This is a genomic window from uncultured Nocardioides sp. (genome assembly GCF_947489365.1).
GTDB lineage: Bacteria > Actinomycetota > Actinomycetes > Propionibacteriales > Nocardioidaceae > Nocardioides.
The window spans coordinates 167222-222805 of the sequence record NZ_CANLDB010000003.1; the positions used below are offsets into that span (position 1 = coordinate 167222).

54 protein-coding genes and 1 pseudogene (2 of these 55 only partly in view) are annotated in these 55584 nt (G+C 74.4%); 34 read left to right on the top strand and 21 right to left on the bottom strand.

Going from position 1 to position 55584, the window contains the following annotated elements; translation table 11 throughout:
- Together Q0858_RS09875 and Q0858_RS09880 are read left to right on the top strand one after the other, a co-directional pair.
- Positions 1 to 157, top strand: the 3' end of a protein-coding gene (locus Q0858_RS09875) for a hypothetical protein (protein ID WP_299053402.1). Its footprint begins 257 nt before the window's first position; the window shows 157 of its 414 coding nt (coding positions 258–414); the start codon falls outside the window, past its left edge; it ends in the stop codon at positions 155 to 157.
- Between the two features lie 58 nt (positions 158 to 215).
- Positions 216 to 1283, top strand: coding sequence for an ABC transporter substrate-binding protein (locus Q0858_RS09880; protein WP_299053405.1), 1068 nt, complete (start codon positions 216 to 218; stop codon positions 1281 to 1283).
- A 33-nt stretch (positions 1284 to 1316) separates the two neighbouring features.
- Here the strand turns inward: Q0858_RS09880 and Q0858_RS09885 are convergent, their stop codons facing one another.
- From Q0858_RS09885 to Q0858_RS09895, 3 genes are read right to left on the bottom strand one after another with little or no spacing between them, the layout of a single operon-like run.
- The gene (locus Q0858_RS09885) at positions 1317 to 2159 is read right to left on the bottom strand and encodes an ABC transporter ATP-binding protein (protein WP_299053408.1); all 843 of its coding nucleotides are present in this window, start codon (positions 2157 to 2159) and stop codon (positions 1317 to 1319) included.
- A complete protein-coding gene (locus Q0858_RS09890; RefSeq protein ID WP_299053410.1) occupies positions 2156 to 3250 on the bottom strand; it encodes an iron chelate uptake ABC transporter family permease subunit in 1095 nt (364 codons plus the stop codon). Before Q0858_RS09890 ends, Q0858_RS09885 begins: the two co-directional genes overlap by 4 nt.
- Positions 3247 to 4293 carry an iron ABC transporter permease gene (locus Q0858_RS09895; protein ID WP_299053412.1) on the bottom strand — a complete coding sequence of 349 codons (1047 nt, stop codon included), beginning with the start codon at positions 4291 to 4293 and terminating at the stop codon, positions 3247 to 3249. The genes Q0858_RS09890 and Q0858_RS09895 overlap by 4 nt, the downstream gene beginning before the upstream one ends.
- Before the next feature lie 126 nt (positions 4294 to 4419).
- Here Q0858_RS09895 and Q0858_RS09900 point away from each other — a divergent pair, with 126 nt between their 5' ends.
- Positions 4420 to 4902 (top strand): glutathione peroxidase, encoded by a 483-nt coding sequence (locus tag Q0858_RS09900; protein WP_299053414.1) that lies wholly within the window; start codon positions 4420 to 4422, stop codon positions 4900 to 4902.
- 58 nt (positions 4903 to 4960) lie between these two features.
- Positions 4961 to 5854 (top strand): NAD(P)H-binding protein, encoded by an 894-nt coding sequence (locus Q0858_RS09905; RefSeq protein WP_299053416.1) that lies wholly within the window; start codon positions 4961 to 4963, stop codon positions 5852 to 5854.
- Positions 5855 to 6167: 313 nt separating this feature from the next.
- Here Q0858_RS09905 and Q0858_RS09910 read toward each other — a convergent pair whose 3' ends face one another.
- Complete coding sequence (locus Q0858_RS09910; protein ID WP_299053418.1) at positions 6168 to 7766, bottom strand: AMP-binding protein; 1599 nt, start codon at positions 7764 to 7766, stop codon at positions 6168 to 6170.
- 266 nt (positions 7767 to 8032) lie between these two features.
- Between Q0858_RS09910 and Q0858_RS09915 the strand changes: the two genes are divergently transcribed.
- The 4 genes from Q0858_RS09915 to Q0858_RS09930 are packed head-to-tail and all read left to right on the top strand — an operon-like array spanning position 8033 to position 10654.
- On the top strand, positions 8033 to 8581 hold the full coding sequence (locus Q0858_RS09915; RefSeq protein ID WP_299053419.1) for a PadR family transcriptional regulator: 549 nt from the start codon (positions 8033 to 8035) through the stop codon (positions 8579 to 8581).
- The gene (locus tag Q0858_RS09920; RefSeq protein WP_299053421.1) at positions 8578 to 9045 is read left to right on the top strand and encodes a DUF1707 domain-containing protein; all 468 of its coding nucleotides are present in this window, start codon (positions 8578 to 8580) and stop codon (positions 9043 to 9045) included. The genes Q0858_RS09915 and Q0858_RS09920 overlap by 4 nt, the downstream gene beginning before the upstream one ends.
- A 51-nt stretch (positions 9046 to 9096) precedes the next feature.
- Positions 9097 to 9711: a hypothetical protein gene (locus Q0858_RS09925; protein ID WP_299053423.1), complete on the top strand. Its 615-nt coding sequence runs from the start codon at positions 9097 to 9099 to the stop codon at positions 9709 to 9711.
- Positions 9712 to 9754: 43 nt separating this feature from the next.
- Positions 9755 to 10654, top strand: a complete 900-nt coding sequence (locus Q0858_RS09930) for an SGNH/GDSL hydrolase family protein (RefSeq protein ID WP_299053425.1) — start codon at positions 9755 to 9757, stop codon at positions 10652 to 10654.
- A gap of 48 nt (positions 10655 to 10702) precedes the next feature.
- On the opposite strand, the gene Q0858_RS09935 is transcribed toward Q0858_RS09930, so the two are convergent.
- Both Q0858_RS09935 and Q0858_RS09940 read right to left on the bottom strand, forming a co-directional pair.
- Positions 10703 to 10837, bottom strand: a complete 135-nt coding sequence (locus tag Q0858_RS09935) for a hypothetical protein (RefSeq protein WP_299053427.1) — start codon at positions 10835 to 10837, stop codon at positions 10703 to 10705.
- Between the two features lie 365 nt (positions 10838 to 11202).
- Positions 11203 to 11760 carry a hypothetical protein gene (locus Q0858_RS09940; RefSeq protein ID WP_299053430.1) on the bottom strand — a complete coding sequence of 186 codons (558 nt, stop codon included), beginning with the start codon at positions 11758 to 11760 and terminating at the stop codon, positions 11203 to 11205.
- Between the two features lie 116 nt (positions 11761 to 11876).
- Between Q0858_RS09940 and Q0858_RS09945 the strand changes: the two genes are divergently transcribed.
- A complete protein-coding gene (locus tag Q0858_RS09945; RefSeq protein WP_299053433.1) occupies positions 11877 to 13622 on the top strand; it encodes a DEAD/DEAH box helicase in 1746 nt (581 codons plus the stop codon).
- A 40-nt stretch (positions 13623 to 13662) separates the two neighbouring features.
- On the opposite strand, the gene Q0858_RS09950 is transcribed toward Q0858_RS09945, so the two are convergent.
- From Q0858_RS09950 to Q0858_RS09965, 4 genes are all read right to left on the bottom strand, one after another.
- The gene (locus Q0858_RS09950; RefSeq protein ID WP_299053436.1) at positions 13663 to 14133 is read right to left on the bottom strand and encodes a VTT domain-containing protein; all 471 of its coding nucleotides are present in this window, start codon (positions 14131 to 14133) and stop codon (positions 13663 to 13665) included.
- Between the two features lie 92 nt (positions 14134 to 14225).
- A complete protein-coding gene (locus Q0858_RS09955) occupies positions 14226 to 15956 on the bottom strand; it encodes a hypothetical protein (RefSeq protein WP_299053439.1) in 1731 nt (576 codons plus the stop codon).
- Between the two features lie 62 nt (positions 15957 to 16018).
- Entirely contained in the window at positions 16019 to 17791 is a 1773-nt protein-coding gene (locus Q0858_RS09960; protein ID WP_299053441.1) for a sugar phosphate isomerase/epimerase and 4-hydroxyphenylpyruvate domain-containing protein, read from the bottom strand.
- Between the two features lie 54 nt (positions 17792 to 17845).
- Positions 17846 to 18475, bottom strand: coding sequence for a TetR family transcriptional regulator (locus Q0858_RS09965; RefSeq protein ID WP_299053443.1), 630 nt, complete (start codon positions 18473 to 18475; stop codon positions 17846 to 17848).
- A gap of 146 nt (positions 18476 to 18621) precedes the next feature.
- Between Q0858_RS09965 and Q0858_RS09970 the strand changes: the two genes are divergently transcribed.
- Together Q0858_RS09970 and Q0858_RS09975 are read left to right on the top strand one after the other, a co-directional pair.
- A complete protein-coding gene (locus Q0858_RS09970) occupies positions 18622 to 19497 on the top strand; it encodes a shikimate dehydrogenase (RefSeq protein ID WP_299053446.1) in 876 nt (291 codons plus the stop codon).
- A gap of 22 nt (positions 19498 to 19519) precedes the next feature.
- Entirely contained in the window at positions 19520 to 20878 is a 1359-nt protein-coding gene (locus tag Q0858_RS09975) for an MFS transporter (protein ID WP_299053449.1), read from the top strand.
- A 238-nt stretch (positions 20879 to 21116) separates the two neighbouring features.
- Here the strand turns inward: Q0858_RS09975 and Q0858_RS09980 are convergent, their stop codons facing one another.
- Positions 21117 to 21872, bottom strand: coding sequence for an IclR family transcriptional regulator (locus Q0858_RS09980; RefSeq protein ID WP_299053452.1), 756 nt, complete (start codon positions 21870 to 21872; stop codon positions 21117 to 21119).
- 6 nt (positions 21873 to 21878) lie between these two features.
- Positions 21879 to 23153: an aromatic acid/H+ symport family MFS transporter gene (locus Q0858_RS09985; RefSeq protein ID WP_299053454.1), complete on the bottom strand. Its 1275-nt coding sequence runs from the start codon at positions 23151 to 23153 to the stop codon at positions 21879 to 21881.
- Positions 23154 to 23277: 124 nt separating this feature from the next.
- On the opposite strand from Q0858_RS09985, the gene pcaH reads away from it, so the two are divergent.
- The 11 genes and pseudogenes from pcaH to Q0858_RS10035 all read left to right on the top strand — a co-directional run bounded on the left by pcaH (position 23278) and on the right by Q0858_RS10035 (position 35202).
- The gene (gene pcaH / locus Q0858_RS09990) at positions 23278 to 24051 is read left to right on the top strand and encodes a protocatechuate 3,4-dioxygenase subunit beta (RefSeq protein ID WP_299053456.1); all 774 of its coding nucleotides are present in this window, start codon (positions 23278 to 23280) and stop codon (positions 24049 to 24051) included.
- Positions 24048 to 24629 carry a protocatechuate 3,4-dioxygenase subunit alpha gene (gene pcaG / locus Q0858_RS09995; protein ID WP_299053459.1) on the top strand — a complete coding sequence of 194 codons (582 nt, stop codon included), beginning with the start codon at positions 24048 to 24050 and terminating at the stop codon, positions 24627 to 24629. Before pcaH ends, pcaG begins: the two co-directional genes overlap by 4 nt.
- Positions 24626 to 25873 (top strand): lyase family protein, encoded by a 1248-nt coding sequence (locus Q0858_RS10000; RefSeq protein WP_299053461.1) that lies wholly within the window; start codon positions 24626 to 24628, stop codon positions 25871 to 25873. The genes pcaG and Q0858_RS10000 overlap by 4 nt, the downstream gene beginning before the upstream one ends.
- Before the next feature lie 86 nt (positions 25874 to 25959).
- A pseudogene (locus Q0858_RS21530) lies at positions 25960 to 26619 on the top strand (alpha/beta fold hydrolase); the annotation flags it as partial.
- 90 nt (positions 26620 to 26709) lie between these two features.
- Positions 26710 to 27069, top strand: a complete 360-nt coding sequence (locus tag Q0858_RS21535) for a carboxymuconolactone decarboxylase family protein (RefSeq protein ID WP_366916012.1) — start codon at positions 26710 to 26712, stop codon at positions 27067 to 27069.
- Between the two features lies 1 nt (position 27070).
- Positions 27071 to 27733 (top strand): 3-oxoacid CoA-transferase subunit A, encoded by a 663-nt coding sequence (locus Q0858_RS10010; RefSeq protein ID WP_299053464.1) that lies wholly within the window; start codon positions 27071 to 27073, stop codon positions 27731 to 27733.
- A gap of 20 nt (positions 27734 to 27753) precedes the next feature.
- Positions 27754 to 28410 (top strand): CoA-transferase, encoded by a 657-nt coding sequence (locus Q0858_RS10015; protein ID WP_366916013.1) that lies wholly within the window; start codon positions 27754 to 27756, stop codon positions 28408 to 28410.
- Positions 28411 to 28476: 66 nt separating this feature from the next.
- Complete coding sequence (locus Q0858_RS10020) at positions 28477 to 29532, top strand: GDSL-type esterase/lipase family protein (RefSeq protein WP_299053470.1); 1056 nt, start codon at positions 28477 to 28479, stop codon at positions 29530 to 29532.
- A 57-nt stretch (positions 29533 to 29589) separates the two neighbouring features.
- On the top strand, positions 29590 to 30702 hold the full coding sequence (locus Q0858_RS10025; RefSeq protein WP_299053473.1) for a TerC family protein: 1113 nt from the start codon (positions 29590 to 29592) through the stop codon (positions 30700 to 30702).
- 3 nt (positions 30703 to 30705) lie between these two features.
- Positions 30706 to 33387 carry a LuxR family transcriptional regulator gene (locus tag Q0858_RS10030; RefSeq protein ID WP_299053475.1) on the top strand — a complete coding sequence of 894 codons (2682 nt, stop codon included), beginning with the start codon at positions 30706 to 30708 and terminating at the stop codon, positions 33385 to 33387.
- A 357-nt stretch (positions 33388 to 33744) separates the two neighbouring features.
- Complete coding sequence (locus tag Q0858_RS10035) at positions 33745 to 35202, top strand: NAD-dependent succinate-semialdehyde dehydrogenase (RefSeq protein ID WP_299053478.1); 1458 nt, start codon at positions 33745 to 33747, stop codon at positions 35200 to 35202.
- Here Q0858_RS10035 and Q0858_RS10040 read toward each other — a convergent pair.
- Both Q0858_RS10040 and Q0858_RS10045 read right to left on the bottom strand, forming a co-directional pair.
- Positions 35178 to 36713 (bottom strand): SPFH domain-containing protein, encoded by a 1536-nt coding sequence (locus Q0858_RS10040; protein ID WP_299053481.1) that lies wholly within the window; start codon positions 36711 to 36713, stop codon positions 35178 to 35180. The genes Q0858_RS10035 and Q0858_RS10040 overlap by 25 nt on opposite strands.
- Positions 36713 to 37246, bottom strand: a complete 534-nt coding sequence (locus Q0858_RS10045) for a hypothetical protein (RefSeq protein WP_299053483.1) — start codon at positions 37244 to 37246, stop codon at positions 36713 to 36715. The genes Q0858_RS10040 and Q0858_RS10045 overlap by 1 nt, the downstream gene beginning before the upstream one ends.
- Positions 37247 to 37396: 150 nt before the next feature.
- Here Q0858_RS10045 and zwf point away from each other — a divergent pair, with 150 nt between their 5' ends.
- A complete protein-coding gene (zwf, locus tag Q0858_RS10050) occupies positions 37397 to 38857 on the top strand; it encodes a glucose-6-phosphate dehydrogenase (RefSeq protein WP_299053486.1) in 1461 nt (486 codons plus the stop codon).
- Between the two features lie 284 nt (positions 38858 to 39141).
- On the opposite strand, the gene Q0858_RS10055 is transcribed toward zwf, so the two are convergent.
- The 4 genes from Q0858_RS10055 to Q0858_RS10070 form a co-directional block, all read right to left on the bottom strand.
- The gene (locus Q0858_RS10055; RefSeq protein WP_299053490.1) at positions 39142 to 40149 is read right to left on the bottom strand and encodes a DUF2332 domain-containing protein; all 1008 of its coding nucleotides are present in this window, start codon (positions 40147 to 40149) and stop codon (positions 39142 to 39144) included.
- Positions 40150 to 40202: 53 nt separating this feature from the next.
- Positions 40203 to 40856 carry a TIGR03086 family metal-binding protein gene (locus Q0858_RS10060; RefSeq protein ID WP_299053492.1) on the bottom strand — a complete coding sequence of 218 codons (654 nt, stop codon included), beginning with the start codon at positions 40854 to 40856 and terminating at the stop codon, positions 40203 to 40205.
- On the bottom strand, positions 40853 to 41899 hold the full coding sequence (locus Q0858_RS10065) for a sigma-70 family RNA polymerase sigma factor (RefSeq protein ID WP_299054529.1): 1047 nt from the start codon (positions 41897 to 41899) through the stop codon (positions 40853 to 40855). Before Q0858_RS10065 ends, Q0858_RS10060 begins: the two co-directional genes overlap by 4 nt.
- Before the next feature lie 76 nt (positions 41900 to 41975).
- Positions 41976 to 42695: a pirin family protein gene (locus tag Q0858_RS10070; protein WP_299053496.1), complete on the bottom strand. Its 720-nt coding sequence runs from the start codon at positions 42693 to 42695 to the stop codon at positions 41976 to 41978.
- A 30-nt stretch (positions 42696 to 42725) separates the two neighbouring features.
- Here Q0858_RS10070 and Q0858_RS10075 point away from each other — a divergent pair, with 30 nt between their 5' ends.
- The 3 genes from Q0858_RS10075 to Q0858_RS10085 are packed head-to-tail and all read left to right on the top strand — an operon-like array spanning position 42726 to position 45815.
- Positions 42726 to 43880 (top strand): sulfotransferase family protein, encoded by a 1155-nt coding sequence (locus tag Q0858_RS10075; RefSeq protein ID WP_299053498.1) that lies wholly within the window; start codon positions 42726 to 42728, stop codon positions 43878 to 43880.
- A 7-nt stretch (positions 43881 to 43887) separates the two neighbouring features.
- Complete coding sequence (locus Q0858_RS10080; protein WP_299053500.1) at positions 43888 to 44880, top strand: hypothetical protein; 993 nt, start codon at positions 43888 to 43890, stop codon at positions 44878 to 44880.
- The gene (locus Q0858_RS10085; protein WP_299053503.1) at positions 44877 to 45815 is read left to right on the top strand and encodes a hypothetical protein; all 939 of its coding nucleotides are present in this window, start codon (positions 44877 to 44879) and stop codon (positions 45813 to 45815) included. Before Q0858_RS10080 ends, Q0858_RS10085 begins: the two co-directional genes overlap by 4 nt.
- A gap of 329 nt (positions 45816 to 46144) precedes the next feature.
- Here Q0858_RS10085 and Q0858_RS10090 read toward each other — a convergent pair whose 3' ends face one another.
- Complete coding sequence (locus Q0858_RS10090; protein ID WP_299053506.1) at positions 46145 to 46750, bottom strand: hypothetical protein; 606 nt, start codon at positions 46748 to 46750, stop codon at positions 46145 to 46147.
- A 36-nt stretch (positions 46751 to 46786) separates the two neighbouring features.
- Here Q0858_RS10090 and Q0858_RS10095 point away from each other — a divergent pair, with 36 nt between their 5' ends.
- The 7 genes from Q0858_RS10095 (at position 46787) to Q0858_RS10125 (ending at position 53365) form a co-directional block, all read left to right on the top strand.
- The gene (locus Q0858_RS10095) at positions 46787 to 47944 is read left to right on the top strand and encodes a CaiB/BaiF CoA-transferase family protein (protein WP_299053508.1); all 1158 of its coding nucleotides are present in this window, start codon (positions 46787 to 46789) and stop codon (positions 47942 to 47944) included.
- 68 nt (positions 47945 to 48012) lie between these two features.
- A complete protein-coding gene (locus Q0858_RS10100; protein WP_299053510.1) occupies positions 48013 to 48930 on the top strand; it encodes an endonuclease/exonuclease/phosphatase family protein in 918 nt (305 codons plus the stop codon).
- A 67-nt stretch (positions 48931 to 48997) separates the two neighbouring features.
- Positions 48998 to 49876, top strand: a complete 879-nt coding sequence (locus Q0858_RS10105) for an ABC transporter substrate-binding protein (RefSeq protein WP_299053513.1) — start codon at positions 48998 to 49000, stop codon at positions 49874 to 49876.
- Entirely contained in the window at positions 49873 to 50745 is an 873-nt protein-coding gene (locus Q0858_RS10110; RefSeq protein ID WP_299053515.1) for an amino acid ABC transporter permease, read from the top strand. Before Q0858_RS10105 ends, Q0858_RS10110 begins: the two co-directional genes overlap by 4 nt.
- Complete coding sequence (locus Q0858_RS10115) at positions 50742 to 51512, top strand: amino acid ABC transporter ATP-binding protein (protein ID WP_299053518.1); 771 nt, start codon at positions 50742 to 50744, stop codon at positions 51510 to 51512. Before Q0858_RS10110 ends, Q0858_RS10115 begins: the two co-directional genes overlap by 4 nt.
- The gene (locus Q0858_RS10120; RefSeq protein ID WP_299053521.1) at positions 51509 to 52156 is read left to right on the top strand and encodes a TetR/AcrR family transcriptional regulator; all 648 of its coding nucleotides are present in this window, start codon (positions 51509 to 51511) and stop codon (positions 52154 to 52156) included. The genes Q0858_RS10115 and Q0858_RS10120 overlap by 4 nt, the downstream gene beginning before the upstream one ends.
- 249 nt (positions 52157 to 52405) lie before the next feature.
- Positions 52406 to 53365 (top strand): endonuclease/exonuclease/phosphatase family protein, encoded by a 960-nt coding sequence (locus tag Q0858_RS10125; protein ID WP_299053524.1) that lies wholly within the window; start codon positions 52406 to 52408, stop codon positions 53363 to 53365.
- A gap of 3 nt (positions 53366 to 53368) precedes the next feature.
- Here the strand turns inward: Q0858_RS10125 and Q0858_RS10130 are convergent, their stop codons facing one another.
- Positions 53369 to 53980 carry a TetR/AcrR family transcriptional regulator gene (locus tag Q0858_RS10130; RefSeq protein ID WP_299053526.1) on the bottom strand — a complete coding sequence of 204 codons (612 nt, stop codon included), beginning with the start codon at positions 53978 to 53980 and terminating at the stop codon, positions 53369 to 53371.
- Positions 53981 to 54046: 66 nt separating this feature from the next.
- On the opposite strand from Q0858_RS10130, the gene Q0858_RS10135 reads away from it, so the two are divergent.
- Positions 54047 to 55288 (top strand): macrolide family glycosyltransferase, encoded by a 1242-nt coding sequence (locus tag Q0858_RS10135; RefSeq protein WP_299053529.1) that lies wholly within the window; start codon positions 54047 to 54049, stop codon positions 55286 to 55288.
- Here Q0858_RS10135 and Q0858_RS10140 read toward each other — a convergent pair.
- Positions 55245 to 55584, bottom strand: partial view of a MarR family transcriptional regulator gene (locus Q0858_RS10140; RefSeq protein ID WP_299053531.1) — the 3' portion only. Its footprint extends 116 nt past the window's final position; only the last 340 of its 456 coding nucleotides appear in the window; its start codon lies off the right edge, out of view; its stop codon occupies positions 55245 to 55247. The two genes, Q0858_RS10135 and Q0858_RS10140, sit on opposite strands and share 44 nt — an antisense overlap.

Here is a 55584-nt window from a genome sequence, read left to right on the forward strand (position 1 = left end):
CGTCGGCGTCCTCGTGGTCGGCACGCTGAGCCTCGCGGACCCCGTGCTGTTCCCCGACGACACGGTCTGGTCCGTCTTCGGCCGGGGCTACGGCTTCCTGCCGCTGGTGCTGCCGTTCCTCGGCCTCGCGTGGCTCCTGCGGACCCGCCCCCGCTGATCCGGCGCCGATGTATAAGGTGAGCCTAACCTCACCCGACGTCCCCGCTGGAGCACGCATGACCACCTCGCGCCGCCGGTTCCTCACCGGCCTCTCGTCCCTCGCCGTCGCCGTGCCGGTCCTCGCCGCCTGCGGCGTCGACGGGTCCACCTCCGACGGCTCGAGCGCGGGGACGGAGGAGTCCGGCGCCGCCGAGGAGTTCTCCCCGGTCGAGATCGAGCACAAGTACGGCACCACCACGATCGAGCAGCGACCCACGAAGGTCGCCGTCGTCGGACTGATGGAGCAGGACGCCCTGCTCGCGCTCGGCGTCGCCCCGGTCGCCACCACGTTCTGGTTCGGCGAGGCCGACGGCCGCATCTTCCCCTGGGCCCAGGAGGCCTTCGACGCCACCGGCGCCGAGCTGCCGACCGTCCTGGAGAACCCCGACGGCATCCCGGTCGAGGAGGTCGCCGGCCTCGCCCCCGACCTGATCATCGGGCTGTACTCCGGCATGACGAAGCAGGAGTACGAGAAGCTCTCCGGCATCGCGCCGACCGTCGCGCAGTCCGCCGAGTTCGGCGACTACGGCATGCCGTGGGACGAGATGACCCGCACGATCGCCCGCGCCGTCGGCAAGGAGGACGAGGGCGAGGAGCTCGTCGCCTCCGTCACCGAGCAGATCGAGACCGCGGCCGCCGACAACGCCGACGTCTTCGGGGGCAAGGCCGTCGCCGTGGTGACGCCGTACGAGGGCCTGTTCATCTACGGCCCCGAGGACCCCCGTGCCCGCATGCTCGACCAGCTCGGCATGACCTTCCCCGACGTCCTCCTCGAGGAGCGCCCCGAGGGCGAGTTCGGCTGGTCGGTCAGCGCCGAGCGCACCACGGACCTCGGTGAGCTGGACGGCGTGGTCTGGCTCGACCTCGGCAACGCCGACGCCGGCATGACGCGCCTGTGGGAGTCCACGACCCCCGCCGAGGAGAACGCGTTCGTCGACATCAGCGACGCGGACGGCGCCTACTACGTCGGCCACTCCATGGTCACGCCGCTGTCGATCCCCTACGTGCTCGAGCGCTACGTCCCGCAGCTCCAGGCCGTGCTGGACGGCGACCCCGACACCGAGCCGCCGGCACCCGAGGCCTGAGGCACCCCCCAAGAGGCACCCCGGCGTCGTCCCTCACTCCAGGTGGTGGGAGCGGGGGACGACGATCGGCAGCCCGGTCCGCGGGCACGGCAGGACGTCGGCGACGAGCCCGAAGACGTCGGCGAGCAGCTCGGTGGTGAGCACGGAGCCCGGGTCGCCCTGGGCGACGACCTCGCCGGCGGCCATGACCACGATCCGGTCGGAGTAGCGGGCCGCGAGGTTGAGGTCGTGCAGGACCATCGCCACGGTCCGCCCCCGCTCCCGGTTGAGGCGGCAGACCAGGTCGAGCACCTCGACCTGGTGGGCGAGGTCGAGGAACGTCGTGGGCTCGTCGAGCAGCAGCAGGTCGGTGTCCTGGGCCAGGGTCATCGCGATCCAGGCCCGCTGGCGCTGACCCCCCGAGAGCTGGTCGAGAGCGCGGTCGCGCAGGTCGAGGGTGTCGGTGGCGGCGAGGGCCTCGTCGACGACGCCCTCGTCCTCGCGGCTCCACTGCTGGAACCACCGCTGGTGGGGGTGCCGGCCGCGGGCGACGAGGTCGCCGACCACGAGGCCGTCCGGCGCGACGGGGCTCTGCGGCAGCAGGGCCAGCCGGCGCGCGACCTCCTTCGTCGGCACGCTGCCGATCGGGGTCCCGTCCAGGAGCACCGCCCCACTCGTCGGGGTGAGGAGCCGGGCCATCGTCCGCAGCAGGGTGGACTTCCCGCAGCCGTTCGGGCCCACGATCGTGGTGACCTTGCCGTCCTCGATCTCGAGCGAGAGGTCGCGGACGACGGGGGCGCCGCCGTACCCGACGGTGACCTTCTCGGCGTACAGCCGGGAGGACCCCGTCGACGTGCCGGTCGTGGCGGGGGCGCCGGGGTGGAGGGAGGTGGTCATGCGGAGACCTTCCGGTTGACGCGGATCAGCAGCCAGATCAGGTACGGCGCCCCGAGCACGGCGGTCACGACGCCGGCGGGGACGCTGAACGGGAGCAGCACGCGGCCGATGACGTCGGCGGCGACGACGAGCACGGCGCCGAGGACCATCGACGCGACCAGCGGGGGCCGGGAGCCGCCCACCAGCCGCAGCGCGATCTGCGGCACGGCGAGGGCGACGAACTCCAGCGGTCCCGCCGCGGAGACGGCGAGGGCGGTGACGGTCACGGCGACGACGAGCATGCCGAGCTGCGTGGTCTGCAGCCGGACGCCGAGCCCGCGGGCGCTGTCGTCGCCGAGCTGGAGGGCGTTGAGGTGCCGCACGAGGAGCAGGGCGACGGGGACGGCGACCCCCAGGCCGACCGCGACCGGGACCGCCTGCTCCCACGAGCGCGCGTTCAGGGAGCCGGTGAGCCAGACCTGGGCGCTGGCGACGTCCTGCAGGCGGGCGGAGACGAGCAGCCACGACACCATCGCGGCGAGCGCGAACGACAGCCCGATCCCGACCAGCACGAAGCGTTGGCCGTCCACGCCGCGGCGCCACGACAGCACGTAGAGCAGGACGGCCGCGCCGAAGCCGCCCGCCAGGGCGGAGCCGGCGAGCCCGAGCTGCGCCAGCAGGCCGGCGACGCCGGCCGAGGACGACCCGACGAGCAGCAGGTAGCCGACCGCGCCGACCGCGGCACCGTCCGTGACCCCGAGGATGTCGGGGCTGGCCAGGGGGTTGCGGGCGAAGGTCTGGCACAGCGCGCCGGCGAGGCCGAGCGACGCGCCGACGAGCAGCGCGACGCTCGCCTGCGGCAGGCGCAGGTCGAGGACGATGAAGGTGGCGCCCGGGACGTCGGCCCCGCCGAGGACGGCGACGACGTCGCGCAGCGGGACGGCGACGTCACCCAGCGACAGGTTCACCGCGAGGACCGCGACGAGCAGGACCAGGGAGGCGAGCGTGACCCACAGGGTCCGCAGCGGGACCCGGCCCGACACCGGTCCGACGCGGAGGGGGGCGTGCGCGGGACCGGTCCGCGGCGGCCGGGGCGTCAGCAGGGCGCTCACAGCCGCACCATCCGGGCGCGTCGTACGAGCAGGATGAAGACGGGGCCGCCGACCAGCGCCATGACGATGCCGACCTGCAGCTCGGCGGGGACCACGAGCACGCGCCCGAGCACGTCCGCCAGCAGCAGGACGATCGCCCCGAGCACCGCCGAGTACGGCACCAGCCAGCGGTGGTCGACGCCCGCGAGGTACCGCGCCACGTGGGGGACGGTCAGCCCGAGGAACACGATGGGGCCGCAGGCGGCGGTCGCCGCGCCGCAGAGCAGCATGACCGCCGCGAGGCCGAGCGCCTTGTGGGCGGTGGGGTTCAGGCCGAGGGCCGAGGCGGCGTCGTCCCCGAGCTGCAGCAGGTTGAGGCCGGGGATGCAGAACGCGGCGAGCAGGATCCCGACCGCCATGAACGGCGTGACCTGGGCCAGGATCGACAGGTCGCGGCCGGCGACCGAGCCGACGATCCAGAACCGGTAGTCGTCGAGCGTGAGGGTGTCCCGGACGAGGATGGTGTTGGTGACCGCCTGCAGCAGCGCGGTGACCGCGGTGCCCGCGAGGACGAGCGTCACGGGGTCCGGTCCGCGCCGGGTGGTGCCGATCCCGAAGACCGCGGCGCCGGCGAGCCCGGCGCCGAGCAGGGCGAACCACGCGTAGCCGGCGGGGGTCGTGACGCCCAGCAGGAAGATCGCCAGCACGACGGCGAAGGCGGCGCCGGCGGTGAGGCCGAGGAGCCCGGGGTCGGCCAGCGGGTTGCGGGTGTAGCCCTGCATCAGGGTGCCGGCGAGGCCCAGGCAGATGCCGACGGCCACGGCGATGACCGTCCGGGGGACCCGCAGCTCGCGGACGATGGTGGCCGCCTCGCTGCCGTCCGCGCCGAGGAGGACGCGCAGCACGGTGTCCGGAGCGATGGGCCGGGAGCCGACGGCCAGGCTGAGCAGGGCGGCGGCGGCGAGGACGACGACGAGCACGAGCAGTCCGCGCAGCGACCCCTGGCGGAGCCGGGAGGGCCCGGACGCCGGTGCTGCCACCGGTCCCGTCGCCGTCGTGGTCATTAGGACAGCCTAACCTCTGCTGCGGCGGACTGGCGCGGCCCGGAATGCGGCCGGAGGCATCCGGGTTACCGCTTGACGCCGAACCACCCCCGCACGCCCTTCCCGCAGACCCCCCAGGAGCCGACAGTGACGACCCTGACCGACTTCAGCGCCACCACCCTGACCGGTGAGGACCGCGACCTCTCGGCGTACGCCGGGAAGGTCGTCCTCGTGGTGAACACGGCGTCGCAGTGCGGGTTCACCCCGCAGTACGAGGGCCTCGAGAAGCTCTACCAGGAGTACGGCGACGAGGGCTTCGTCGTCCTGGGCTTCCCGAGCAACCAGTTCGGCGGGCAGGAGCCCGGCAGCGACGAGGAGATCGGCTCGTTCTGCCAGAAGAACTACGGCGTCAGCTTCCCGATGTTCTCCAAGATCGACGTGAACGGCCCGGAGGCCCACCCGCTCTACCAGTGGCTGAAGGACGAGAAGGGCGGGATGCTCGGGGAGAAGATCCGGTGGAACTTCACCAAGTTCCTCGTCGGCAAGGACGGCCGGGTCGTCAAGCGCTACGGCTCGACCACCAAGCCGGAGAAGATCGCCTCCGACGTCGCGCGCGAGCTGAAGCGCTGACGCCTCCCGGGTCCGCCCGCCGCCCCGGCGGGTACACAGGACCCATGGAGGTCTGCTCATGAAGGTGCTGGTCACCGGCGCCACCGGGTACGTCGGCTCGCTGCTCGTCCCGGCCCTCGCCGAGGCGGGCCACGACGTGAGCGCCGCCAGCCGGTCGAGGGTCGGTGACCACCACTGGCCGGACGGCGTCCGCGGCGTCCACTTCGACGTCACCGAGCCCGACAGCGTGCGGGCCGCCCTCGACGGCCAGGACGCGGCGTTCTACATGGTCCACTCGATGGAGTCCGTCGACTTCGCCCAGCTGGACCGGGAGGCGGCCCTGCTGTTCGCGGGCGCCTGCGAGGACGCCGGCGTGTCCCGGCTGGTCTACCTGTCGGGGCTGGTGCCGGACGGCGTCCTGAGCGAGCACCTCCGCTCCCGGCTCGAGGTCGAGGAGCTCTTCCTGCAGTCCTCCGTGCCGACCGTGGTGCTGCGGGCCGCGATGGTGGTCGGCGCCGGGTCGACGTCCTTCGAGCTGCTGCGCCGCATCAGCCGCCGCGTGCCGGTCACGCCGGTCCCGCGCTGGATGCACAGCCGCATGCAGCCCGTCGCGATCGACGACGTCCTGCACCTGCTGCTGCGCTCCCTGACCACCGACGCCACCGGCCGCGCGTACGACGTCGGCGGCGACGAGGTCGTCACCTACCCGGAGCTGCTCAAGCTCTTCGCCCGCATCGACGGCATCAGCCGCCTGCAGCTCAGCCCCCCGATCGCCCCCCGCTTCCTCGTGGGCCCGGTCGTGGCCGCGCTGGCCGGCATGGACAGCGACGAGGTCACCGCGCTCATCGAGAGCCTGCGCCACGACATGGTCTGCACCGAGGACGACGTCCGCTCGCTCGTCGCCGCCCCCGGCCACCGCTTCCTCGGCGTCGAGGAGTCCATCCGCTCCGCCCTCGCCGACACCCGCGCCTGACCGCCGTCACACCCGCCCCGGCCTCGCACCCCGACCCTCCCACCACCGCTGGTCGAGCGGCAGACGAGCGCAGCGAGTCCGCGTCGTCGAGACCCGGTCGTCGGTGGTTGAGGTGTGAGGAGCGCCAGCGACGAGCCTCGAAACCCGGTGAGGGGTCAGGCGGTCTGTGGGGTCGCGGGGTCTCGACGACGCGCGCTCGCCGGGGGCTCGCGTGCTGCTCGACCAGCGGTGGTCGGAGTGGTCGGTCCGGTTGCCGGGTCTCGTGGCTCGGCCGTGGCCGGCCTCGCACCTCGACCTCCGGAGAGCGGGTCGGTCAGTCCCGCAGCGCCGCCCGGCGGATCTTGCCGGTCTGGGTCTTGGGGAGGTCCTCGACGACGTGGACCTCCTTCGGGACCTTGTACGCCGCCAGCCGCTCCCGGACGACGGCGGTGAGCTCGTCGGGGGTCGCGGAGCCGCCGCCGACGAGCGCGACGTACGCCACGACCGACTCGCCCTGGTAGTCGTCGGGCCGGCCGACGACGGCGGCCTCGCGGACGGCGGGGTGGGTGTGGAGGGCGTCCTCGACCTCCCGGGGCCACACCTTGTAGCCGGAGACGTTGATCTGGTCCTTGAGCCGGTCGACGAGGTAGACCCAGCCCTCGTCGTCCACGACGGCGACGTCGCCGCTGCGCAGCCGACCGCCGGGCATGGCCTCCTCGGTCGCGTCCGGGCGCCGCCAGTAGCCGGGCACCACCTGCGGGCCGCTCATCTCGAGCTCGCCCTGCTCGCCGGCGGCGACGGGCTCGCCGTCCGACCCGAGCACGCGCAGCGTCATGCCCGGCAGCGGCTTGCCCACCGACAGCGTCCCGCTCGCGGGGTCGACCGGCGCCCGCTCGCCGAGCGGCACGGCGATCACGCCCGAGCAGGTCTCCGTCATCCCGTAGGCGTTGTGCACGTAGACCCCGAAGCGCGCCTCGACACGCTCGACGGTGGACGGCGGGATGGGGGCGCCGCCGGAGTACATCGCCGTCATCGACGTGAACGCGTCCGCCGGCGGGTCGGGAACCTCGAGCATCGCGGAGAAGGCGGTGATCGACCCGATGGTGGTGGTCACGCCGTGCTCGGCGAACGCGTCCAGCGCGACCGCCGGTGCGAAGCGGTGGGCGAGCACCAGCGTGGTGTCGTGGACCAGGGAGACGACCGCGTTGATGACCGCGCCCGTGATGTGGAACAGCGGTGCGGTGGCGAAGCAGACGCCGCCGGGACCGAACCCGGTCCACTCGGCGTAGCTGCGGCACACCGCGAGGACGCCGGCATGCGTGTTCATCGCGCCCTTCGCGCGGCCGGTGGTGCCGGAGGTGTAGCAGAGCATCGCGATCGCGTCACCGCCCGGCGACGCATGCTCCACCGTCGCGCCCTCTTGGGCGCGGACGAGGGCGGCGAGGTCGTCCTCGGCCGGGGGCGCGGTGTGGGGGGAGTCGCCGAACACCCGGGGGTCGTCCCGGGTCTGCAGGTCGCGCGACGAGGCGCCCACCACCCAGGGGGCGTCGGGCCCGTCACCGAGCGCGGCCCGGGTGCGGTCGAGCTCCGCGAGGTCCGTCACGACCCCGACCGCCTCGGAGTCGACCACCAGCGCGGCCAGCTCCTCACCGCGGTACATCGGGTTCAGCAGCACCGCGGACGCGCCGAGCTTCCACAACGCCAGCATGGACAGCGGGAACCACGGCACGTTCTGCAGGTGCAGCCCGACGTGGTCGCCGGCGGTGACCCCGAGCCCGGCGTACGCCGCGGCGAGCTCGTCGCTCAACCGGTCGGCCTCGGCGGCGCTCAGGACCGTGTCGAAGTAGGCCAGCGCGGGACGGTCCGGGGCGGTCGCCACCCGGTCCCGCCAGGCCGCCACGAGATCGGTGTCGACGGTGCGGGTCTCGCTCATCGGCCCATCCTGCCCCGGATGTCGAGCCACCCCTTGTGTCGTCCAGCGATACGAGCGTACGGTTGCGATATATCGCAGAGTGTCGGTGACACTCACGACTGTCGGGAGGGCAGGACATGCACGGTGGACACGGTGGACACGGTGGACGTGGCGGGTGGCAGGGCGGCTGGGGCGGACCCGGGTTCGGAGGGTTCGGCGGACCGGGAGGACCCGGGGGCCACAAGGGTCGCGGCGGACCGCCCCCGTGGCTCGCGGAGATGCTGGGCATGACCCGGCCCGAGCCGCCGCGGGCCCCGCGCGCCCGGAAGGGTGACGTCCGGGCGGCGATCCTCGACGTCCTCGCGGCGGAGCCGATGAACGGCTACCAGCTCATCCAACAGATCGCCGAGCGCAGCGGCGGCCAGTGGCGCCCGAGCCCCGGCTCGGTCTACCCGACGGTCCAGCAGCTCGAGGACGAGGGCCTCGTCGAGGGCGACCAGGCCTCGGGCCGTCGGACGCTGCGGCTGACCGAGCAGGGCCAGGACTACGTCGCCGAGCACCCCGAGGAGCTCGCCGCCGTGTGGGAGCCGTTCCTCGACGAGCCGAGCAAGGCCGGCGGTGACGCCGGCGGGTTCATGCCCGAGGTCGGGCAGACCCTCAACGCCGTGTGGCAGATCGTCTCCTCGGGCACCGACGAGCAGCGACGTCAGGCGGTGGCGATCATGGCCGACGCGCGTCGCCGCCTCTACCAGCTGCTCGCGGACGGCGAGGCCGGCGAGGCGGAGGACCTGGACGGCAAGGACGGCGGGGAGCGGGCGTGGGGAGAGCTGCGATGAGCGTGCCGGAGTCCGGTCTGCGGATCGGCGACGCCGACCGCCAGCGCGCGGCCGAGGCGCTGGCCGAGCACTTCGCGACCGGCCGTCTCGACTCCGACGAGTACGACGAGCGCGTCGGCCGGGTGTGGCTGTCGAAGACACGCGGCGACCTGCCGCCGCTGTTCGGCGACCTCCCGGGCGGCACGCCCCCCGAGCTCCGTCTCGCCCCGGTCCCGCCGCCGGACGGGCGGACCCACTGGGTCGCCGGACCGGGGGCCTGGAAGGAGCCGCAGGGCGGGCTGGGCGCCGTCCGGCAGAGGCTGTCCGGCCTGCCGGTCTGGGCGATCGTGCTGCTCACCCTGGTCGCGATCGCCGTGGTCTCCAGCGCGTTCCCGTTCCTCGTGGCCGGTGCGATCGTCTGGTTCTTCGTCGCCGGACCCGGCAGGTGCTCGACCTCGCGCCAGCGCGGGCCCCGTCGCCGATGAGGCGCCGATGAGGCGCCGATGAGGCGCCGATGAGGCGCCGGTGATCCTCGGGTGAGTCGGTCACGCTTCTCCGGAGCCATCGCCGGCGTGGGCAGCGCCAGCGGGGTGCGCGTCGTCGTCGGTCGCTGGGACGACGGCCCGTGGGGTCGCTTCGCCGACGTGATGGTCGAGACCGCCGACGGCCACCGGGTGCTGCTCGCGCCGACCGAGCGGGTGCGCCGGTTCGTCGCGGCGACGTACACCTTCGACGAGGAGCGGATCGAGCCGGTCACGGTCACGGGGACCCGCACGTCGTGGCACGTCCGTACCCCCTCGCTCACCCTGGACCTGGAGGTCGGCCGCCGCAGCGCGCTCGGCGTCCTGCTGCGCGCGGTGCCCCGACGGCTCGCGACGAGCCCGGCCTGGTGCGCGGTCACCGACCCCGTGGCCCGCGTGGTCATGGACGGCGTCCGCACCGTCGGGACCGCCCGCGAGGGCCGCCGGGAGTGGTACGGCGCCACGGACCTGCACCGCGTCACCGCCCTGACCGGGTCGTTCGACGGTGTCGGCCTCGGCGAGCTGGCGGACGTCGACCCGCCCTGCCGCTTCGGCTTCTCCTCGGCGCCCCGCACCCCGTCGGTCACCGCGGTGGTCACGACCGTCGACGACGTCGCCGGAGACGTCTAGCCTGAGCGGGCCGGCGGGTGACCGGCGCCACAGGAGGCCCTGCATGCGCCGTCGACCGACCGTCCTGACCGCCCTCGTCGCCACGGCGGCGCTGGTCGCCCTGGGAGCGTCCCCGGCGCCGGCGCCGGCAGCGCCGGCAGCGCCGGCAGCCGCGGGCGACCGGCCGTTGCGCTACGTCGCCCTGGGCGACTCGTTCAGCGCGGCGTCGGGCGTCCTGCCGACCGACCCGCTCTCGCCGCCGCAGTGCCTGCGCTCGTCGCGCAACTACCCGCACGTCCTGGCGGAGCGGACCGGTGCCCGGCTGACCGACGTCACCTGCGGCGCCGCCCGGACCCAGGACTACTTCCGCTCCCAGTACCCCGGTGTGGCCCCGCAGCTCGACGCGCTGGGTCGCGGCACCGATCTCGTCACGATGACGATCGGGGGCAACGACGGCGGGGTGTTCATCGACGCGATCGTCGCCTGCGGGATCGCCGGTGTGGCCTCGGCGGGCCGGGGCAACCCGTGCCAGGAGCAGAACGGCGGCCGGTTCGTCCGCACCGTGCGCCGGGACACCGCACCCGCGCTGGTGCGGGCGGTCCGCGCCGTGGTCCGGCGGGCCCCGAACGCCGAGGTCGCCGTGCTCGGGTACCCGTGGCTGCTGCCGCCTCGCGTCGGCTGCTTCCCGCAGATGCCGGTCGCCCGCGGCGACGTGCCCTACCTGCGGAACCTCCAGCTCGTGCTGAACCGGGCCGTCCGGGACGCCGCCGTCGCGGCCGGCGCGACCTACGTCCGGGTGCCGCGGGCCTCCGAGGGGCACGACGCCTGCCAGCCGATCGGGACGCGCTGGATCGAGCCGGCCGTGCTCGGCACGAACCCGGTGATCGTGCACCCGAACGCCCTCGGTGAGGAGCGGATGGCGGCCCTGACGCTCAAGAGGCTCCGGTTGCAGCCCTCGGCGTGAGTGCCGGGCTGCAGCCGGAGCCTCCTGGTGCGGAGCTCCCTGCCGGGGTCAGGCCGCGGCGACCTGCGCGACCGGAACGACCTCGGCGGGAACGAACCAGCGGGCCTCGAGGCGGGTGCCGCCGCGGGCGTCCGCGACCTCGATCCACTGCATGACGGGGCGGTTGTCCACGCCTGGGTTCATCGTCGTCCACCTTTCGTTCATCTTCTGTTCACCAACCATAGCCGACGCGTTCACGGATGTCTCCCCGTTGCATCCGCCACGCGTGTGACGGGTGGTGTGAGGAGACGCCGACTCAGGCTCTTCTGCCTGATGTGTGGGTGGCGCGTTCTCGTGGTGGAGCTGGCTGTGTCGGGGAGGGTCCTCGCACCCAGGGGTGGCGGCGCCACGCGCGTGGCGCGCCGGTGGTCGAGGGGGTCGCGCGGCACTCCGTGACGTCTCGCACGAGTTCAGCCCCGCGGATGGTGCGAATCGTCACGGAGTACCGCGACCACGCCTCCCGACCGTGATCGGAGCACGCGACCCACACCTCCAGCAGAAGGCCGGACTCAGCGGGTCGGCAGCGGCGCGGCGGCGAGGACGGGCGCCTCGCGGACGCGGTCGCACAGCTCCTCGGAGCCGGCGAGCACCGTGTAGGGGCGACGCGGATCGGTCCACACACACCACTCGCGGTCGTCCGGCCAGAGCGCGGTGACGGGCTGCGGGACGGTGAACCGCGGCTCCCAGGTCGTCCAGACCAGCGACGAGACGCGGCCGGCGACGAGGAGGTAGTCGAGGTCGGCCTCGACGCGGGTCGCGACGTCCATCGGCGCCTGTGGCCGCAGGTGGGGGGTGGCGTCCCACGAGGCGAGCGTCGCGGAGGCCCTCGGGTCGGCGAGCGCCATGAGCAGCCGGCTCAGCAGCCGCTTCTGCTCGGGGGCGAGGTCGCCGCGCAGGGGTCCGACGTACGACGGCCCCGGGTCGTCCGCGACGGCCATCGCGCGGGTCCCCGGGTGCAGCATCGCCACGGCAGCGTCGAACCCGGTCGGCAGGCTCGGGCGGGGACCGGAGACGCCGAGCCAGCGCGCGAACCAGGCGACCTGCGAGGGGGAGGGCGGCCGGGCCACGACCGCAACCTAACCCGGAGGGGTCCCCTGTCCTGTGCGGTGTCCGGGCGCGTCCCCGACGGGGCCGCGGAACTCGCGAATCGGCCCGGGGGCCCGCCGCCCACTACCCTTGACAAGTGAACGACGCATCACCCCAGGACAGCAGCATCCCCAGCTCGGTCGCCGACGACGGCCCCGACGAGACCACGACCTTCGACGGGCTCGGCCTGTCCGAGCCGGTCCGCAAGGCCCTCCGCGACGTCGGGTACGAGTCGCCGAGCCCCATCCAGGCCGCCACGATCCCGCCGATGCTGGCGGGTCGCGACGTGGTCGGGCTCGCCCAGACCGGCACCGGCAAGACCGCGGCCTTCGCGCTCCCGGTGCTGTCGAACCTCGACGTCACCGACAAGAAGGCCCCCCAGGTCCTCGTCCTCGCGCCGACCCGCGAGCTCGCGCTGCAGGTCTCGGAGGCGTTCGGGCGGTACGCCGCCCGCATGAAGGGCGTCCAGGTCCTCCCCGTGTACGGCGGCCAGGGCTACGGCATCCAGCTCTCCGCGCTGCGCCGCGGCGTCCACGTCGTCGTGGGCACCCCGGGCCGGATCATGGACCACCTCGAGAAGCGCACCCTCGACCTGTCGGCGCTGCGCTTCCTCGTCCTCGACGAGGCCGACGAGATGCTCAAGATGGGCTTCGCCGAGGACGTCGACACCATCCTCGCGAGCACCCCGGCGACCAAGCAGGTGGCGCTGTTCTCGGCCACCATGCCCGCCGCCATCCGCCGTATCGCGGAGAAGCACCTCGACGACCCCGTCGAGATCCGGGTGGAGAACGAGTCCCGCACCGCGGACAACATCACGCAGCGGTGGCTGACGGTCTCCTACCCGCGCAAGGTCGACGCGCTCACGCGCATCCTCGAGGTGGAGAACTTCGAGGGGATGATCGTCTTCGTCCGCACGAAGAACGAGACCGAGACCCTCGCCGAGAAGCTCCGCTCCCGCGGCTTCTCCGCGACCGCCATCAACGGCGACATCGCCCAGGTCCAGCGCGAGCGGACCGTCAACCAGCTCCGTGACGGCAAGCTCGACATCCTCGTCGCCACCGACGTGGCCGCCCGCGGCCTCGACGTCGAGCGGATCAGCCACGTCGTCAACTACGACATCCCGACCGACCCGGAGGCGTACGTCCACCGGATCGGGCGCACCGGCCGGGCGGGTCGCAGTGGCGACGCGATCTCGTTCGTCACCCCGCGCGAGAAGGGGCTCCTGCGCCACATCGAGCGGTCCACGCGGCAGAAGATCACGCCGATGGAGCTGCCGAGCGTGGACGACGTCAACACCACGCGTCTGGCCCGCTTCGACGACCAGATCACCGAGGCGCTCAGCTCGGACCGCCTCGACTTCTTCCGCGAGACCGTCGCCCACTACGTCCGCCACCACGACGTCCCCGAGATGGACGTCGCCGCGGCGCTCGCGGTGGTCATGCAGGGCGACCAGCCGCTGCTGCTGTCCCCGGAGCCCGACCCGCCGGCGCGCCCGTTCCGCGAGCGGGACTCCTCCGGCGGCGACGACCGTGGCGCCCCCGGCCGGGGGCCCCGCAAGGACCGTCCCCGCCAGGGCGGTGGCCCGATGGCGACGTACCGGATCGCGGTCGGCAAGCGCCACAAGGTGCAGCCGCGCCAGATCGTCGGCGCCATCGCCAACGAGGGCGGCCTGGGACGTGGCGACTTCGGCCACATCGACATCCGCGGCGACCACTCGCTGGTGGAGCTGCCGCAGCAGCTGCCGCCGGGCGCGTGGGAGAAGCTGAAGGGCACGCGGATCTCCGGCAAGCTCATCGAGCTGCGCGAGGACTCCGGGCCGGCGAAGCCGCACCGCAAGGGCTGAGCCCCGGCGTCCGCCTGACCTGACAGGCCCCGGGTCGGGCTCAGTGCCCGATCCGGAGCCAGTGCAGCACGGTGGACGACGCCGCGAGGATGCACCAGAACCTCGCGGCGCGGCCGACGAACCCGGTCAGCAGGAACACGGACCACGGCACCCGGATCACCCCGGCGACCACCGACATCACCGCGAACGGCGGGAGCCCGGTGAACGCCGACAGGAGCAGGATCCCGGCGGTGGCGACCGGCCGGCCCTCGGCCTTGACCTGCCACTTCTTCAGGCGGATCTGGGTCTTCTCCTTCGCGACCTTCCGCGAGATCAGCGGGATCCGGTCCGGGTGGGCGCCGGCGAGGTACCAGATCGCCTTGCCGCACATCTGCCCGAGCGCCGCGACGACGGCCAGCAGCACCGGCAGGGGCAGGCGCTGCGCGGCGACGGCGAGGTAGGCCTCGATGTTGACGACGACCACGAGGGCGCTGGCGAAGCCGATCGCGAAGGTCCACAGCGCGGCGACCACCGGCCCCACCCCCCATCGCCCGACCGGGCTGGAACATACCCCGGTCGGCGAGGAGGCCGTGCGTGGCGCGGGCGCTCACCCGCCTCGGCGGATCAGCGGAGCGTGCCGACCCACCCGGCCGCAGCTGTCCCGCGGCTGCGCAGCTGCTCCCACCGGGCCCCGACACCCAGCAGGAGCGCGCCGGCGACGGCCAGGACCACCCACTGCGGGACCTCCCGGGCCGCTGCCCCGAGGTGCGCGAGCACGCACACGGCCAGCACGACCTCGCCGGCCACGAGCAGGGCCGAGACCCGGCCCCGGGCGCCGGCGGCGACCAGGACCGCGCCGAGGGCGGTGTAGGCGAGCGAGCGGACCAGCGGGCCCGACCAGCCGTCGTCCCAGGTGAGGGTGAGCGCGGTGAGGGCGCCGGGCACGAGGGCGACGAGCAGGCCGGGCAGCAGCCAGGCGGACGTCGGGAGCCACGCCCCGGCGTACCGCCTGACGGTGGTGGCCCACCCGACGCCGGCGAGGACGAGCAGGACGCCGAGGGGCACGACGACGCGCTCCACCGGCTCGAGGGTGCCGGCGTCGACGAGGTGGACACCCCACGCCAGGCAGGCGGTCGCACCGGCGGCGGCCCACAGCAGGCCCCGGGCGGCGGTCGCCGTCCCGAGCCGCGGCGCTGCCCCGGCGACGCCGAGGGCGAGTGACGCCACGACGAGGGACACGATCCAGCCGCCGGCGGTCCAGGTGAGGTCGGCGACGCCGGGCATGACCACAGCGCCCGCGCCGAGCACCGCGGCGGCGGCGGCCGGCGGCCCTGCGGGCAGGGCCCGGACGAGCGCGACCGTGACGACCAGGAGCGCGGCCAGGACGACGACCGGCAGGCTCGGACCGCCCCAGGGCAGACCCCACGACCGGACGCCGACGAGCAGGCCCACGGCACCTGCGGCGAGGGCGGCGGCCGCGGTGTGCGCCATGACGGCGGGGACGGCGTCGGGGGCGAGGCGCCGGGCGAGGACGGCGACCGCGGCCCAGCCGAGGAGCGCGGCCGCGTAGGGCAGGGACCGCTCGGGCTCGACGACCCAGCCGAGCAGCGACAGCAGCGAGGTCGCGCCGGCGACGACGAGGGCGACCCACCAGGCGGCGGGCTCGCGGACGACGCGCCGCAGGCTCGCGACCACGAGGACCACCGCGGCCGTGGTGACGGTGAAGCCGAGGACGTCGTCCACGACGTCGGCGACGGTGAGTCCGGCGGCGAGGGTGCCGACGCCCGCGGCGACGGTGGCGGAGACCGTCCAGCTGCGCATGCCGGTGGCCACGGCGAGCGCCGTCCACACCAGCAGGAGCAGGACCGAGACCGCGGTCGTCCACGCACCGAGCCCGACCCCGGACCAGTCGACCTCCCACAGCACAGGCCCGGCGTACGCCGCGATCGCGACGAGCGACGCCGAGGTCGAGGCCAGCGCCCCGGCGGCGCCCGCCAGGCGGCGGCGGGTCAGGACGGCGGCCGCGCCCAGGCCGACGCCGAGCACCAGGAGGATCCCGGTGCGGCCCGCGGCCCCCACGAGGGCCCAGGCGACGGCGGCGAAGAACAGGCCCGCGACCCCGAGCAGGATCGCGCCGGTCGTCAGCAGCAGCCGCTGGACCGAGGCGCCGGGCGACGCGGAGGACGCGGGCGCCGCGGGGCGGGGCCCGCCCCGGCCCCCGGGTGCGACCGGGAGCGGCGGGAGCTGGGAGACGACCCACGCCCGGCGGGCGAACAGCCGGTCGAGCTGGGTGTCGATGTCACGCAGCTCGGCGAGCAGGGCGTCGGGCGGCGGAGCCGGTGTGGTCGTCCTCATGCGGCCAGGGTGCTCCGCGCAGGCGCCCCGGCGCATGGGTCGTCGTACTCAACCGGCGGTGCTCACCCCGCGGCGCGCTGCGCGGCGAGGCGGACGGCGGCGTTCGGGGCGCCGTACCCGTCGTAGGTGCCACGCCGCTCGACCAGCTCGAGGAACACGCCGCCGACCGTGGGCGTGTAGAAGTGCAGGAACTCGCTGCCCTCCCCGTCGGCGCCGGCGTCGCGGTCGTAGAGCAGGTCGAGCTCGCGGAGCTCGGCGAGGAAGGCCTCGGGCAGGTCGAAGCGGGCCGCGAGGTGGTCGTAGTAGTTGGCCGGCACCGGCAGGAAGTGCAGCCCCCGCTCCCGGGCCCGGCGGGCGGCGCCGACGACGTCGTCGCAGGCGACGGCGACGTGCTGGGCGGGCAGGGGAGCGGTCGGCGGGGCCATGTTGAGGGGGATCCGCAGGACGCCGTCCGGCGTCCGCATCACCCGGCTGCGGACCAGGCCCGCGGGCCCGGGGACGTCGGTGCTCGCACCGGAGGTCAGCCCGAGCACGCTGGTGTAGAACAGCACGGCCTCGTCGAAGTCCTGCCAGGGCTGGGCGAGGTTCACGTGGTCGACGACCCCGGTCAGGTCGCCGGGTCGCGGCGTCGCGCCGCCCTCGAACTCGCCCGTCCACGTGGGGTCGTCGGTGCCGAACCAGACCCGGGTGCCGTCGGGCGCGGCCACCCCGTGGAGCGGCTGCTCGCCGGCGTACGCACGGCGGAACAGGCGGGGGGCGCCGAGCGCGGCGGCACGGTCGGCCGCGGCGGCGGGGTCCGGCACGCGGACGCCGAGCCCGGCCAGGCGCGGCCCGGGCTCGCGGGTCTGCTCGTCGAGGACGACGTGCGTGTCGCCGGCGGACCAGAGCCGCACCCGCTTGGTGCGGTGGCGGCCTCGGAAGGTGAAGCCGAGCGCGTCGAGGGTCTCGTCGAGCTCGCCCAGGTCGTCGCCCGCGATCTCGACGAAGTCGACCGCGGACGGCGGCGGGGGAGCGGCCAGCGGGTCGGACCCGGCGCGGTCGGCCAGCCACGCCAGCGACCGGTGGGCGTGCGCGGCGGTGCGGACGACGTCGGTCTGGCGGAAGGTGTCGTTGAAGACCTCCAGCGACAGTGGGCCGTCGTACCCGGCGGCGAGGACGTGGCCGACGAAGCCGACGAGGTCGAAGCTGCCCTCGCCGGGGAAGAGGCGGTGGTGGCGGCTCCACGACAGCAGGTCCATCTGCAGCGCGGGAGCGTCGGCGAGCTGGAGGAAGTAGATCTTCTCGCCGGGGATGTCGCGGATCGCGGCGGGATCGTGGCCGCGCGAGAGGATGTGGAAGCTGTCGAGGCAGGTGCCGAGGTTGGGCCGGTCGGCCGCCTGCACGAGGCGCCAGGCGTGGCGGTAGTCGTTGACGTAGCGGCCCCAGGCGAGCGCCTCGTAGGCCACGCGGACGCCGTACGACGCGGCGAGGTCGGCGAGCCGCCCGAGCTGGTCGGCGGCCACGGCGTCGTCGTCGACGGTGGCGGTGCCGGAGTTGCTGCACACGAGCACGAGGTCGGTGCCGAGGCGCTGCATCTGCGCGAACGTCGCCTCCGCGCGCCGCAGGGTGTCGGCGAAGGTGGCCTCGTCGGTGCCCTCGACGTCGCGGAACGGCTGGTACATCTCGAGGCGCAGCCCGAGCCGGTCGGCCAGGGCGCGGACCTCCTCGGGCGACTCGTACGCCGCGACGAGGTCGGCGTCCATCACCTCGACACCGTCGAACCCGGCCGCCGCGCAGGCGTGGAGCTTCTCGACGAGACCCCCGGAGAGGCAGACGGTGGCGATGGAGGTCCGCATCCCGGCAATGTACCGATTAGTACATTGCGGCGCCAGGGCCCCGGGGCCGCCCGGTCAGGCGGCCAGCCAGCTCACGACGACGTCGCCGATGAGGGAGCGGAGGTGGTCGCGCTCCTCGGGGGCGCCGAGGTCGCGGTCGAAGAGGTGGCCGAACGTCCAGCGGTTGGCGACCTGGAACACGCAGTAGGCGCTGATGACGAGGTGGACGTCGAACGCGTCGACGTCGGCGCGGAACTCGCCGGCCTCCCGACCGCGGGCGAGGACCTCGTCGACCAGCGACATCGCCGGCTGGCCGAGGTCCCGCAGCGACTCGAGGCGGCGGATGTGCTCACCGCGGTGGATGTTCTCGATGGCGACGAGGCGGATGAAGTCCTGGTGGGCGACGTGGTGGTCGTACGTCGTCTCGGCGAGGCGGCGCATGGCCTCGGCCGGTGCGAGCTCACCCACCTCGAGGTCGCGCTCGGCGGCGCGGATGCCGCGGTAGGCCTCCTCCAGGACGGCGAGGTAGAGCCCCTCCTTGCCGCCGAAGTAGTAGTAGATCATCCGCTTCGTGGTGCGGGTCCGCTCCGCGATGACGTCCACGCGGGCGCCGGAGTAGCCGGACTCGGCGAAGACCTCGGTGGCCACGGTGAGCAGCTCCGCGCGGGTGCGCTCGGCGTCGCGCTGCCTCACCTGCTCGGTCACGGCGCCAGCCTAGGGCCGTGCCGGAGACGGCCCCGACCGGACGAGTTCGCGCGTGACCGTTGACACACGTGGCGAGTCCGTGTGACCCTCGTCGCACAGCGTACGTACCAGTTAGTACATAAGTATCCGTCCCACCGGGAGAGCAGATGGACCACCCGTACCTCGTCGGCCTGATCGGCGCCGGCGTGCGCCCGTCGCTGTCCCCGGCGCTGCACATGGCCGAGGCGCGGGCCCTCGGGCTGACCTACGTCTACCGCCCGATCGACCTGCTCGAGCACGACCTGCCGGCCACCGCCGTGGGGGACCTGCTCGGCCAGGCCCGCGTGCTCGGGTTCGACGCGCTGAACGTCACCCACCCGTGCAAGCAGCTCGTGGTCGACCACCTCGACGAGCTGTCCCCGGCCGCCGCGGCCCTCGGCGCGGTCAACACCGTGCTCCTCCGGGCGGACGGCACGACCATCGGCCACAACACCGACACCACCGGCTTCGAGACCGCCGTCGCCACCGGCCTGCCGGGCGCGGACACGTCCTCGGTCGTGATGCTCGGGGCGGGCGGGGCGGGGGCCGCCGTCGGCGCCGCCCTGACCCGGCTCGGCACCGAGCACCTGGTGGTCGTCGACACCGACGTCGACCGGGCCACCCGCCTGGCCGCCGACCTCGCGGAGGGCTCCGGCACCACAGGTGTCCGCGTCGAGGCCGCCGATCCCGACAAGCTGTCCGCCCTGCTGCCCGGGGCCACCGGCCTCGTGCACTGCACCCCGACCGGGATGGCCGACCACCCCGGTCTCCCGCTGGACGCCACCCTGCTCCACCCCGGCCTCTGGGTGGCCGACATCGTCTACCGGCCCCTCGAGACCGCGTTGCTGACCGCGGCGCGCGAGGCCGGCTGCCGCACCCTCGACGGCGGCCACATGGCCGTCCACCAGGCCGTCGACGCCCTCCGGCTCATCACCGGCCTCGAGCCCGACGCGGACCGCATGTCCGCCCACCTGCGAGACCTCGTCGCCCCCGACGCGGCCTGACCCACCCACCCAGGAGCAGAGCATGACCACAGCGACACCCACGCCCGCCCCCGGCGCGGCGGACGACCCGGCCACCGCGGTCAAGACCCCCAAGAAGGCCGCCGCGGCGAGCTTCATGGGCAGTGCCGTCGAGTACTACGACTTCTTCATCTTCGGCTCCGCGGCCGCGCTGATCTTCCCGACGGTGTTCTTCCCGTCCGACAACGACGCCGCGCTGGTGATGAGCTTCGCGACCTTCGGGTTCGCCTACGTCGCCCGCCCCTTCGGCGCCGTCATCCTGGGCCACTTCGGTGACCGGGTCGGCCGCCAGAAGGTCCTGATGTTCACCCTGGTCCTGATGGGGATCTCGACCTTCATCATCGGTTGCCTGCCCGGCTACGAGACCATCGGCTGGGCCGCGCCCGCGCTGCTCGTGTTCTGCCGGCTGCTGCAGGGCCTGTCCGCCGCGGGCGAGCAGGCCGGGGCGTCGTCCCTCACCCTGGAGCACGCGCCGGACGACCGGCGCTCCTTCTTCACGTCCTGGACGCTGACCGGCACCCAGGGCGGCCAGATCCTCGCCGCCCTGATCTTCATCCCGATCGTGGCGCTGCCCGACGACATCCTCTACAGCTGGGGCTGGCGCGTGCCGTTCTGGCTCTCCGCGATCGTCGTCGTGGTCGCCTACTTCATCCGCCGCACCCTCACCGAGCCGCCGGAGTTCGCCGAGGCCAAGGCCTCCGGTGCCGTCTCCAAGCTGCCGTTCCTCGACCTCATGCGCGACCACGGCTGGGACGTCGCCCGCGTCGTCTGCTGCGCCTTCATCGCCGCCGTCTCCACCGTGTTCGGCAACCTCGCCCTCGCGTACGGCGCCGAGGTCGGCCTCGCCGACTCCGTCACCCTGTGGCTGGTCGTCGTCGCCAACGTGGTCGCGCTCTTCACCCAGCCGTTCTTCGGCCGCCTGTCGGACCGCATCGGCCGCAAGCCCGTCTTCATCTGGGGCGCGGTGTCCAGCGCGGTGATGATGCCCTTCTACATGCGCTCGATGTCCGGTGACTCCGAGCTGCTGGTCTTCGTCCTCGGCGTCGCGACGTTCTCCTTCGGGTACGCCGCCGCGAACGCCACCTGGCCGTCGTTCTACGGCGAGATGTTCTCCCAGAAGGTCCGCTTCTCCGGCATGGCGATCGGCACCCAGCTCGGGTTCCTCATGGCCGGCTTCGCGCCGACCATCGTCACCGCTCTCGGCGGCGTCCAGGAGGGTGGCTGGGTCGTCATCTCGGCCTTCACCGCGACCATCTGCGCCATCGCCACCATCGCGGCCCTCACCGCCAAGGAGACCCGCGCCGTGCCCACCGCCGAGCTCGGCCTCCGTCGTACGGACGACCGCAAGCCCGTCGCGGCCTGATCCCGACCCACCACCGCCGCCCCGGGACCGCACCGCGGTCTCGGGGCGGTGTCGTGCCCGGACCCGTGCCCGGACCGTTGCTCGGGCCGATGTCGCTCACCACGCTAGGTAGGCGAGCCGTCGCTCAGCGCGCTGAGCCCACCGCGCCAGGCTGGGACTCGCCCACCTAGCGTGGTGAGCCGCGCGGCGCGGCGCGTCCGTCGTCCGCAGCCCGGCGTGACCGACCGGACCCACCGGGCTACCGCCCCAGCGACCGCCCGATCCCGCGGGCGGCGACCTGGAGGCCGGCGAGCAGGCGGGTCCGGTCGCGGCGGAGGTCGGCGACCACCACGCCGAGAGCGGCGACGACGGTGTCGCCCCGGCGGACGGGGACGGCGATGGAGCAGGCGCCGAGGCTCATCTCCTCGGCGGTGGTGGCGACGTCGTCGCGACGTACCGCCTCGAGCTGGCGCCGCAGCGTCCCCGGCTGCGTGACCGTGTACGGCGTCATCGCCCGCAGGTCGCCCAGGACGGCGAGCTGGACCTCGCGCGGGGCGTGGGCGAGGAGGACCTTGCCGACGCCGGTGGCGTGCAGGGGCAGGCGGGACCCGACGGTGCTCACGACCGGCACCGAGGAGTGGCCGCGGAGCCGGTCGAGGTAGAGGCACTCGACGCCCTCCCGGACGGCGAGGTGGACGGTGGCACGGGTGGCGCCGTACAGGTCGTGCAGGAACGGCGAGGCCTGCTCGACCAGCCCGGCCTGGACCGGGGCGAGCAGGCCGATGTCCCACAGCCGTCGCCCGACGACGTACGACCCGTCCCCCGACCGGGCGAGCGCACCCCAGTCGACGAGCTCACCGATCAGGCGGTGCGCGGTCGACCGGGGGATGCCGGCCCGGTCCGCGAGCTCGGTGAGCGTCAGCCGGCGGTGCTCCTCGTCGAAGGCACCGAGCAGCGCCAGCGACCGACTGGTGACGGACTCGCCCGCGCTCGACCCCCCGGCCACACCCGCCACGCGGCCTCAGCCCACCCGGGCCGGGTCCTGCGCACGGGCGGCGGGGCCGTGCGCGGGGACGGCGGCGAGCGCCACCACCGCGAGCACCGCGGCCAGCGCGAAGATGTAGAAGCCCCAGGGGTAGGCGAGCTCGGCCGCCACCAGCGCGCCGCCGAGCGAGGGCCCGACGATCGCGCCGACCCGGCCGACACCGGCGGCGAGGCCGAGGGCGGTGCCGCGGATCTCCGGCGGGTAGAGGTGGCCGACGAACGCGTAGACCAGCACCTGGGCGCTGAAGACGAAGACGCCGGCGAGGGTGACGGCGGCGTACACGAGGATCGTGCTCTCGATCCGGATCGAGAGTGCGGCGAGGAAGACCGCGGCGATGCCGAACCAGGCCAGGACGACGGGCTTGGTGCCGCGGGCGTCGGCGACGCTCCCGGCGACCATCAGCCCGATGACGGCACCCACGTTGAGCGCGAGGAGGAGGCCGACGCCGGCGCTGATGGAGTAGTCGGCCGCCTCCATGATCGTCGGCAGCCACGTGTTGAGGCCGTAGACCAGCAGCAGCCCCATGAACGACGCCACCCACAGCCCCAGCGAGATCCGCAGGTAGCCGCCCTTCAGGACGGCGCTCGAGCGGACGGGCGCCGCGGTCGTCGCGGTGACCCCGCCCGCGGCGGCGCGGGCCTCGCGGGCCGCGAGGAAGGCCTCCGACTCCGGCAGCTTCCACGCCATCAGCGGGACGACGACCAGCCCGGCGACGCCGCCGACGACGAACATCGCCTCCCAGCCGAAGCGGTCGACGAGCAGCAGCGCCAGCAGCGCGGTCAGGACGGCGCCGACGTGGTAGCCGGTCATCATGCGCGTCACCGCCGACCCGCGGCGGCCCTCCCGGGCGTGCTCGGACATGTAGGCCAGCGCCGTGGGCAGGCACGCGCCGAGGCCGAGTCCGGCGAGGAAGCGCAGGGTGGTGAAGACGGTCGGGCTCGGCGCGACCGCGATCAGCAGCGTCGTCACCGAGAACCACGTGATGCAGGCGATGAGCGTACGACGACGGCCGAAGCGGTCGGTGAGGGGTCCGATCGCGACGGCACCCAGGCCGACGCCGACGAGCCCGAGGGTCGCGGCGAGGGTCACCGACGACTCGGTGAAGCCGAGGGCGCCGGTCGACAGCAGGGTCGGGATCACGGCGCCGAGGACGACCAGGTCGAAGCCGTCGAGCGCGACGGCCACCCAGCACAGGACGACGGGCCAGGCCCCCGCGGACGAGCGGGCGGGCGCGGACGGGTGGGCAGACATGGGACCTCCATCGCAGTACGTGCCTCCACGGTGGCGTCCGTCACAGCTCCCCGTCGCCCGCGCGCTTCCGCTCAGCGGAAGCATGGCGCATCCCGGCCGTGCGGGCCACCGCTACGGTCGCGGCGTGACCAGGACCACTGCACTGCCCGCCCACAGCCAGGCGGAGATCAGCACCGAGATCGACGCCCTGGCTGCCGAGGGTGCCGCCGACGGCCACCGCGGGCCCCAGCCCCGCCTGGACTACGCGCCGTACCGCTCCTCGCTGCTGCGCCACCCCACGAAGGCGCCCCAGCAGGTCGACCCGGAGGGCATCGAGCTCTGGGCGCCGTGCTTCGGCGAGCGCGACGTCCACGCCCTCGAGTCCGACCTCACGATCCAGCACGCGGGCGAGCCCGTCGGCGAGCGGATGGTCGTCACCGGTCGCGTGCTCGACGGCGCCGGCCGGCCCGTACGACGTCAGCTCGTGGAGGTCTGGCAGGCCAACGCGGGCGGCCGCTACGTCCACCAGCGCGACCAGCACCCCGCCGCGCTCGACCCGAACTTCACCGGGATGGGCCGCTGCCTCACCGACGACGACGGCTGGTACCGGTTCACCACCATCAAGCCCGGGCCCTACCCCTGGAAGAACCACCGCAACGCCTGGCGCCCCGCGCACATCCACTTCTCGCTTTTCGGGACCGAGTTCACCCAGCGGACGATCACGCAGATGTACTTCCCGGGCGACCAGCTCGTCGGCCTCGACCCGATCATCTCGTCGATCACCGACCCGGCCGCGCGGGAGCTGCTCGTCGCCGACTACGACCACGACGTGACCACCCACGAGTGGGCCACCGGCTACCGGTGGGACATCGTGCTCACCGGCACCCACCGCACCCCGACCGAGGAGGAGGGCGCATGAGCGGAGTCCGCACCGAGGGGGACCTGGCCCCCACTCCCGGCCAGACCGTCGGCCCGTTCTACGGCTACGCGCTGCCCTTCGACGGGGACTCCGAGCTCGTGCCGCCCGGCCGCGAGGACGCCGTCCGCCTGCACGGGGTCGTCACCGACGGCGCGGGGGCGCCGGTCCCCGACGCCCTGCTCGAGATCTGGCAGGCGGACGCCGACGGTGCCGTGGTCCGGCGCCCGGGCTCGCTGCACCGTGACGGGTGGACCTTCACCGGCTGGGGCCGCTGCGCGACCCGCGACGACGGCAGCTTCTCCTTCACCACGGTCCGCCCCGGCCGCCACGACCCGGACCGGGCGCCGTACGTCGCGGTGACGGTGTTCGCCCGCGGCCTGCTGGACCGTCTGCTGACCCGGGCCTACCTGCCCGCCGGCGAGATCGAGGCGGAGGAGCTGCTCACCTCGGACCCGCTGCTCGCCTCCCTGCCCGCCGAGCGGGCGCGGACGCTGCTGGCGACCCCGGAGCCGACCGGCCACCGCTTCGACGTCCGCCTGCAGGGCGAGGGCGAGACCGTCTTCCTGCGGCACGCGTGAGCGGCCTGCTCTGGCCCGGTGACGAGCGGGCGGACGGCGTCGCCGACGACACCGCCGTCCTGCGCGGCATGCTCGCCGTCGAGGACGCCTGGCTCGGCGCGCTCGTCGCCGCCGGGGTCGCACCCGCCGACGCGGCCGCGGACCTCCGGGGTCTCGTCACCCCCGACGACCTGCCCGCGCTGGCCGCCGGCAGCGAGGCCGGTGGCAACCCGGTCCTCGGTCTCGTCGCGCTGCTGCGCGAGCGCACCAGCGGTGCCACCTCGACCTGGATCCACCGCGGCCTGACCAGCCAGGACGTCGTCGACACCGGGCTGCTGCTCGCCGTCCGGGACGCCCTCGGCGAGGTCGTGGGCGCCCAGCGCACCCAGCTCGGCCTGCTCCGTGACCTGGCCCGGGAGCACCGGGACACCCCGACGGTCGCCCGCACCCTCACCCAGCACGCCGTGCCCACGACCTTCGGCCTGAAGGTCGCCGGGTGGGCGTCGGGGGTGCTCGGCGCGGCCACCGGCCTCGCCGTGGTCGGGGCCTCGCTGCCCGTCCAGGTCGGCGGCGCCGGCGGCACCCTGTCCGCCGCGGTCGAGCTCACCGGCTCGCCCGCCGCCGCACTCGACCTGCTCGTCGACGTCGCCGGCCACCTCGGCCTCGTCGCCGCGCGCCCCTGGCACACCACCCGGCAGCCCGTCGTCGCGGTCGGCGACGCCCTCGTCACCTGCACCGACGCGTGGGGTCACCTCGCGGCCGACGTCCTGGTGATGACCCGCTCGGAGGTCCGCGAGGTCGCGGAGGGCGGCGGCGCCCCGGGATCAGGGGGGTCCTCGACCATGCCGCACAAGCAGAACCCCGTCCTCGCCGTCCTGCTCCGGCGCGCGGCGCTCGCCGCCCCCGCGCTCGCCTCGACGCTCCACGTGGCCTCCGCGACCGCGGTCGACGAGCGCTCCGACGGGGCGTGGCACGCCGAGTGGGAGACCCTGACGCTGCTCGCCCGCCGGACCGTCGTCGCCGCTGGCCAGGCCACCGACCTCCTCGCCGGCCTCCGGGTGGACGCCGACCGCATGGCCGCCACGCTCGCCGCCGCCGACGGCGTCCGCTCCGAGCAGGAGGCCATGGCCCGCCTCGCCGGCCACGAGCCCGCCGACGGACCCGACCCCGCCTACCTCGGCGCCGCCGGTGACCTCGTCGACGTCGCCCTCGCCGAGGTCGACGCCTTCCTCGCCGCCCCGCACCCCCCGGAGGACAGCCCGTGACCACCCCTCCCGTCGCCCTCACGGACCTGGGCGGACCACCCGACGCGCCGCTGCTCGTCCTCGGCCCCTCGCTGGGGACCGGGTGCGTGCCGCTGTGGAGCGCCACCCTGCCCCGGCTGCGGGCGGCGTACCGCGTCGTCGCCTGGGACCTCCCCGGCCACGGGGGCAACGCCGCGGTCGGCGAGCCGTTCACGGTCGCCGACCTCGCCGCCTCCGTCCTCGCCGCCGTCGAGGAGCACGCGCCCGGCGAGACCTTCGTGTACGCCGGCGTCTCGGTCGGCGGCGCCACCGGCCAGCAGCTCGCGCTCGACGCCCCCGACCGGGTCGACGCGGTCGCGGTCCTGGCGTCCGCCCCCCGGATCGGCGAGCCCGCGATGTGGGCCGAGCGCGCCGCGCTGGTCCGCGCCGAGGGCACCGCCGCGGTGCTGGACGGCTCCCGGCAGCGGTGGTTCGCGCCCGGGTTCGCCGACGCCCACCCGGAGGTCGCCGTCCCCCTGCTGCAGTCCCTGGCCCGGCTCGACGCCGAGGGCTACGCGCAGACCTGCGAGGCGCTCGGCTCCTTCGACGTCCGCGACCGCCTCGGCGGGCTCGCCGTCCCGGTGCTCGAGCTGCTCGGCGCCGCCGACCCCGTCTGCCCGCCCGACGGCCCGACGCCGATCGCCGGCCCCACCGGTGCCGTGCCCGACGGCCGGCGCGTCGTCCTCGACGGCGTCGCCCACCTGCCGCCCGCCGAGGCGCCGGACGCCGTCGTCGAGGCGCTGCTGGGCTTCCTCGGTCGGGACGGCGTCACCGCGCTGACCCCGGGGGCGACCGCCACCGAGGTCCAGGACGCCGGGATGGTCGTGCGGCGCGCCGTCCTCGGTGCCGCCCACGTCGACCGCGCCGCCGCCGCGGCCGCGGAGGCGGGGGGCATGAGCGAGGAGTTCCAGCGCTTCATCACCGCCTACGCCTGGGGAGGCATCTGGACCCGCCCGGGCCTGGACCGCCGCACCCGCTCCTTCATCACCCTCACCGCGCTGATGGCGCGCGGGCACGACGAGGAGTTCGTCATGCACGTCCGTGCCGCTCGCACCAACGGCCTCAGCGAGGCCGAGATCGGCGAGCTCGTGCTGCAGTGCGCGATCTACCTCGGTGTGCCCGACGCCAACCACGCGCTCCGGCTGGTCCGCAGCGCGCTCGCGGAAGGAGAGGCCTGAGATGGGCCGCACCACGTTCCACACCGACCCGGTGGAGGCCCTCGCCGGCGTCGCCGACGGCGACACGGTCCTCGTCGGCGGGTTCGGCATGGCCGGCATGCCGGTCCGCCTCGTCGACGCCCTCATCGACGTCGGGGCGAAGGGCCTCACGATCGTGTCCAACAACGCCGGCAACGGCGAGACCGGGCTCGCCGCCCTCTTGAAGGCCGGCCGGGTGGCCAAGGTCATCTGCTCGTTCCCCCGCCAGGCCGACTCCTACGTCTTCGACGGCCTCTACCGGGCCGGGGAGGTCGAGCTGGAGGTCGTCCCGCAGGGCAACCTCGCGGAGCGCATGCGCGCCGCCGGCGCCGGGATCGGTGCCTTCTACACGCCGACCGGGGTCGGCACGCTGCTCGCCGAGGGCAAGGAGCAGCGCACCATCGACGGGAGGGACCACGTGCTCGAGATGCCGATCCGCGGCGACTGGGCGCTCATCGCCGCGCAGGCCGCGGACCCGATGGGCAACCTCGTCTACCGCAAGACCGCCCGCAACTTCGGGCCCGTGATGGCGACCGCGGCCGCGACCACCGTCGTCGAGGTCCGCGAGACGGTCGACCTCGGGGCGATGGACCCCGAGGCCGTCGTCACGCCCGGCATCTTCGTCGACCGGGTGGTGACGTCGTGACCGCGCAGCAGGGCCTGCCGCTGGACGTCAGCGGCGCGGCCGAGCACCCCGAGCCCCTCGACCGCGCCGGCCTCGCGGCCCGGGTGGCGCGCGACGTGCCGGCGTACGCCTACGTGAACCTCGGCATCGGCCAGCCCACCACCGTCGCCGACCACCTCGACCCCGCGCAGGGCGTCGTCCTCCACACCGAGAACGGGATGCTCGGCATGGGCCGCGCCGCCCACGACGACGAGGTGGACCCCGACCTCATCAACGCCGGCAAGGTGCCGGTCGTCGAGCCGCCGGGTGCGTCGTACTTCCACCACGCGGACTCCTTCGCGATGATGCGCGGCGGCCACCTCGACGTCTGCGTGCTCGGCGCCTTCCAGGTCAGCGCCGCCGGCGACCTCGCGAACTGGCACACCGGCGCGCCCGACGCGATCCCCGCCGTGGGCGGGGCGATGGACCTCGCCATCGGCGCGAAGCAGGTGTTCGTGATGATGTCGCTGTTCGCCAAGGACGGCAGCCCGAAGATCGTGCCGTCCCTGACCTACCCCGCCACGGGGCTGGCCTGCGTCGACCGCGTCTTCACCGACCTCGGGGTCTTCGCGGTCGACCACGAGCGGGGCCGGGTGGTCCTGCTCGAGGCGTACGGCACCACCGCCGCCGACCTCGCGGAGCGCCTGACCGGAGCCTGAGCCGGCGCCTGACACGAGGGGTTTCCCCGTCGCGGCGGCGAGGCGGGTCTTCCTAGCGTCACCGGCATGCGCGCACGCCACGTCGTCGGACCCCTCGCCGCCCTGCTCGCCTCCCCGCTGCTCACCGGCGTCGCCCCCGCGGGGGCGGAGGACGCGGGCGCGGCCGCGCAGGCCTTGGAGTACGTCGCGCTCGGCGACTCCTACTCCTCGGGCACCGGCACCCGCGACTACCTGGACGACGGGACCGACTGCGAGCGGTCGGCCCGCGCCTACCCGAGCCTGCTGGCCGCAGCCCGGGGCTGGTCGCTGAACCTCCGCGCCTGCTCCGGCGCCACCATCGGTGACGTGACGGCCTCCCAGCTGTCCGCCCTCGGCGCGGGCACGGGCCGGGTGACGATCTCGGTCGGCGGCAACGACGCCGGGTTCGCCGACGTCCTCACCGAGTGCGCGCTCCCGGCCTGGGCCAGCGACTGCGACGCCGCGGTCGACGACGCCCAGGCGTACGTCGCGGGCCCGCTGCCCGGGGCGCTGGGCACGCTGTACGACCGCGTCCGGACCGCTGCCCCGAACGCCCGCGTCACCGTCGTCGGCTACCCCCGTGTCTTCATGGGGGAGGACTGCAACGCCGGCACCTTCTTCTCCCCGTCGGAGCAGACCCGGCTCAACCAGACCGCCGACCAGCTCAACACCCGGCTGTCCGCCGCGGCGAGCGGGCGAGGCTTCGCCTTCGCGAACCCGACCTCGGCGTTCACCGGCCACGCGGTCTGCGACGACGTCGAGTGGCTGAACGGCCTGTCGAACCCGGTCGGGGAGAGCTACCACCCCAACGTCGCGGGCCACCGCGACGGCTACACGCCCGTCGTCGGCGGCGTGACGCCGAGCACGTCGGCCGTCGCCGCGGCCCGCGCCTCGGCCGACGAGCAGGCCGCCCGCCAGCGCCGGTACGCCGCGCGGGACGCGGGGATCGAGCCCCGCCCGTTCATCGCCCCCGACCTGGACTCGCCGGCGGTGCGCCGCGCGGCGCGCGAGGCGGGGGTCGACCTGTCCGACCCGAAGTCGGTGCGGCGTGCCGACCGCCGGTACTCTTGGGCGCAGGCACGCGACCGGCGCGACCTGCGATGACCATCGCGGGGCGAGAGGTGTGCGGCTGACACTGCACCCTGAGGATCGGACCTTCGCATGGATGACCTGGTCGTATCGCCGCTCGTCTGGGGGCTGACGGTCGCCGCCATCATCGGCCTGCTCGCGTTCGACTTCGTCTTCCACGTCCGCAAGGCGCACGAGCCGACGCTGCGCGAGGCGGCGGTCTGGTCCGCCATCTACGTGGGCCTCGCCGTGCTCTTCGGTCTCGGGTTCCTCTGGTTCACGTGGGACGCCCACGGCGCCACCTACGGCGGCGAGTACTTCGCGGGCTACATCACGGAGAAGGCGCTGAGCGTCGACAACCTCTTCGTGTTCCTCGTCATCATGGCGAGCTTCAAGGTCCCGCGCGCCGACCAGCAGAAGGTGCTGCTGTTCGGCATCGTCTTCGCGCTGATCGCCCGCTCGGCCTTCATCGCCGTCGGCGCGGCCCTGGTGGCGCAGTTCGTCTGGATCTTCTACATCTTCGGCCTGATCCTCTTCTACACGGCGCTGACGCTCCTGAAGGACGACAGCGAGGACGACGCCGCGGACAACTTCGTGATCCGCTTCGCGCAGAAGCGCATGAACACCACCGACTACTACGACGGTGACAAGCTGTTCACGTACGAGAACGGCAAGCGGATGATGACGCCGATGCTGCTCGTGATGATCGCGATCGGCGGCACCGACCTGCTCTTCGCGCTGGACTCGATCCCCGCGATCTTCGGCCTGACGCAGGAGAGCTACATCGTCTTCACGGCCACGGCGTTCTCGCTGATGGGCCTGCGGCAGCTGTTCTTCCTCATCGACGGCCTGCTCGACCGCCTGATCTACCTGTCCTACGGCCTGGCGATCATCCTCGCCTTCATCGGCGTGAAGCTGTTCATCCACGCCCTCCACGAGAACAACATCTCCTGGATCAACGGCGGCGACCCGGTCATCGACTGGGAGGTCAGCACCGGGGTGTCGCTCGGCGTGATCGTCGGCGTCCTCCTCATCACGGTCATCGCCTCGCTGACCAGCCCGAAGGGCCGCGAGATGGCCAAGAAGGGCAACGCCCGCGAGGAGAACGGCATGGGCACGCCCGAGGGCACCGGCTCGCCGACCGGCAAGGACTCCCGCGCCGACGAGGCGAGCACGGGGGAGAGCGCCTCGACCGACGGTCGCTAGTCCGTGGCGCCGGCGCTCGTCGGCCGCGCGGAGCTGATCGGTCGGCTCCGCGGGTTGCTGGGCGCCGGGACACCGGTCGCACTCGTCGGACGACGGGGGGTCGGCCGCAGCGCGGTCCTCGACGCCCTCGCCGACGCCCACGTCGCCGAGGGCGGCTGGGTGCTGCGGGTCGGCGGCGTCGCCGGCGAGCAGGGCCTCGCCTACGGGGCAGTCCGCGACCTGTTCGCGCAGCTCCCGGACGACCTGCGGGCCCCCGTCGACCTCGAGAAGGTGGACGACCCCCACCGGTGCGCCCTCGAGCTGCTGCGCGCCCTGGCGGGCCGGGTGCGGGTGCTCGTCCTCGTGGACGACGGACACCTCGTCGACCCCGCGTCCCTCGGCGTCCTGGCCTTCGCCTGCCGGCGGCTGACCGACACCGTCGCGAGCCTCGTCGCCGTCGACGCGGCGTACCCCCTCCCCACGGCGCTGGAGGTGCCCGGCCTCGCCGAGGTCGAGGTCCCGCCGCTCGACAGCACCGGCACCATCGAGCTGCTCGCGCCGTACGGCGTGGGCCCGCGCGCCGCGCAGCGCCTGCACGTCGAGTCCGGCGGCGTCCCGGCGCTGGCGCTCGCGCTGGGCGGCGCGGCCGGTGACCGGCCCGCGCTGCTCGGGCGACCCACCGGCGTCCCGGTCGAGCTGGAGCGCGCCCTCGGCGCCCGCCTCGCGGCCCTGCCCGACGAGGTCGTCGGCACCCTCGTGTGCGCCGCCCTGCTGCTGCGGCCCACCGTGCGGCAGCTGGAGCGCGCCGGGCGCGCCGACGCCGAGGAGCACCTGCGCCGGGCCTCCCGGGTGGGCCTCGTACGACGGGACTCCTCGACGGTCCGGCTCGTGCCGCCCGTGCTGGGCCGCCTCCTCGCCGAGCGGGCCGGGGCGGAGGTCCGCACCGCCTGGCACCGCCAGCTCGCCGAGGTGGCCACCACCCCCGCCGACCGGGTCCGCCACCTGGCCCTCGCCGATCCCCGGCCCGACGCCGACCTCGCCCACGAGCTCGCCCGGCACGCCCGCGAGGCCGGGGCCCGCGGCGAGCGGGGGACCGCCGCCGACCTGAGCCTCCTCGCCGCGCAGCACGCGACCGCGGAGCTCGCCGCCGAGCGCGCCGAGTGGCTGGCCGCGACCGTCGAGCACGGCACCGCCGGCGACGCCGCGGAGGCGGCGTACGACGCCCTGGAGGAGTTCTGGGACGCGGGCCCGACCCCCGAGCAGCGCGTCCGCGTCCGGCTGGCGCTGCTGGAGCTGGCGGGCGCGACCGTGATGGCGATGGAGGAGGTGCTCACCGCGGCCCGGGCGGACGCGGGCACCGACGAGCGTCTCCTCGCCGACGTCCTGCTCCAGCGGGCCCGGCTGTCGATGGTCGACTCCCGTCCGATCGAGGCCGGCCTGGCCGCCGAGGAGGGAGTGCGGCTCCTGCGCCGCTCCGGCGACGCGGCCGCGCTCGCCACCGCCCTGCCGGTGCTGGCCGTCGCCCGGCGCTGGACCGGCCGCGGCGACCCCGACGTCCTCCTCGACGAGGCGCTGGCGCTGCCCGTGGAGCCCGAGACCGGCAGGGTCCACACCTCCCCGGCGTACATGGCCGCCCGCTTCGCGCTGTACGACGACCGCCTCGAGGCGTCCCTGACCCAGTTCCGCACCCTGCTGGCCCGCGCCGACCACGGACCCGCCGCGGACCGGATGCACCTGCTGCGCAGCCTCGTCGAGGTCGCCGTCCGCCGGGGGGACTGCGAGACGGCGCTGCACCACGCCGGACGCGCCGCCGCGCTGGCCGAGGAGCACGACGTCGCGCCGTACTCGGTCTGGTTCGTCTCCGCCCTGGCGGAGCTCGCGGGCGGCGGCCTCGACCACGGGCTCGCCCTCGCCACGCGGGGGGCCGCCGTCGCCGCCGACGAGCGGGACAACCGCTACCTCCAGCGCCACCTGATCCTCATCGGCCACGCGCGCCTGAGACGGGGGGAGTCGGCCTCCGCGGCGGAGGCGTTGCGGCAGGTGGAGGCCATCGAGGAGGGGCACCGGATCAGCGACCCCACCGTGAACCGGTGGCAGGCGGACCTCGTGTCGGCCCTGGTCGCGCTCGGGGACGTCGACTCCGCCGCCGGGGTCCTCGCCCGCGCCCGCCGCGCCCTCGACGGACGCCACGGCACCGACGGCGTGGCGGCGCAGCTGGACCGCGTCGAGGCCGAGGTGCTCACCGCCCGCGGGGAGACCCACGAGGCCACCGGCCTCCTCGACCGCTCCGAGAAGGTCTGTCGCGACCTCGGGCTCGGCATCGACGTCGGCCGGGCCATGCTGTCCCGCGCCCACCTGGAGCGACGCCGCCGGCGGGCCGCGGCGTCCCGGGACGCCCTCGCCGCCGCCCACGCCCACTTCAGCGCGCTGCGGGCCCGGCCCTGGGTGAGCCAGATCGAGGCCGAGCAGCAGGGCTCCGCCGGGGCGGGGCCCACCCCCGGGGGCGAGGGGATCCTCTCGGCGCTGACCGACGCCGAGCGCGGCGTCGCCCTCGCCGTCGCCGACGGCGCGACCAACAGGGAGACGGCCGAGCGGCTCTGGCTGAGCGTCAAGACGGTCGAGGCGGCCCTGACGCGGGTCTACCGCAAGCTCGGGGTCCGGTCCCGGACCGAGCTCGCGGCGCTGCTGCGCGAGCACCTGCCGTAGGCGTCCGGACGGGCTTCCCGGACGTTCCCGGACAGCTGCCGGGCCGACCGGACAGCCGCGCGACGCCGAACGACGGCACGGATCGCCGTGCCCTGCCCCGGACAAAGCCGAACCCCTCGCCGCATGGGGTCGGCAAGGGGTTCGGTACGGAGGACAATACCCCCTGCCACCCAGGGATTGTCAGCAGGTCCGGAAAAACATCTGTTGGGAGCATCTTTGGTGGGTGCCGACACCTGTGTCGGCACCGCTGTCCCGGCGCTGTCCCGGCGCTGTCCCCGCGCCGGTCCCGTGCTGGTCCTGCGCTGGGCATGACGGTCACCGCTGACTGCGGGCCGCCCGTCGTGTCAGAGTTGTCCCATGCTCGACGACGCGCTGCTGGCCCCCGACCACCGCCGCCTCCTGATCGGGGGTGACTGGCGTGACGCCTCCGGTGGCGGCACCTTCGAGGTGCTCGACCCGGCGGACGAGTCCCTCCTGGCGACGGTCGCCGACGCGTCCGTCGACGACAGCGTCGCGGCACTCGACGCCGCCGTCGCCGCGCAGCACGACTGGGCCCGCACGCCCCCGCGCGAGCGCAGCGAGATGCTCCGCGCCACCTTCGAGAAGGTCACCGCGCAGACAGACCGCTTCGCCGAGCTGATGAGCCTCGAGATGGGCAAGCCGCTCGGCGAGGCCGCCGGCGAGGTCGCCTACGCGATGGAGTTCGTGCGCTGGTTCGCCGAGGAGGCGGTCCGCATCAGCGGCCGCTGGATGACGGCGCCCGCCGGCGGCACCCGGCTCCTCACCATCCCCAAGCCGGTCGGCCCCTGCCTGCTCATCACCCCGTGGAACTTCCCGCTCGCCATGGGCACCCGGAAGATCGGGCCCGCGATCGCCGCCGGCTGCACCATGGTCGTGAAGCCGGCGCCGGCGACGCCGCTGACGATGCTCGCCCTCGCCGAGGTCCTCACCGAGTGCGGCCTGCCGCCCGGCGTCCTCAACGTCGTCCCGACGACGTCCGACAAGGACATGAGCGTCCGGTTGCAGGAGGACGCCCGTCTGCGGAAGGTCAGCTTCACCGGGTCCACCGCCGTGGGGCGCACCCTGGTCCGCCAGTCGGCCGACCACCTCCAGCGCGTGAGCATGGAGCTGGGCGGCAACGCGCCGTTCCTCGTCTTCGAGGACGCCGACCTCGACGCGGCGGTCGACGGGCTGATGGCCGCGAAGATGCGCAACATGGGCCAGGCCTGCACCGCGGCCAACCGGATCATGGTGCACTCCTCGGTCGCCGAGGAGTTCTCCGCCAAGGTCGCGGAGAAGATGGGCGCGCTGACGGTGGGCCGTGGCCAGGACGACGGCGTGGACGTCGGCCCGCTGGTCAACGCGGCGGCCGTCGACAAGGTCGCGGACCTCGTCGCCGACGCCGTGTCGCAGGGCGCCGAGGTCGTCGTCGGGGGCGAGCGCCCCGAGGGACCCGGCTACTTCTACCCGCCGACCGTCCTGACCGGCGTCCCCGAGGCGGCGCGGATCACCCGCGAGGAGGTCTTCGGCCCTGTTGCGGCGATCACCACGTTCGAGACCGAGGACGAGGCCGTCGAACGCGCCAACGACACTGAGTACGGGCTCTCGTCGTACGCGTTCACGAACGACATCGCCCGGACGATCCGGCTCGCCGAGCGCCTCGAGTACGGCATGCTCGGCGCCAACGCCGGTCTGGTGTCCAACCCGGCCGCGCCGTTCGGTGGTCTGAAGGAGAGCGGCTACGGCCGGGAGGGCGGCTTCGAGGGGATCGAGGAGTACCTCGAGACCACCTACGTGGTGATCCCCGTCGACTGACCGGCGGGCTCGGGGCGTCCCGCCGGATCCGTCCGCTCGGTGGCGCCCTTCACCGAGCGCCCGATCAGCTCGGTCAGGTCGAGGCCGGTGGAGTTCCGCAGCATCTCGAGGGTCTGCACGACGTTCTCGTTGACCTGCTTCGGCAGGGCGCCGGCGCCGTCGGTGGAGACGACCGTGAGCTTGTCGATCGCGCCGATCGGGGCCGCGACCTCCTTCGCGATCTGCGGCAGCACCTCGATCAGCATCTGCAGGACCGCGGCGTCGTTGTAGGACGCGAAGGCCTCCGCCCGCTTGTCCATCGCCTCCGCCTCGGCGGAGCCGACGGCCAGGACGGCGGCCGCCTGCGCCTCGCCCTCGGCGCGGGTGGCGTCCGCCTCCGCGACGCGGCGGCTCTTCTCGGCCTGGCCGCGACGCTCGCCCTCGATCGCCTCGGCCTCGGCCAGCGCGGAGCGCCGTGCCTTCTCGGACTCACCGGTCAGGCGGGCCTCCTCGGCCTTCGCCTGGGCGGCGGCGATCGACGCGGCCTTCCGCGCGTCGGCGGCGGCGATCTCGGCGGTCCGCTTGGCCTCGGCCTCCTGCTCGACCCGGTAGCGCTGGGCGTCGGCGGGCTTGCGGATCTCGGTCTCCAGGTTCCGCTCGGTCAGCGACGCCTGACGGACGGCGACCTTCTCCTGCTCGGTGAGGATCGCCTGGTCCCGGTCGGCCTGGGCCAGCGGCCCGGACGCGGCGGCCTTCGCCGACGCGGCGTCCGTCTCCGCCTTGATCTCGGCCTGCTTCAGCGCGAGCTGGCGCTGGGAGATCGCGATCTCCTCCTCCGCCGCGATGCGGGCCTGCTCGGCGGCCTGCCGGGCGTTGGCCTCGGCGATCGAGGCGGCCTGGCCGATGCGGGCGGCCTCGGGGCGGCCGAGGTCGGCGAGGTAGTTGCCGTCGTCGGTGACGTCCTGGATCTGGAAGGTGTCGAGGATGAGCCCCTGCCCGGTCAGCGAGTTCTCCGACTCGTCGGCCACCCGCTGCGCGAACGCGGCCCGGTCCCGGATGATCTGCTCGACGGTCAGGCCGCCGACGATGGAGCGCAGCGCGCCCGCGAGCACCTCCTGGGTGAACGGCTCGACGTCCTGCTGCTGGGAGAGGAAGCGCTGGGCGGCCAGGCGGATCTGGTCGGCGTTGCCGCCGACCTTGACGATGGCGACGCCCTCGACGTTCAGCTTGATGCCCTGCCCGGAGACCGCACCCCGGATCTGCACCGAGATCCGGCGGCTCGAGAGGTCCATGGTGGCGAGCTTCTGCACGAACGGGATGACGAACACCCCGCCGCCGAGGACGACCTTCTGCCCCGACAGGTCGGTCGAGAGCTCACCGGTCTCGGGGTTGAGCACGGCCTTGCCCTTGCGGCCGGTCACGATGAACGCCTGGTTGGGGCCCGCGACCTTGTACCGGCTGGTGACCAGCAGGACGACGAGGACGACGAGGGCGACGAAGCCCAGGATCGCGATCAGGGTGGGTGAGAGCATCACTTCTCCTCTGGGTCCCCGAGCTGCTGCTCGAGGGTGTCGGGCCACAGGGGGGCGACGGTCACGGCGGTCGGCGAGAGGATGCCGGTGACGTGGACCTCGGCCCCGGTGGGCAGCGCCACCTCGGCGCGGGCGTTGAACCGGAGCAGGTGACCGCCCCGGCGGACGGTGACGACCCCGAGGCCGTCGGCGGGGATGGGGGAGACGACCCGGGCGTCCCAGCCCAGGACGTCGTTCGTCGAGGGGGTGTCCTCGGTGCCGCCCGAGCGCACCAGGCGCGTGAACCACGCGGCGAACGCGCCGAAGACCGCACCCGCGCCGATCCCGGCGCCGATCGCGAGGGCCGTGGGGGCGCCCAGGCCCTCCGCGAGTGCGCCACCGAAGCCGAGGGCGGCCACGAACGCGCCGACGACCTCGGTGGAGAACCAGTCCCCGGGGACGCCGTCGAACAGGCCCTCGAGCAGCTCGCCGACCAGCAGGGACACCAGGAGCACCGCGAGACCGCACGCGCCGATGACGAGGAACGTCGTCATGGTCAGGACCCCCGTCCTCCGTCGCCCCCGCGACGGGCCCCACACCGTAGTGGATGGGCGCCGGGACCCTGTGCGCCGGCTGTCGGCGGCCGCCGTCCGGCGCGGGTCTCGATTCACGTGGCCGTCACGTGCGCGTGGGATCGTGGGCCCATGGTGAACGCCTCCGACCGCGAACGCGGTCGCCCCGCCCCGCCGACCACCGTCGTGCTGTTCGGCGCGACAGGTGACCTCTCCCGGCGCAAGCTCCTGCCGGGCCTGCTGCACCTCATCTCCTCCGGGTTGATGCCGAACGTGCAGATCGTCGGCACCTCCCTCGACGACTTCACCCGCGACTCGTTCGTGCAGTTCGCCCGCGAGGCGATCGAGGAGTTCGAGCCCGGCGTCGGCGAGGACCAGTGGGCCGACTTCGCGAAGCGGCTGTTCTGGGCGCCCGGCGCGACCACCGAGGCGCTGCGCGCCGCGGTCGAGGAGGCCGAGGCGGACTGCGGCGAGCCGCAGCAGCGCCTGCACTACCTGTCGGTGCCGCCCAACGCGGCCCTCGCCGTCCTCCACCGGCTGCGCGACGCAGGGCTCACGGAGCGCGGCCGCGTCGTCATGGAGAAGCCGTTCGGCACCGACCTCGAGTCGGCCAAGCTGCTCAATGCCGCCGTCCACGAGGTCTTCGACGAGGAGCGGGTCTTCCGCATCGACCACTTCCTCGGCAAGGAGGCGGCCCTCAACATCCTGGCGTTCCGGTTCGCCAACGGACTGTTCGAGCCGATCTGGAACCGCACGATGATCGACCACATCCAGATCGACGTCCCCGAGACGCTCGGCCTGGAGCAGCGAGCGTCGTTCTACGAGTCGACCGGCGCCTACCGCGACATGGTCGTCACCCACCTGTTCCAGGTGCTGGCGTTCACCGCGATGGAGGCTCCGACGGCGCTGGACCCGCAGTCGATCACCGAGGAGAAGTACAAGGTCTTCCGGTCGATGCTGCCGATCCAGGCCGAGGACGTCGTCCGCGGCCAGTACCTCGGCTACCGCGACGAGAAGGGCGTTGACCCCGAGTCGGAGACCGAGACCTTCATCGCGCTGAAGTGCTACGTCGACAACTGGCGCTGGGCCGGCGTGCCGTTCTACCTCCGCACCGGCAAGAAGCTCGCCGAGGGCCAGCGGATCATCTCGGTGGCCTTCAAGGAGCCGCCGCAGTCGATGTTCCCCGACGGCTCCGGCGTCGGGCAGCACGGGCCGGACCACCTGACCTTCGACCTGTCCGACCGGCCGCGGATGAGCCTGTCGTTCTACGGCAAGCGCCCCGGCCCGGGCTTCCGCCTCGACAAGGTGTCCATGCAGTTCTCCATGGACGAGACGTCGTGGCAGGGCTCCGTCCTCGAGGCGTACGAGCGTCTGATCCTCGACGCCTCGAAGGGAAACCGCACCCTCTTCAACTCCGCCGAGGGCGTCGAGCGGCTCTGGGAGATCTCCGAGGCGCTCGTCGAGGACCCGCCGCCCGTGCGGCCGTACGAGCCCGGCTCCTGGGGCCCGAACCAGATCCACCAGCTCGTCGCCCCCCGCGCCTGGCGCCTCCCCTTCGAGCGGAAGTGGCGCGAGAAGCAGGCCGCCGACTGATCCCGGCCCCGGCTCGGGTCACAGGGGCCCCGCCTGCCTCGGGTTTCGCGGGTCGGCTGGTGAAACCCCGACTGGGCTGACGAAGTTTCGTCAGCCCGGACGGGGTTTCGTACGCCCGGTCCGGCGTCGGTCCCACGGGCCCCACCCGTCTCGGGTTTCGCGGGTCGGCTGGTGAAACCCCGACTGGGCTGACGAAGTTTCCCCAGCCAGGTCGGGGTTTCGTACGCCCGGTGGGGCCCAGGGGGCGCGTGGGTGGGCGCGGCGGGGCCGGAACCGGCCCGGCGCTAGAACCAGCTCATCGACCGGCCGTGGCCGTGGGTCCAGGCGACGGCGCGGCCGTCGAGGGCGAGGACGAAGGTGGCCAGGTCGGCGGGGACCGGCGGGCCGGTGGCGGTGAGGGTGGGCAGGACGTCCTTGCCCTCGTTGCTGATCCAGTGGCAGGCGCCGTCGGCGACGAGCTGGGTCATGGTCGCCACGAACGTCTCGCGCTCCTCGACGGTCAGGTACGCCGCCACCGCGCTGTGCTGGACGACCACCCGGCCGTGGGAGCGGGCCAGGTCGACCAGCGCGGGCAGCTCGGCGAGCAGGTCGCCGCGGACCAGGACCGGCGGGTCGGTGCGGGCGACGGCGACGGCCTCGGCGAGCCGGCGACGGCGGTCCTCCTGCTCGGGCCACACCAGCGTCGCCAGCCACGCCATCGCGTCGTCGTCGGTGACGTCGAGGGGGTGCAGGTCGATGCCGCCGCGCCACGCGACCCGGGGCACCGCGGCGGGGTACGGCGGGGTGCCCGCCACGCGGCAGACCAGCTCGGGCCCGTCCCCGCCGAGCAGCACCGGCTCGCCGTCGTCCCGCCCGTCGGTGGTCGGCTGGAACCGGTAGCGGACGCGGTCGGGGTAGAGGCACAGCCCGGCGCTGGCGCCGACCTCGACGAGCGCGAGCGGCCCCGGGGTGGCGTCCGCGAGGAGTCCCAGCGCCGGGAGCAGGGTGGCGGTGCGGCCCACCTCGTTGGTCTGCGTCGAGCGGGACCGGACCGTGGCCACGATCGTGCCGTCGTCACCCAGCAGGGCCTCGCGGAGCGCGGCGTACGGCGCGGGCGCGGTCAGGCCGTGCCAGCGGGCGGCGGCGAAGACCAGGTTCGGCTGGCGCTTCGGGACCGGCAGGTCCGCCAGCCAGGCCAGCACCTGCGCGTCCTCCGCGGCCCGTCGGGCCCAGTCGGCGAAGCAGGGCGAGTCCCCGTCGGCGTACGCCGCGAAGTCGGCGTACTGCTCGGAGACCTCCGCGTGGACCTGCACCCGCCCAGTGTGGGGCCGACCGGGCCGCCCGGGCCGCCGGAGCCGCCCAGGTCTCACGCCACGTCGTCGAGCCTCCGCGGTGCCCGACCGAGGAACGCCAGCAGGCGGCGGTCGGCGGGCGTGCCGCCGGGCAGCAGGAGCGCGCGGGCGAACCGCGGTCCCCGGTCGCCGACGCCGACCGCGGCCGCCGCCACGGGCAGGAGCGCGGTGGCGAGGTCCGACGGGATCGGTCGGGCCTCACCGGTCGCCTGGGAGACGTCCCAGCCGTGGACGGTGATCTCGAGCGCGGCGGCGCCGACCAGCCGCTCCGCGGGCAGCGGCAGCCCGCCGACGAGCACGGGGGCGGAGGACGGGGCACTCCACAGCCCGAGCAGGTGGCAGGCCTTCCGCTGGAGCCGTCCGAGCCGGGCCTCCACCCCCGAGGCGCCCTCCGGCGCGAGGGCGGCGGGGCGGGCGACGGCGGGGCGGGCGACGGCGGGGCGGGCGACGGCGGGGAGGACCCGGCCCGAGGCCGCCTCGGTGAACGCGTCGAGCGCGTCGTCCATGTGCCACAGCAGGTCGTCGAGGTCCCACCGGTCGCACGGGGTGGGGCGTGCGAGGTGCACCGGGCGGACGGCCGCCAGCGCCATCCGGGTGTGACCCAGCGAGCGCTCCAGGAGCTCGACCGCGACGTCGAGCGCGGGACCCGACGACGGGTCCGGAGTCACGAGCCGTGGGCGGCGGCGATCCGGTCGGCCCCCTGCCCCGGCCGGACGACCGGCCCGTCGCCGACGTCGGTCCGCACGTCGGCGGGCAGCCGCGCCGGCAGCCCGAAGGTGGCGAACAGCTCGGTCTCGAAGAACGCGCCGACGTGACGCACGCGGTCGCCGTCCAGGTCGAGGACCTGGAGGTGGAAGGGGGCGAAGTCCCCGTCCGGGGTGCGCATGTAGAGGCCGAAGGCGGGCTGGCCGTTGGCGCTGACCGGCAGCATCACCATGTCGTGGACGCCGCCGGGGCAGGCCGTGGCGATCAGCTCGCCGATGTTCTCGGCGCCGCGGTACCAGCCGGTGAACGGCGGCATCTCCCACACGGCGTCGGCCTTGAGCAGCCCGACGATGGCGTCGACGTCCTTCTTCCAGAACGCCTCGACGTACGCCTCGAGCATCCGCTCCTGGGCCGCGGTGAGCTCGGAGGTCACCGAGTCCTCGGTCAGCGCCCGCTCCTTCATCTGGGCGTGGGCGCGCTGCAGGGCGGAGTTGACCGCCGCGACGGTGGTCTCGAGCGCGTCCGCGACCTCCGCGGCGCTCCAGCGGAGGACGTCGCGCAGGATCAGGACGGCGCGCTGCCGCGCGGGCAGGTGCTGCAGGGCGGCGACGAAGGCGAGCCGGATCGAGTCCCGCTCGGTGACGACGACCGCGGCGTCCGGGACCGGCTGCAGCCACGGCACCTCCTCGTCGGCGACGAGCTCGTCGGAGGCCATGGAGTCCGCGGTGCCCAGCCCCGTGGGGAGCGGCCGCTTCGGCCGGCCCTCGAGGTTGGTCAGGCAGACGTTCGTGGCGATCCGGTACAGCCAGGTGCGCACCGAGCTGCGGCCCCCGAAGGTCGCCTGCGACTTCCACGCCCGCATCAGGGTCTCCTGCACGAGGTCCTCGGCCTCGTGGGTCGACCCGCTCATGCGGTAGCAGTGCGCGTGCAGCTCGCGGGAGTACCGCTGCGCCAGCGCGTCGAAGTCGTCCAGCTCGCTCGTCTGGGTCCTCTGGTCCGTCACCATCTGGCTCACCCGTCAGCTCCGGTTCGTGGTCGTGGTCAGTCTGCCCACAACGACCGACCGAGGTCGATGCCCGAACTCATCGGAACGACCAGACCAAGAGCTCCCCGCCGGTCCCGAGCCGCAGCCGGGCACCCCCCGCGTCGACGAGCCGGACGGCGTCCCCGGCGGCCAGGTCGACGTCCTCCTCGAGGCTCGCCGCGCCGCGGGGGAGGTACACGTGCAGGCGCCCCGCCTCGGGCAGCGTCACCTCGCCGGCCCCGCGAGCCACCCACAGGGTCGCCCCCGCGACGCCGAGGGGGACCGGTCCGCCCGACCCGGCCACCGCCGTCAGCCCCGCGGCGGTCGGCGCCTCCGCCCGGCCGTACGACGGCGCCGTGCCCGCGACGTCCGGCCGGAGCCAGGTCTGCACGAAGCGGGTCGGCCCGGCGGCGGGGTCGCCGGTCTCGGCGTGGACGACGCCCGAGCCGGCCGAGAGCACCTGGACGGCTCCGGGGCCGAGGACTCCGCGCGCGCCGTCGCCGTCCAGGGAGGGGGAGCGGTGGACCAGCGCGCCGCCGAGCACCCAGGTGACGACCTCCAGGTCGGCGTGGGGGTGGTCGTCGTACCCGGCGGACGGCTCGAGGCGGTGGTCGTCGTGGCAGACGATCGGCCCGAAGCCCAGGTTGGCGGGGTCGTAGTGAGAGCCGAAGGAGAAGGAGTGCGCCGCCCGGGCGCCCGGCCCGTGCTCGGAGACGGACCGCCCGCTCCCGCGCCGTACGTCGGGCCCACCGCGGTCGGCGGCGGGCGGTGGGGTCACGGACCCATCGTCGCGTCTACCCTGGGCACCATGTCCAGCACCACCCCCGAGACGTCCCCGCCGGGCACCGACCCCGGCCAGGACGGCTCCACCCCCCGCGTCGACGAGCCCGCCCCGACCGGCAAGCGTCGCGTGCTGTTCGTCGTCGGTTCCGGTCGCAGCGGCACGAGCACGATGTCCGGCACCCTCCAGACGCTGGGGATGCACGTCCCCCAGCCGGAGGTCGTCGCCGACGAGTCCAACCCGCGCGGCTTCGGTGAGCCCCGCTGGGTCGTCGACCTGCACAACGAGCTGCTGAAGCGGGTCAACGTGCAGGTCTCCGACGCCCGGCCGTCCGCCTGGTTCGAGACCGGCAAGCAGTCCACCAACGAGGCGCTGCGCGCCCAGATCCACGAGTGGCTGGAGCAGCAGTTCGAGGAGGGTGGCGACGAGCTGGTCGTCAAGGACCCGCGCCTCGCCTGGTACCTCGGGCTGTGGCGCTCCGCGGCCCTCCGCGCCGGGGCGACGTGCTCCCACGTGACGATGCTGCGCCCCGTCACCGAGGTCGTCGGCAGCAAGCAGAAGTACTACGCGAAGCGCTTCGGCGAGGTGAATCGCGTCGCCGCCTGGGTCAACATGATGCTCCACACCGAGCGCTCCACCCGCGGCTCGCTGCGCGCCTTCGTCCGGTACGCCGACATGCTCGACGACTGGACCGTGCCGGTCCACGACCTCGGCGAGCGCTTCGACCTCCACGCCGTGCGCGCGGCCACCGCGAAGGACATCCGCAAGGTCCACCAGTTCATCGACCCGACCCTCCGCCGCGTGCAGCTGACCTGGGACGACGTCCCGGTCCCGGCCCGGCTGCGGGAGATCGCCGACGGCACGTGGAACTCCCTCGACGCGCTCGCGACCCCCGGCGGCGACACCGAGGCGGAGCACGCGCGCCTCGACGAGCTGCGCCAGGTCTTCACCGAGGCCTACGAGGAGGCGGAGGCGATGTCGCAGTCGACGGCGATCGCCGCCCAGCGCGCCGGCGCCGCCGGCGAGCGCGAGCGTCTGGGCGCGCAAGGTGCCGCGGGCGCCCCGGGCGCCGGTCCCGCCGACGGCGGCCGGCTCGCCGACAAGGTGCCGCACTCGGTGCGCGCGATGGTGCCGGCGGGGGCCCGCCGCCGGGTGCGCGCGGCGCTGAACCGCCAGCGGTGACGAGCCGATGACCGCCGTCCTCGGCACGGCCGGCGCGAGCGCGGCGAACCGTGAGGGCGACGCCGACTACGACATCGTCTGGCCGTGGTCGCGCCGCCAGCGCCCCGGCACCGGGATCGTGCTGCGGGTCAAGGACGAGGCGCGCTCCCTGCCCTGGGTCTTGCCGCCCCTGCTGCGGACGGCGACCGAGGTGGTGCTGGTCGACAACGGCTCGACCGACGGGACCCCGGACGTCGCCCGCCGGGTGGCCGACGCCACCGGCCTGGGCGGGAAGCTCACCGTCACCGAGTACCCCTTCCAGGTGAGCCGCTGCGGCCCCGAGCACCTGTACACGCCGGCCGACTCGGTGCACTCCCTGGTGTGGTTCTACTCGTGGTCGTTCGCGCACCTGTCGACGACGTACTCGGTGAAGTGGGACGGCGACATGGTCCTGACCCGGGAGGGCGAGGAGCTGCTGCGCGAGCTCGCGTGGCGCCTGCCGGGCCGCGAGGCGGTGCTCTACGTGCCGCGCCACAGCCTGTACGTCGAGTCCGACCGCGTCGCCTACCTCGACCTGGGGCTCTTCAACGCGGAGCCGTTCGGCTACCCGATGTCGCCGGCGTACCCGCACGTGAAGGCGTTCGAGTGGGAGCTGCGGATCCACCCCGAGGGTGTGGACCACGTGAAGCTGCCCGAGGGCACCTGCCTGGAGCTGAAGTACCTGGACTCCGACGAGTTCGCCCACTGGACCGACGTCGACGCGTTCGCCACCAGCCTCCGGACCCGTCGCAAGCGGCGCGAGCACCGGCTCTTCACCGACCTGGTCGAGGGCCGGTGGGAGGAGCACGCCGCCAGCGGCCTGCACCGGATCGAGGTACCGGCCGGCTCGGGGGCCCATGTGGTCGACCACGTCACCGAGGTGTGGCTGCCCGCCGCCCCGCGGCCGCTGGTCGACCCGGCGCTGCGCCGCCTCACCTCGCAGGACCGCGCCCGGGGACGCCGGCAGCAGGAGCCGACGTGACGCCGGCGACCCGGCCCCCGGACATCGCCAACCTCGAGGGCCACGAGGGGTACGACGTCCGCTGGGCCTGGAACGACGGGCCGCTCGAGACCGGCCTGACCTGCGTGTTCCGGGTGAAGGACGAGGCCCGCAACCTGCCGTGGGTGCTGCCCGGGATCCTCGCCGCGGTGCAGCACGTCGTCGTGGTCGACAACGGCTCCTCCGACGGCACCCTGGACGTCGCCGCGCGCGTGGCCGCCGAGCAGGACGCCTCGGACCGGGTGACGCTGCTCGAGTACCCGTTCCGCGTCAGCCGCGCCGGCACGGAGAACCTCTCCACCCGCGCCGACTCGGTCCACAGCCTCACCCACTTCTACAACTGGTCGTTCGGCCACGTGCGGACGTCGTACTCGATGAAGTGGGACGGCGACATGGTGCTCACCGAGGAGGGCGTGCGGACGCTCGCCGACCTGGCCTGGCAGCTGGAGGGCTCCGGTGCGGTCGCCCTCGTGCCGCGGCACTCGATGACCGTGGTGTCGGACTCCGAGGCCTGGATCGACCTGGGCGTCGACTTCCGCGAGCCGTGGATCTACCCGATGGGCCCGGAGTACGTGCACAAGAAGGCGTTCGAGTGGGAGCTCCGCGTCTTCCCCGAGGACACCGAGCGGATCCACCTCCCGCCCGGGATGTGCGTCGAGCTGAAGTGGCTGGACGCCGACGAGTTCGCCCACTGGAGCAGCACGGCGTTCAGCGAGGTCCGCATCCCCCGCAAGCGCCGCGAGTGGCAGGTCGACCGCGCGATCCGCGAGGGCCGCCCGGAGTCCGTCTTCGGCCTGCGGCACATCACCGCCCCGCCCGGCGTGCACGTCGTCGACCACGTCGTCCGCGACTGGCTTCCCCGCGCCCCGCGCCCCCTCGTCACCCGCGACCCCGCCGCCGAGCCCGACGCCGTCTGAGCCCGGCCCACCTCGATCTGCGGTCGCGGCCCAGGTGGTCGAGCAGCACGCGAGCGCAGCGAGCGCGCGTCGTCGAGACCTCGGTGGTTCACCGGGTGCCGGGATCTCGTGGCTCGGCCGTGGCCGGCCTCGCACCTCGATCTCCGGTCGGGTCCCGGCTGGTCGAGCAGCACGCGAGCGCAGCGAGCGCGCGTCGTCGAGACCTCGGTGGTTCACCGGGTGCCGGGATCTCGTGGCTCGGCCGTGGCCGGCCTCGCACCTCGATCTCCGGCCGCGGCCAGGTGGTCGAGCGCGCGTCGTCGAGACCTCGGTGCGTCGCCCGGTCCGGGTCAGGCGGGGGGTGGGTCCGGGCGGGTGGAGCGGTGGAGGGCACCCTCGAAGAAGACCACGTAGCGGCCCTGGTCGATCTGCTCGGACCTGACGGTCGACACCAGGTCGTGCTCGGCGGCGTCGCCGACGGCGGAGACGTACTCGAGCCAGTCCTCAGGGGTGATCGCGATGGTCACGCCGTCGCCCTCCGCCAGACCGGGGCCGACGACGCGGGCGCCGACGCGGGCGACCATCTGGTCCCACAGCTCCTGCGGGTCCCGGATGGCGGCGGTGACGTTCTCGGCGTGCACGGGGTCGCTGAGGTCGGCGGCGGCGAAGGCGGCGCCGGTGAAGAGCATGCGGGCCAGCCAGTCGACGTACGGGACCCGGGCCTCGCGCCACTCGCGGTCGAAGCGGACGCGGGCGTCGGACTCCCAGCAGGTGCCGTCGACCTCGGTGCCGCGGCAGCTGACCAGGAGCTCGTCGATGCCGTCGGCCGCGACCTCGGTCGCGAGGCGGGTCACGACGACCTCCGCGGCGGGGTAGGCGAGGTCGCGGTCGTGGAGCGCACGCAGCCGGCGGGGCAGCTCCCGCGCCAGCTCGTGGAGGTACGACACCTCGTCCATGGGGGGCAGTATGCCCCTCCCTGGCAAGATCCGGGCATGGTCGAGTCGACAGATCCTCCGCGGACCGGGCCGCTGCAGGGTGTGAAGGTGGTCGAGATCGCCGGGATCGGCCCCGGTCCGCACGCCTGCACGATCCTCGCCGACCTCGGTGCGGACGTCGTCCGGCTCGAGCGTCCGCAGGGCGGAGCGGTGTCCTCCGGGCCCACCGACCTGCTCACCCGCGGCCGGCCCAGCGTGGGCATCGACCTCAAGCACCCGGAGGCCGCGGGGCTCGTCCTGGACCTCGTCGCCGGCGCAGACGTGCTGGTCGAGGGCATGCGACCGGGCACCACCGAGCGGCTCGGGATCGGCCCCGACGCCTGCTGGGAGCGCAATCCCGCGCTCGTCTACGGCCGCATGACGGGATGGGGCCAGGACGGCCCCCTCGCGCCGTACGCCGGGCACGACATGAACTACGTCGCGCTCACCGGGGCGCTGCACGGGCTCGGGCAGGACCCGGACCGACCGCACTTCCCGATGAACCTGCTCGGCGACTTCGGCGGCGGGTCGACGTACCTCGTCATCGGGATCCTCGCCGCGCTCCTGGAGTCGAAGGTCTCCGGGCGCGGGCAGGTCGTCGACGCCGCGATCACCGACGGCACCGCCCACCTCAACGCGATGACGATGGGCTTCCTCGCCGGCGGCGGCCACGTCGAGCGCCGCGCCTCGAACTTCCTGGACGGCGGCCAGCCCTACTACGACCTGTACGCCACCGCCGACGGCCGCCACATGAGCGTCGGGCCGCTGGAGCCGAAGTTCTACGACGAGTTCTGCCGCCTCCTCGGCATCACCGACGATGCGCCCGACCGGTGGGACCCCGCCCGGGCCGACGAGCTGCGCCGGCTGGTCGCCGGGCGCTTCGCGCAGCGCACCATGGCCGACTGGACCGCCGTGTTCGAGCACACCGACGCCTGCGTCGCGCCCGTCCTGACGATGGCCGAGGCCGCCGAGCACCCCCACAACGTCGCCCGCGGCACCCTGGTGGAGCGGGACGGGATCCTGCAGCCGGGACCGGCGCCGCGGTTCTCCCGGACCGCGCCGGAGCTGACCACCGGCCCCTCCTCGCCGGGCAGCGGGACCCGGGACGCCCTCGCCGCCTGGGGCGTCGCCGACCTCGACGGCCTGCTCGAGCGCGGGGTCGTCACGCAGACGTGAGCCACCCGCAGCCGGCCCGTGGTGTCGTGTTCGACGCGCCGTCACCCGACCCCGGTCCCCTGGGGGCCGTGATCACCCGACGGACCACCCTGGCCGGGACGGCGGCGCTCGTGGGGGCGGGCGTGCTGGGCTCGGCCCGCCGCGCCGGCGCCCGCGACCCCGGGCCGCTGATCGGCCCCGCCCTCGGCGAGGACCTCCACGTCATGAGCTTCAACGTGCGCGTCCCGCAGCCGGGCACCCGGCCCGGGGACCCCGACCACTGGGGCGACCGGGAGCCGTACGTCGTCCGGCTGCTCGCCGACGAGCAGCCCACCGTGCTCGGCCTGCAGGAGGTGACCGCCGCCCACCTCGACGCCCTGGCCGAGGCCCTCCCCGGCCACCACCTGCTCGGCTTCGGGTACGGCGAGGAGACCCTGGCCGGCTACCCGGTCCTGGCGTACGACGCCGACCGGCTCGAGCTCCTCGACCACGTCCAGCTGGCGCTCTCCGCGACGCCCGACCTCCCCGACTCCCGCGGCTGGGGCAACCGGTTCGCCCGCAGCCTCGTCCGGGCCCGGCTGCGCGACCGGACCACCGGCCGGGTGCTCGGCGTCGTCGCCACCCACCTCGACCACGAGTCGGAGTTCGCCCGCGTCGGCGGCGCCCGGCTGGTGCGGGAGCAGGTCGCCGCCCTCGACTGCCCGACGCTGGTCGTCGGCGACTTCAACGCCGCGGCGGCCGCCAGCCTGCCGTCGGCGGTGCTGACCGGCGACGGGGTGCTGCGCGACACCTGGACGACCGCCACCAGCCGCATCACCCCCGCCTGGGGCACCTTCCCGAGCTACGGCCCGCCGGTGCGGGGCGGACGGCGCATCGACTGGCTCCTGGCCGGCGACCAGGTGACGGTCGCGCGGACGGCGATCAACGCCACCCGTTACTCCTCGGCCACCGGCGAGCGGTGGCCGAGCGACCACACCCCGGTCCAGGCGCTGGTGCGCCTCACCTGAGGTCCCCCTCGCGGGCCCAGGTGGCCGCGACGCAGGCCACATCGCCCGCCTGGCCTACGATCCTGACATGCGTACGCCCCGTCCCACCGCCCTCGCGGGCCCCCTCGCCGGCCTCCTCGTCGCCACCGCCGCCCTCGCGGCCTGCGCGCCCGTCGACGAGGCCGACACCGGCTCCGACGGCGGCGAGGCCGCCGCCTCCTGCGAGCCCGGCGAGCTGCTCACGATCACCGACGGCACCCTGACCGTCGCGACCGACACCCCGGCGTACCCGCCGTACTTCGTCGACGACGACCCGACCAACGGCGAGGGCTTCGAGTCGGCCGTCGCGTACGCCGTCGCCGAGGAGCTCGGCTTCTCCGACGACGACGTGACCTGGGTCGAGGTGCCGTTCGACAACTCCTACGCCCCGGGCCCGAAGCGCTTCGACTTCGACATCAACCAGATCTCGATCACCCCCGAGCGCGAGCAGGCGGTCGACTTCTCCGAGGGCTACTACACCGCCACCCAGGCCGTCGTCGTCCTGGAGGACGGCGCCCCGGAGATCGGCTCGCTCGACGACCTGGCGGGCCTCGAGCTCGGCGCCCAGTCGGGCACGACCAGCCTCACCGCGATCCGCGACGCCATCCAGCCCGACGAGGACCCCCTGGTCTTCAAGAACACCAACGCCGCCACGCAGGCCCTGCAGAACGGTCAGGTCGAGGCGATCGTCGCCGACCTCCCGACCGCGCTGTACATCACCGCCGCCCAGCTCGACGGCGGCGTCGTCGCCGGCCAGTTCGAGTACGCCGGCGAGCAGGCCGAGGAGTTCGGCCTGCTGCTCGAGAAGGGCAACCCCCTGACCACCTGCGTCGACGAGGCCGTCACCGCCCTGCGCGAGGACGGGACCCTCGACGGGCTCGAGCAGGAGTGGCTCTCGGAGTCGGTCGACGTGCCCGTGCTGCAGTGACGACCATCCCGCCCGGGGCGAAGGCGCCGGCCTGGACCCCGTCCGAGCACGAGGTCGCCCGTCGCGCCGTACGACGACGTCTGCGGCGCCGTGGCGTCCTCGTCGCCGGTGTCGCCACCGTCGTCGGGCTGGGGCTGCTCGTCGCCCTCGTCGTGCTGTCCCCGGGGTGGCAGCGGGTGCAGGAGACCTTCCTGTCGCCGTACCACGCCCGTCAGGCGCTGCCCTCGATCGCCGAGGGCTTCCTGCTCAACGTGGCCATGTTCATGGTCGCCGAGCCGCTCATCCTCGTGCTCGGCACGCTCGTCGCCGTCGTCCGCGGCACCACGTCGCCGTGGCTGACCCCGCTGCGCCTCCTCGCCGTCGCGTACGTCGACCTGTTCCGCGGCCTGCCCACCCTGCTGGTGGTCTTCCTCTTCGCGTTCGGGATCCCGGCCCTGCAGCTGCAGGGCGTGACGACCAGCCTCTTCTGGCTGGCCACCGCGGCCCTGGTGCTCTGCTACGGCGCGTACGTCGCCGAGGTCATCCGCGCCGGCATCGACTCGGTCCACCCCTCCCAGGTCGCCAGCGCCCGGTCGCTGGCGCTGAGCCAGTCGCAGGTGATGCGGTTCGTCGTCCTGCCGCAGGCCGGGCGGCGCGTCGTCCCGCCGCTGATGAACGATTTCGTGTCGCTGCAGAAGGACACCGCGCTGGTGGCCTCGGTCGGGGTCTTCGAGGCCCTCTTCGCGGCGCAGGACTACGGCAACTACAACTTCAACTACACCCCGCTGCTCGTCGCGGGATTGTTCTTCGTCGCCCTGACGATCCCGCTGGCGCGGGTCACCGACGCCCTGGGCCGCCGGGTCGCCGAGCGCGAGCGAGGTGGCCGGTGACCGGCAGCGCGCCCCCCCTGCTCGAGGTCCGCGGCCTCCGCAAGACGTACGGCGACCGCGTGGTCCTCGACGGCCTCGACCTCGCCGTCGACACCCACGAGGTGGTCTGCCTCATCGGCGCCTCCGGGTCCGGCAAGTCGACGCTGCTGCGCTGCGTCAACCTGCTGGAGTCCGTCGACGACGGCCGGGTGCTGCTCGACGGCCGGGAGGTCACCGACCCGACCGTCGACCCCCGCGACGTGCGTCGCGACATCGGCGTCGTCTTCCAGGCCTACAACCTGTTCCCGCACCTGACGGCGCTCGACAACTGCACACTGGCCCCGGTGCGGGTCCACGGCGTACCGAGGTCGGAGGCGGTCGACCGCGCCCGGGGCCTGCTGGATCGCTTCGGCCTCGCCGCGCAGGCCGACGTCCACCCCGACCGGCTCTCGGGGGGCCAGCAGCAGCGGGTCGCCCTCGTCCGGGCGCTGTGCACCCAGCCCCGGCTTCTCCTGCTCGACGAGATCACCGCGGCGCTCGACCCCGAGCTCGTCGGCGACGTCCTCGAGCTGGTCCGCGCCGAGGCCGAGGCGGGCATGACGATGCTCCTGGCCACCCACGAGATGGCGTTCGCGCGCGAGGTCGCGTCCCGCGTCGCCTACCTCCACCAGGGTCGGGTGCTCGAGATCGGTCCGCCCGCGCAGGTGCTCGGCGACCCGACCGAGGAGGCCACCCGGCGGTTCCTGCGCCGCGTCCTGCCCGAGCGCCCGCCGGGGGCCCCGGCGTGACACGCGGGACCCGCCCCTACCGCTCCCCGGTGCGCGAGCAGCGCGCCGCCGAGACCCGGGTGCTCGTGGTGCGCACCGCGGCCGACAGCTTCGAGGAGCTCGGCTGGTCGGGCACGACGATGACCCTGATCGCGCAGCGGGCCGGGGTCTCGGTGAAGACCGTCCACGCCGTCGGCACCAAGGCGTTCCTCCTGGTCGAGGCCTTCCGCACCCGGTACGTCGGCCGCGGGGGCTGGGCCTCCATCAGCGAGGACCCCGTGTGGCAGGCGATCTACGCCCTCACCGACCCCGTCGAGGCGGTGCGGCAGCTGACGGAGTGGATCGGGCGGGCGCACCGGGAGTCGGCGAAGCTCTGGTACGTCCTGCGCACCACGGCCCTCGTCGAGCCCCTGGTGCGCAACGAGTACGACGACCTGCTCCGCTACAAGCGGGAGTCGTACGCGCTGACGGCACGGTGGCTGCTCGACCTGGGGATCGTGCCGCCCGAGGAGGTCCCCCCGGAGCTGATGCCCCGGTTCGTCGCGCTGGTCAACCTGACGATGTCGGCGGAGACGTACGCACAGCTCGTCGTGGACTACGGCTTCAGCCACGAGGAGTACCTGGCGTGGGTGCGTGGGGCGATCCCGTACATCCGTCCCTGCTGAGGCGCGACCACCGAGACGGGGGGACAACCGGAACGCCTATTCACTACAGTGACCGTGCGCCCAATCCTCGTCGCGCCGCCATGGGGCCGGCGTGACGGACGGACCGGGGGCCTCCGGGGGGAGGTCGGGCGCCGGGGTCGTGACCCCGGCGCCCGACGGCACCCCGCCTCCTCCGTCCCGTCCGCGGCGTACGACGCGGAGTCGCCCGCCGTTCAGGCGCGTGTCACCCGGCTGGGCTGGACTGGGCGCATGCAGACACGACGCAGAGCACTCGGCACGACCCTCGGCGCGACCCTCGGGGTCGCGGCCGCCGTGACCGCCGCCGGCGCCACCGCCCCGGGGGCGAGCGCCGCCCCCGGTCGCCCGCCGAAGGACCGCCCGGTCCTCGGGCCCGCCCGCGGCGACGACATCCACGTGATGACGTTCAACATCCGGCTCGACCGGGGCGATGCCACCCAGCCGGGGCAGCCCGACCACTGGGGCGACCGCGCTCCGCTGGTGACGCGGCTGCTGGCCACCGAGCGCCCGACGCTGCTGGGCGTCCAGGAGGCGACGTACGGCCAGCTCGACGAGGTGGAGCGGGGGGTGGGACGCAGCCACCGGATGCTCGGCTTCGGCCGCGAGGGCGGCAGCGGCGGGGAGTACTCGGCGATCTTCTACGACGCCGAGCGGTTCACCGCGCTGGAGTGGGACCAGTACTGGCTCTCCGACACCCCCGACGTCATCGGCTCCGCGACCTGGGGCAACTCCGTCACCCGCATCGTCACCTGGGCCCGCCTCGCCGACCGCCGTACCGGCCGCGAGCTGGTCCACCTCAACACCCACTTCGACCACGAGTCGGAGAACGCCCGTGTCCGCTCCGCCGAGGTGCTCCGCGACCAGGTCGCGGCCCTCGACGTCCCCGCCCTGCTGACCGGTGACTTCAACGCCCCGGCCGGCGACAGCGCGCCGTACGCCGTGCTCACCGGCGACGGCACCACGACGGACACGTGGGGGACGGCGCAGAAGCGCCTCACCCCGGCGTGGGGCACCTTCCCGAACTACGCCGCCCCCGTGGAGGGTGAGCGGCGCATCGACTGGGTGCTCGCGACCGACGGGGTGCGGGTCCGCCGGGCGGCGATCAACGCCACGACGTACGACACCCGGCGCGGGGAGGACCGCTGGCCCAGCGACCACACGCCGGTGCAGGCGCTCGTCCGGCTGAGCTGAGCCTCACCCCTCCGCGTCGGGCCGGTCTGCCGGTGCCAGCGCCCGGCAGGCGCGGGCGGCGACCCCGTCGGCGTAGGCGTGGGTGAGGCTCCCGGAGCCCTGCTGCCACCGGTGGAACACGGGGGCGACGACGAGCTCGAGGGCGGCCAGGTCGTCGACGTCGTCGCCGACCTGGCCCGCGGCGCGGGCCACGGCGAAGCGGGCGGCGAACGCCTCGAGCTGGGGCGTGAAGATCGTGGCGAGCACCTGGGACCGCAGGGTGTCGTCCTGCAGCGTCTCGACGGTGAGGGCGCGCAGCAGTGCGTCCCAGGCGGGGTCGGCGAGCTCGTCGACGACGCCGCGCAGGACCACGGCGAGGTCGCCGCGCAGGTCGCCGGTGTCGGGCAGCCCGTACGCGACGTCCCGTGCGTTGCGCGCGGCCAGGGCGTCCACGAGCACCGCCCCGCGGGAGGGCCACCAGCGGTAGATCGTGGCCTTGCTGACGCCGGCGCGCGCCGCGATCGACTCGACGGTGACCTGCGGGTACGGCCGTTCGGCCGCCAGTGCCAGGGCCGCCTCGAGGATCGCCGCGGTCGATCGCGAGGACCGTCGCCGGCCGGGGTCGTCAGGGGACACGCGCTCAGGCTACGGTAGCGAAACGATACGCACCGTTTCGTTTTGCCGAGAGCCCAGGAGGTCGTCGTGGCCCACCTCGTCATGGTCAGCATCCCCGCGCCCGGCCACGTGAACCCGAGCCTCGAGGTGCTCCGTCGGCTGGTCGAGCGCGGCCACCGGGTCACCTACGTCAACGACGCCTCGTTCCGCGACGTCGTCGAGAGCACCGGGGCCCGGCTGGCGCCGTACGTGTCGGTGCTCCCGCGGGCCAACCACGCCGGCGCCGACGGCCCGCCGGAGGAGGCGTTCGACGGCGACGCGGTCGACCACCTCGCCGCGTTCCAGGACGAGTACGAGGCGATGCTCCCGGTCGTCCGTGAGGTGTTCGCCGCGGACCGCCCCGACCTCCTGCTCCACGACATCGCCGGGGTCCCCGGCCGGCTCCTGGCCGACGCGCGCGGCGTGCCGACGCTGCAGCTCTCGCCGACGTACGTCGCGTGGGAGGGCTACGAGGACGACCTCGGCGCCTTCTGGGACGGCGTCCGCGCCGACCCCCGCGGGGCGGCGTACCTGGCGCGGCAGCAGGCGATGCTCGCCGAGCACGGCGTCACCACCGACGCGCTGGCGTACCTGGGACGACCGTCCCGGTGCGTCGTCCTGGTGCCCGAGGTGATGCAGCCGCACGCCGACCGGGTCGACCGCGCGACGTACACCTTCACGGGCCCCGCGCTGCGCCGTCCGGTCCCCGGCGCCTGGACCCCACCGACCGGGCGGCGGGTGCTGCTCGTCTCGCTCGGCACGGCGTTCACCGCGCACCCGGACTTCTACCGCCGCTGCCTCGAGGCGTACGGCGGACGGCCCGGCTGGCACCTCGTGCTCCAGGTCGGGCGACACGTCGACCCGGCGGTCCTCACCGACGGGCGCCCGGTGCCCGAGGACGTCGAGATCGTCCCGTGGGTGCCGCAGCTGGAGGTCCTCGAGCACGCGGACGCGTTCGTGACGCACGCCGGGATGGGCGGGTCGAGCGAGGGCCTGGCCACGGCGACGCCGATGGTCGCCGTGCCGCAGGACGTCGACCAGTTCGACAACGCCGACGCCCTCGTCGCGGCCGGGGTCGCGGTGCGCCTGGACTCCGCGACCGCCACGGTCGCCGACCTGCGCCGGGCCCTGACGCAGGTCACCTCGCCCGCCGTGGCCGCGCGGTCCCGCGCGCTCGCGGCGGAGCTCGCCGCGGCCGGTGGGGCCGACGCCGCGGTCGCCGTGGTCGAGTCGATGGTCGCCCCGCTCAGTCCGGGGGCGCCCAGGTCCCCAGGCGCGCCGCGATCCTGACCAGCGCCGCGAGGTCGTCGTCGTCCAGCCGGTCGACGACGACCTCGCGGACGGCCCGGGCGTGGACGGGCGCGGCGGCGCGCACCACGGCCAGCCCCTCGTCGGTCAGCGTCGCCAGGGTCGCCCGCCCGTCGTCCGGGTCGGGTCGCCGGGTCAGCCAGCCGCGGTCCTCGAAGCGCTTCGCGGCGTTGGAGAGCCGGGACGGCGCCCCGCCGGAGAGGTAGGCGAGCTCGCCCATCCGCAGCGTGAGGTCGGGCGCCTCCGAGATCCCGCTCAGCACGAGGTACTCGAACAGC

Bases quoted from the DNA above. Each gene is read 5' to 3' on its own strand.
- Q0858_RS09910 (WP_299053418.1), bottom strand. From the start codon at position 7,766: ATGAGCGAGACCCGCACCGTCGACACCGATCTCGTGGCGGCCTGGCGG.
- Q0858_RS09880 (WP_299053405.1), top strand. From the start codon at position 216: ATGACCACCTCGCGCCGCCGGTTCCTCACCGGCCTCTCGTCCCTCGCC.
- Q0858_RS10080 (WP_299053500.1), top strand. From the start codon at position 43,888: ATGACCGCCGTCCTCGGCACGGCCGGCGCGAGCGCGGCGAACCGTGAG.
- Q0858_RS09895 (WP_299053412.1), bottom strand. From the start codon at position 4,293: ATGACCACGACGGCGACGGGACCGGTGGCAGCACCGGCGTCCGGGCCC.
- Q0858_RS09935 (WP_299053427.1), bottom strand. From the start codon at position 10,837: ATGAACCCAGGCGTGGACAACCGCCCCGTCATGCAGTGGATCGAGGTC.
- Q0858_RS09970 (WP_299053446.1), top strand. From the start codon at position 18,622: ATGGACCACCCGTACCTCGTCGGCCTGATCGGCGCCGGCGTGCGCCCG.
- Q0858_RS10025 (WP_299053473.1), top strand. From the start codon at position 29,590: ATGGATGACCTGGTCGTATCGCCGCTCGTCTGGGGGCTGACGGTCGCC.
- Q0858_RS10045 (WP_299053483.1), bottom strand. From the start codon at position 37,246: ATGACGACGTTCCTCGTCATCGGCGCGTGCGGTCTCGCGGTGCTCCTG.
- Q0858_RS10075 (WP_299053498.1), top strand. From the start codon at position 42,726: ATGTCCAGCACCACCCCCGAGACGTCCCCGCCGGGCACCGACCCCGGC.
- Q0858_RS09905 (WP_299053416.1), top strand. From the start codon at position 4,961: ATGAAGGTGCTGGTCACCGGCGCCACCGGGTACGTCGGCTCGCTGCTC.
- Q0858_RS09915 (WP_299053419.1), top strand. From the start codon at position 8,033: ATGACCCGGCCCGAGCCGCCGCGGGCCCCGCGCGCCCGGAAGGGTGAC.
- Q0858_RS21535 (WP_366916012.1), top strand. From the start codon at position 26,710: ATGGTCGTGCGGCGCGCCGTCCTCGGTGCCGCCCACGTCGACCGCGCC.
- Q0858_RS10010 (WP_299053464.1), top strand. From the start codon at position 27,071: ATGGGCCGCACCACGTTCCACACCGACCCGGTGGAGGCCCTCGCCGGC.
- Q0858_RS09930 (WP_299053425.1), top strand. From the start codon at position 9,755: ATGCGCCGTCGACCGACCGTCCTGACCGCCCTCGTCGCCACGGCGGCG.
- Q0858_RS09975 (WP_299053449.1), top strand. From the start codon at position 19,520: ATGACCACAGCGACACCCACGCCCGCCCCCGGCGCGGCGGACGACCCG.
- Q0858_RS10105 (WP_299053513.1), top strand. From the start codon at position 48,998: ATGCGTACGCCCCGTCCCACCGCCCTCGCGGGCCCCCTCGCCGGCCTC.
- Q0858_RS09985 (WP_299053454.1), bottom strand. From the start codon at position 23,153: ATGTCTGCCCACCCGTCCGCGCCCGCCCGCTCGTCCGCGGGGGCCTGG.
- Q0858_RS09885 (WP_299053408.1), bottom strand. From the start codon at position 2,159: ATGACCACCTCCCTCCACCCCGGCGCCCCCGCCACGACCGGCACGTCG.
- Q0858_RS10095 (WP_299053508.1), top strand. From the start codon at position 46,787: ATGGTCGAGTCGACAGATCCTCCGCGGACCGGGCCGCTGCAGGGTGTG.
- zwf (WP_299053486.1), top strand. From the start codon at position 37,397: ATGGTGAACGCCTCCGACCGCGAACGCGGTCGCCCCGCCCCGCCGACC.
- Q0858_RS10035 (WP_299053478.1), top strand. From the start codon at position 33,745: ATGCTCGACGACGCGCTGCTGGCCCCCGACCACCGCCGCCTCCTGATC.
- Q0858_RS10125 (WP_299053524.1), top strand. From the start codon at position 52,406: ATGCAGACACGACGCAGAGCACTCGGCACGACCCTCGGCGCGACCCTC.
- Q0858_RS10040 (WP_299053481.1), bottom strand. From the start codon at position 36,713: ATGCTCTCACCCACCCTGATCGCGATCCTGGGCTTCGTCGCCCTCGTC.
- Q0858_RS10090 (WP_299053506.1), bottom strand. From the start codon at position 46,750: ATGGACGAGGTGTCGTACCTCCACGAGCTGGCGCGGGAGCTGCCCCGC.
- Q0858_RS10065 (WP_299054529.1), bottom strand. From the start codon at position 41,899: ATGGTGACGGACCAGAGGACCCAGACGAGCGAGCTGGACGACTTCGAC.
- pcaG (WP_299053459.1), top strand. From the start codon at position 24,048: ATGAGCGGAGTCCGCACCGAGGGGGACCTGGCCCCCACTCCCGGCCAG.
- Q0858_RS09920 (WP_299053421.1), top strand. From the start codon at position 8,578: ATGAGCGTGCCGGAGTCCGGTCTGCGGATCGGCGACGCCGACCGCCAG.
- Q0858_RS10020 (WP_299053470.1), top strand. From the start codon at position 28,477: ATGCGCGCACGCCACGTCGTCGGACCCCTCGCCGCCCTGCTCGCCTCC.
- Q0858_RS09960 (WP_299053441.1), bottom strand. From the start codon at position 17,791: ATGCGGACCTCCATCGCCACCGTCTGCCTCTCCGGGGGTCTCGTCGAG.
- Q0858_RS09955 (WP_299053439.1), bottom strand. From the start codon at position 15,956: ATGAGGACGACCACACCGGCTCCGCCGCCCGACGCCCTGCTCGCCGAG.